The sequence below is a fragment of the Paenibacillus sp. NPDC093718 genome (assembly GCF_050279985.1).
Lineage (GTDB): Bacteria > Bacillota > Bacilli > Paenibacillales > Paenibacillaceae > Paenibacillus_AQ.
In genome coordinates this window covers 331,322-388,992 of the sequence record NZ_JBNNUS010000003.1, presented here as the reverse complement: position 1 = coordinate 388,992, position 57,671 = coordinate 331,322, and the positions used below count along the sequence as shown (strand labels likewise).

The 57,671-nt window shown below is 50.1% G+C and carries 55 protein-coding genes, 1 pseudogene and 1 riboswitch (1 of these 57 cut by a window edge); of the genes and pseudogenes, 31 read left to right on the top strand and 25 right to left on the bottom strand.

Annotated features, from left to right (window positions below; all coding sequences use genetic code 11):
- Positions 1 to 38: 38 nt before the first annotated feature.
- Positions 39 to 788 carry an amino acid ABC transporter ATP-binding protein gene (locus ACQKPA_RS11640; protein WP_427492784.1) on the bottom strand — a complete coding sequence of 250 codons (750 nt, stop codon included), beginning with the start codon at positions 786 to 788 and terminating at the stop codon, positions 39 to 41.
- Positions 789 to 945: 157 nt separating this feature from the next.
- Between ACQKPA_RS11640 and ACQKPA_RS11635 the strand changes: the two genes are divergently transcribed.
- From ACQKPA_RS11635 to ACQKPA_RS11585, 11 genes are all read left to right on the top strand, one after another.
- Positions 946 to 2,127 (top strand): acyltransferase, encoded by a 1,182-nt coding sequence (locus ACQKPA_RS11635; protein WP_427492315.1) that lies wholly within the window; start codon positions 946 to 948, stop codon positions 2,125 to 2,127.
- 223 nt (positions 2,128 to 2,350) lie between these two features.
- A complete protein-coding gene (locus ACQKPA_RS11630; RefSeq protein WP_427492313.1) occupies positions 2,351 to 3,991 on the top strand; it encodes a glycoside hydrolase family 5 protein in 1,641 nt (546 codons plus the stop codon).
- A 28-nt stretch (positions 3,992 to 4,019) separates the two neighbouring features.
- A complete protein-coding gene (locus tag ACQKPA_RS11625) occupies positions 4,020 to 4,484 on the top strand; it encodes a pyridoxamine 5'-phosphate oxidase family protein (protein ID WP_427492311.1) in 465 nt (154 codons plus the stop codon).
- Positions 4,485 to 4,787: 303 nt separating this feature from the next.
- Positions 4,788 to 4,988, top strand: coding sequence for a cold-shock protein CspD (cspD, locus tag ACQKPA_RS11620; RefSeq protein ID WP_006207896.1), 201 nt, complete (start codon positions 4,788 to 4,790; stop codon positions 4,986 to 4,988).
- A gap of 96 nt (positions 4,989 to 5,084) precedes the next feature.
- Positions 5,085 to 5,321, top strand: a complete 237-nt coding sequence (locus ACQKPA_RS11615; RefSeq protein ID WP_071222231.1) for a cold-shock protein — start codon at positions 5,085 to 5,087, stop codon at positions 5,319 to 5,321.
- Positions 5,322 to 5,509: 188 nt separating this feature from the next.
- Entirely contained in the window at positions 5,510 to 5,683 is a 174-nt protein-coding gene (locus ACQKPA_RS11610) for a hypothetical protein (RefSeq protein ID WP_181469830.1), read from the top strand.
- Between the two features lie 333 nt (positions 5,684 to 6,016).
- Positions 6,017 to 7,006 carry an ABC transporter permease gene (locus ACQKPA_RS11605; protein ID WP_427492308.1) on the top strand — a complete coding sequence of 330 codons (990 nt, stop codon included), beginning with the start codon at positions 6,017 to 6,019 and terminating at the stop codon, positions 7,004 to 7,006.
- Between the two features lie 31 nt (positions 7,007 to 7,037).
- The gene (locus tag ACQKPA_RS11600; protein ID WP_100539926.1) at positions 7,038 to 7,919 is read left to right on the top strand and encodes a carbohydrate ABC transporter permease; all 882 of its coding nucleotides are present in this window, start codon (positions 7,038 to 7,040) and stop codon (positions 7,917 to 7,919) included.
- A gap of 140 nt (positions 7,920 to 8,059) precedes the next feature.
- On the top strand, positions 8,060 to 9,724 hold the full coding sequence (locus tag ACQKPA_RS11595) for an extracellular solute-binding protein (protein ID WP_427492306.1): 1,665 nt from the start codon (positions 8,060 to 8,062) through the stop codon (positions 9,722 to 9,724).
- 182 nt (positions 9,725 to 9,906) lie between these two features.
- On the top strand, positions 9,907 to 11,832 hold the full coding sequence (locus tag ACQKPA_RS11590; RefSeq protein ID WP_427492304.1) for a sensor histidine kinase: 1,926 nt from the start codon (positions 9,907 to 9,909) through the stop codon (positions 11,830 to 11,832).
- Complete coding sequence (locus ACQKPA_RS11585; protein WP_427492302.1) at positions 11,807 to 13,390, top strand: response regulator; 1,584 nt, start codon at positions 11,807 to 11,809, stop codon at positions 13,388 to 13,390. Before ACQKPA_RS11590 ends, ACQKPA_RS11585 begins: the two co-directional genes overlap by 26 nt.
- Positions 13,391 to 13,538: 148 nt before the next feature.
- On the opposite strand, the gene ACQKPA_RS11580 is transcribed toward ACQKPA_RS11585, so the two are convergent.
- Complete coding sequence (locus tag ACQKPA_RS11580) at positions 13,539 to 14,306, bottom strand: ArsR/SmtB family transcription factor (RefSeq protein WP_427492300.1); 768 nt, start codon at positions 14,304 to 14,306, stop codon at positions 13,539 to 13,541.
- A 250-nt stretch (positions 14,307 to 14,556) separates the two neighbouring features.
- On the opposite strand from ACQKPA_RS11580, the gene ACQKPA_RS11575 reads away from it, so the two are divergent.
- From ACQKPA_RS11575 to ACQKPA_RS11560, 4 genes are all read left to right on the top strand, one after another.
- Positions 14,557 to 15,108: an NADPH-dependent FMN reductase gene (locus ACQKPA_RS11575; RefSeq protein WP_427492298.1), complete on the top strand. Its 552-nt coding sequence runs from the start codon at positions 14,557 to 14,559 to the stop codon at positions 15,106 to 15,108.
- A gap of 126 nt (positions 15,109 to 15,234) precedes the next feature.
- Positions 15,235 to 16,431: an SGNH/GDSL hydrolase family protein gene (locus ACQKPA_RS11570; protein ID WP_427492296.1), complete on the top strand. Its 1,197-nt coding sequence runs from the start codon at positions 15,235 to 15,237 to the stop codon at positions 16,429 to 16,431.
- Positions 16,432 to 16,480: 49 nt separating this feature from the next.
- The gene (locus tag ACQKPA_RS11565) at positions 16,481 to 16,828 is read left to right on the top strand and encodes an ester cyclase (RefSeq protein WP_427492294.1); all 348 of its coding nucleotides are present in this window, start codon (positions 16,481 to 16,483) and stop codon (positions 16,826 to 16,828) included.
- Positions 16,829 to 16,890: 62 nt separating this feature from the next.
- Entirely contained in the window at positions 16,891 to 17,295 is a 405-nt protein-coding gene (locus ACQKPA_RS11560; protein WP_427492293.1) for an ester cyclase, read from the top strand.
- Between the two features lie 147 nt (positions 17,296 to 17,442).
- Here ACQKPA_RS11560 and ACQKPA_RS11555 read toward each other — a convergent pair whose 3' ends face one another.
- Both ACQKPA_RS11555 and ACQKPA_RS11550 read right to left on the bottom strand, forming a co-directional pair.
- A complete protein-coding gene (locus ACQKPA_RS11555) occupies positions 17,443 to 17,595 on the bottom strand; it encodes a hypothetical protein (protein WP_009591875.1) in 153 nt (50 codons plus the stop codon).
- A 187-nt stretch (positions 17,596 to 17,782) separates the two neighbouring features.
- A complete protein-coding gene (locus ACQKPA_RS11550) occupies positions 17,783 to 18,652 on the bottom strand; it encodes an AraC family transcriptional regulator (RefSeq protein WP_427492291.1) in 870 nt (289 codons plus the stop codon).
- Between the two features lie 156 nt (positions 18,653 to 18,808).
- Between ACQKPA_RS11550 and ACQKPA_RS11545 the strand changes: the two genes are divergently transcribed.
- From ACQKPA_RS11545 to ACQKPA_RS11530, 4 genes are all read left to right on the top strand, one after another.
- Complete coding sequence (locus ACQKPA_RS11545; protein ID WP_427492289.1) at positions 18,809 to 20,200, top strand: MATE family efflux transporter; 1,392 nt, start codon at positions 18,809 to 18,811, stop codon at positions 20,198 to 20,200.
- Positions 20,201 to 20,352: 152 nt separating this feature from the next.
- Positions 20,353 to 20,895, top strand: a complete 543-nt coding sequence (locus tag ACQKPA_RS11540) for an RNA polymerase sigma factor (protein WP_427492287.1) — start codon at positions 20,353 to 20,355, stop codon at positions 20,893 to 20,895.
- A complete protein-coding gene (locus ACQKPA_RS11535; protein ID WP_427492285.1) occupies positions 20,885 to 21,685 on the top strand; it encodes a hypothetical protein in 801 nt (266 codons plus the stop codon). Before ACQKPA_RS11540 ends, ACQKPA_RS11535 begins: the two co-directional genes overlap by 11 nt.
- Before the next feature lie 487 nt (positions 21,686 to 22,172).
- Positions 22,173 to 23,393 carry an asparaginase gene (locus ACQKPA_RS11530; RefSeq protein WP_427492283.1) on the top strand — a complete coding sequence of 407 codons (1,221 nt, stop codon included), beginning with the start codon at positions 22,173 to 22,175 and terminating at the stop codon, positions 23,391 to 23,393.
- 188 nt (positions 23,394 to 23,581) lie between these two features.
- Here the strand turns inward: ACQKPA_RS11530 and ACQKPA_RS11525 are convergent, their stop codons facing one another.
- Entirely contained in the window at positions 23,582 to 25,582 is a 2,001-nt protein-coding gene (locus ACQKPA_RS11525) for a prolyl oligopeptidase family serine peptidase (protein ID WP_427492281.1), read from the bottom strand.
- Positions 25,583 to 25,886: 304 nt separating this feature from the next.
- Between ACQKPA_RS11525 and ACQKPA_RS11520 the strand changes: the two genes are divergently transcribed.
- A complete protein-coding gene (locus tag ACQKPA_RS11520; protein WP_427492279.1) occupies positions 25,887 to 26,471 on the top strand; it encodes a nitroreductase family protein in 585 nt (194 codons plus the stop codon).
- A gap of 101 nt (positions 26,472 to 26,572) precedes the next feature.
- Positions 26,573 to 26,944: a hypothetical protein gene (locus ACQKPA_RS11515; protein ID WP_071222218.1), complete on the top strand. Its 372-nt coding sequence runs from the start codon at positions 26,573 to 26,575 to the stop codon at positions 26,942 to 26,944.
- Between the two features lie 101 nt (positions 26,945 to 27,045).
- Here the strand turns inward: ACQKPA_RS11515 and ACQKPA_RS11510 are convergent, their stop codons facing one another.
- Entirely contained in the window at positions 27,046 to 27,237 is a 192-nt protein-coding gene (locus tag ACQKPA_RS11510) for a hypothetical protein (RefSeq protein ID WP_427492277.1), read from the bottom strand.
- A 207-nt stretch (positions 27,238 to 27,444) separates the two neighbouring features.
- Here ACQKPA_RS11510 and ACQKPA_RS11505 point away from each other — a divergent pair, with 207 nt between their 5' ends.
- Positions 27,445 to 28,275: an aldo/keto reductase gene (locus ACQKPA_RS11505; RefSeq protein ID WP_427492275.1), complete on the top strand. Its 831-nt coding sequence runs from the start codon at positions 27,445 to 27,447 to the stop codon at positions 28,273 to 28,275.
- A gap of 96 nt (positions 28,276 to 28,371) precedes the next feature.
- Here the strand turns inward: ACQKPA_RS11505 and ACQKPA_RS11500 are convergent, their stop codons facing one another.
- From ACQKPA_RS11500 to ACQKPA_RS11485, 4 genes and pseudogenes are all read right to left on the bottom strand, one after another.
- On the bottom strand, positions 28,372 to 28,953 hold the full coding sequence (locus ACQKPA_RS11500) for a PadR family transcriptional regulator (RefSeq protein WP_427492273.1): 582 nt from the start codon (positions 28,951 to 28,953) through the stop codon (positions 28,372 to 28,374).
- Between the two features lie 4 nt (positions 28,954 to 28,957).
- Entirely contained in the window at positions 28,958 to 30,460 is a 1,503-nt protein-coding gene (locus tag ACQKPA_RS11495; RefSeq protein ID WP_427492271.1) for an MDR family MFS transporter, read from the bottom strand.
- Between the two features lie 382 nt (positions 30,461 to 30,842).
- Positions 30,843 to 31,251 (bottom strand): annotated as a pseudogene (locus ACQKPA_RS11490) (VOC family protein).
- A gap of 270 nt (positions 31,252 to 31,521) precedes the next feature.
- A complete protein-coding gene (locus ACQKPA_RS11485; protein ID WP_427492269.1) occupies positions 31,522 to 33,984 on the bottom strand; it encodes a UvrD-helicase domain-containing protein in 2,463 nt (820 codons plus the stop codon).
- A gap of 546 nt (positions 33,985 to 34,530) precedes the next feature.
- On the opposite strand from ACQKPA_RS11485, the gene ACQKPA_RS11480 reads away from it, so the two are divergent.
- A complete protein-coding gene (locus ACQKPA_RS11480) occupies positions 34,531 to 34,725 on the top strand; it encodes a hypothetical protein (RefSeq protein ID WP_427492267.1) in 195 nt (64 codons plus the stop codon).
- On the opposite strand, the gene ACQKPA_RS11475 is transcribed toward ACQKPA_RS11480, so the two are convergent.
- The 6 genes from ACQKPA_RS11475 to ACQKPA_RS11450 form a co-directional block, all read right to left on the bottom strand.
- Positions 34,716 to 35,048, bottom strand: coding sequence for a sigma-70 family RNA polymerase sigma factor (locus ACQKPA_RS11475; RefSeq protein ID WP_427492265.1), 333 nt, complete (start codon positions 35,046 to 35,048; stop codon positions 34,716 to 34,718). The genes ACQKPA_RS11480 and ACQKPA_RS11475 overlap by 10 nt on opposite strands.
- Before the next feature lie 266 nt (positions 35,049 to 35,314).
- Positions 35,315 to 35,941, bottom strand: coding sequence for a hypothetical protein (locus ACQKPA_RS11470; RefSeq protein WP_427492263.1), 627 nt, complete (start codon positions 35,939 to 35,941; stop codon positions 35,315 to 35,317).
- Between the two features lie 165 nt (positions 35,942 to 36,106).
- On the bottom strand, positions 36,107 to 37,243 hold the full coding sequence (locus tag ACQKPA_RS11465) for an ArnT family glycosyltransferase (RefSeq protein ID WP_427492261.1): 1,137 nt from the start codon (positions 37,241 to 37,243) through the stop codon (positions 36,107 to 36,109).
- Between the two features lie 139 nt (positions 37,244 to 37,382).
- Entirely contained in the window at positions 37,383 to 37,613 is a 231-nt protein-coding gene (locus ACQKPA_RS11460) for a hypothetical protein (protein ID WP_427492259.1), read from the bottom strand.
- Between the two features lie 98 nt (positions 37,614 to 37,711).
- Entirely contained in the window at positions 37,712 to 39,568 is a 1,857-nt protein-coding gene (locus tag ACQKPA_RS11455; RefSeq protein WP_100539964.1) for a bifunctional diguanylate cyclase/phosphohydrolase, read from the bottom strand.
- A gap of 267 nt (positions 39,569 to 39,835) precedes the next feature.
- Positions 39,836 to 40,453 carry a DUF5317 domain-containing protein gene (locus tag ACQKPA_RS11450; protein ID WP_427492256.1) on the bottom strand — a complete coding sequence of 206 codons (618 nt, stop codon included), beginning with the start codon at positions 40,451 to 40,453 and terminating at the stop codon, positions 39,836 to 39,838.
- Between the two features lie 297 nt (positions 40,454 to 40,750).
- Between ACQKPA_RS11450 and ACQKPA_RS11445 the strand changes: the two genes are divergently transcribed.
- Entirely contained in the window at positions 40,751 to 40,954 is a 204-nt protein-coding gene (locus ACQKPA_RS11445) for a cation transporter (RefSeq protein WP_071222204.1), read from the top strand.
- A gap of 187 nt (positions 40,955 to 41,141) precedes the next feature.
- Positions 41,142 to 41,882: an oxygen-insensitive NADPH nitroreductase gene (nfsA, locus tag ACQKPA_RS11440; RefSeq protein WP_427492254.1), complete on the top strand. Its 741-nt coding sequence runs from the start codon at positions 41,142 to 41,144 to the stop codon at positions 41,880 to 41,882.
- Here the strand turns inward: nfsA and ACQKPA_RS11435 are convergent.
- Complete coding sequence (locus ACQKPA_RS11435) at positions 41,869 to 42,321, bottom strand: hypothetical protein (protein WP_427492252.1); 453 nt, start codon at positions 42,319 to 42,321, stop codon at positions 41,869 to 41,871. The two genes, nfsA and ACQKPA_RS11435, sit on opposite strands and share 14 nt — an antisense overlap.
- Positions 42,322 to 42,539: 218 nt before the next feature.
- Positions 42,540 to 44,858 (bottom strand): helix-turn-helix domain-containing protein, encoded by a 2,319-nt coding sequence (locus ACQKPA_RS11430; RefSeq protein WP_427492250.1) that lies wholly within the window; start codon positions 44,856 to 44,858, stop codon positions 42,540 to 42,542.
- Positions 44,859 to 45,235: 377 nt separating this feature from the next.
- Here ACQKPA_RS11430 and ACQKPA_RS11425 point away from each other — a divergent pair, with 377 nt between their 5' ends.
- The 4 genes from ACQKPA_RS11425 (at position 45,236) to ACQKPA_RS11410 (ending at position 49,100) form a co-directional block, all read left to right on the top strand.
- On the top strand, positions 45,236 to 46,216 hold the full coding sequence (locus ACQKPA_RS11425; RefSeq protein WP_427492248.1) for an ABC transporter permease: 981 nt from the start codon (positions 45,236 to 45,238) through the stop codon (positions 46,214 to 46,216).
- A gap of 30 nt (positions 46,217 to 46,246) precedes the next feature.
- Positions 46,247 to 47,131: a carbohydrate ABC transporter permease gene (locus ACQKPA_RS11420; RefSeq protein WP_427492246.1), complete on the top strand. Its 885-nt coding sequence runs from the start codon at positions 46,247 to 46,249 to the stop codon at positions 47,129 to 47,131.
- Positions 47,132 to 47,196: 65 nt separating this feature from the next.
- Entirely contained in the window at positions 47,197 to 48,750 is a 1,554-nt protein-coding gene (locus tag ACQKPA_RS11415) for an extracellular solute-binding protein (protein WP_427492244.1), read from the top strand.
- A 170-nt stretch (positions 48,751 to 48,920) separates the two neighbouring features.
- Entirely contained in the window at positions 48,921 to 49,100 is a 180-nt protein-coding gene (locus ACQKPA_RS11410; protein ID WP_113059296.1) for an aspartyl-phosphate phosphatase Spo0E family protein, read from the top strand.
- Positions 49,101 to 49,131: 31 nt separating this feature from the next.
- On the opposite strand, the gene ACQKPA_RS11405 is transcribed toward ACQKPA_RS11410, so the two are convergent.
- The 6 genes from ACQKPA_RS11405 to ACQKPA_RS11380 form a co-directional block, all read right to left on the bottom strand.
- Complete coding sequence (locus tag ACQKPA_RS11405; protein WP_427492242.1) at positions 49,132 to 49,947, bottom strand: TatD family hydrolase; 816 nt, start codon at positions 49,945 to 49,947, stop codon at positions 49,132 to 49,134.
- 79 nt (positions 49,948 to 50,026) lie between these two features.
- On the bottom strand, positions 50,027 to 50,860 hold the full coding sequence (locus ACQKPA_RS11400) for an ABC transporter ATP-binding protein (protein ID WP_427492240.1): 834 nt from the start codon (positions 50,858 to 50,860) through the stop codon (positions 50,027 to 50,029).
- A 53-nt stretch (positions 50,861 to 50,913) separates the two neighbouring features.
- A complete protein-coding gene (locus tag ACQKPA_RS11395) occupies positions 50,914 to 51,669 on the bottom strand; it encodes an ABC transporter permease (RefSeq protein ID WP_427492238.1) in 756 nt (251 codons plus the stop codon).
- Positions 51,666 to 51,959, bottom strand: a complete 294-nt coding sequence (locus tag ACQKPA_RS11390) for an MTH1187 family thiamine-binding protein (protein ID WP_427492236.1) — start codon at positions 51,957 to 51,959, stop codon at positions 51,666 to 51,668. Before ACQKPA_RS11390 ends, ACQKPA_RS11395 begins: the two co-directional genes overlap by 4 nt.
- A gap of 425 nt (positions 51,960 to 52,384) precedes the next feature.
- Positions 52,385 to 53,416 carry an ABC transporter substrate-binding protein gene (locus ACQKPA_RS11385; RefSeq protein ID WP_427492234.1) on the bottom strand — a complete coding sequence of 344 codons (1,032 nt, stop codon included), beginning with the start codon at positions 53,414 to 53,416 and terminating at the stop codon, positions 52,385 to 52,387.
- Positions 53,417 to 53,531: 115 nt separating this feature from the next.
- A riboswitch (TPP riboswitch) is annotated at positions 53,532 to 53,643 on the bottom strand.
- Between the two features lie 171 nt (positions 53,644 to 53,814).
- Complete coding sequence (locus ACQKPA_RS11380) at positions 53,815 to 54,198, bottom strand: VOC family protein (protein WP_427492232.1); 384 nt, start codon at positions 54,196 to 54,198, stop codon at positions 53,815 to 53,817.
- A 260-nt stretch (positions 54,199 to 54,458) separates the two neighbouring features.
- On the opposite strand from ACQKPA_RS11380, the gene ACQKPA_RS11375 reads away from it, so the two are divergent.
- Positions 54,459 to 55,994, top strand: coding sequence for a diguanylate cyclase domain-containing protein (locus ACQKPA_RS11375; RefSeq protein WP_427492230.1), 1,536 nt, complete (start codon positions 54,459 to 54,461; stop codon positions 55,992 to 55,994).
- Between the two features lie 208 nt (positions 55,995 to 56,202).
- A complete protein-coding gene (locus ACQKPA_RS11370; protein WP_427492228.1) occupies positions 56,203 to 57,249 on the top strand; it encodes an EAL domain-containing protein in 1,047 nt (348 codons plus the stop codon).
- A gap of 233 nt (positions 57,250 to 57,482) precedes the next feature.
- On the opposite strand, the gene ACQKPA_RS11365 is transcribed toward ACQKPA_RS11370, so the two are convergent.
- Positions 57,483 to 57,671: the final stretch of a glycoside hydrolase family 65 protein gene (locus tag ACQKPA_RS11365; RefSeq protein ID WP_427492226.1), read on the bottom strand. 2,115 nt of this gene lie beyond the right edge of the window; 189 of the gene's 2,304 nt are visible here — the last part of the coding sequence; its start codon lies beyond the right edge, outside the window; the stop codon is at positions 57,483 to 57,485.

The following is a 57,671-nucleotide window of genomic DNA, read 5'->3' as shown; positions in this document are numbered from 1 at the left end:
GCGGCAATTTCTTTCCGCCCCTACGCACCAAGTCCGGGTTAGTGATGCAGCAGGCGGCTCAGGAACGCCCGTGCTCTTTCCTCCCGCGGCTGATTGAAAAAATCGGAGGCGGGCGCATCCTCGATAATCCGCCCTTCGTCCATAAAGACGATTCGATCCGCGGCTTCGCGGGCGAAGCCCATCTCATGGGTAACCACAGCCATGGTCATGCCTTGGTGGGCGAGTGAGCGCATGACATCCAGCACTTCGCCGATCATCTCCGGGTCGAGTGCGGACGTTGGTTCGTCAAACAGCATAATCTTCGGGTTCATGGTCAATCCGCGGGCAATCGCAACCCGCTGCTGCTGGCCACCCGAGAGTTGAGAGGGATAGCTGTCCGCTTTGTCCGCAATTCCGACTCGCTGCAGGTACGTCAATGCTTTTTTCGTTGCCTCCGCTTTGGACATCTTCAGCACCTTCATGGGCGCGAGAATGATATTGTCGATCACCTTTTTGTGCGGGTACAGGTTGAAATGCTGGAAGACCATCCCGATATCCCGCCTGAACGTATTAATGTCGATCTTCTTGTCATGAAGCTTGACGCCATTCACGACAAGCTCGCCATCCGTAATGCTTTCGAGCCGATTGATGCACCGCAGCAGCGTGCTTTTACCGGAGCCGGAAGGTCCAACGATGACAACGACTTCCCCCTGAGAAATGGTCAGGTCGATTTCTTTCAGAACATGGAAGGTTCCGAAAAATTTGTTGACGCGGCTAAATTCAATCAGTAGAAATCCCCTCCTATTCACTTCGAATTGGTGTAAGCTTGTGTCCTGTCTTGGTGCCAGGCCCTTTTTACACTGGTATGGCAAAGGGAGCTTGTTCCATGCCACTTTTAGGAAAATTTAGTATCCAAGCGGTTGGGAGTGAGATATAATAGGGGGCGTATCATATGAAGGAGGCAACATGGATAAACGTGCAAAAATAACCGAAATCGACCTGGTTCGGGGCTTTGCGATGATGGGCGTGCTGATGGTGCATGCGACGTCGTTCGCCACAGTTCAGATGCGCGGGGACGATTTTTTTGGCTTGTATAACTTCTTGAACATATTCTCGAAGGTTGGAACGACGACCTTCATATTTCTGAGCAGCTTCGTGCTGTTCTATAACTATTATCACCGTCCGTTCAAGGGCCGTGACCTTGCCCGGTTCTTCAAAAATCGGCTGATGTATATCCTGGTGCCATACCTGCTGTTCTCAGTGTTATTCTTTACGGTGGCATGGTATCATCGCGGAGGCGAGCCGAATCTGGCGGCAATGTTGCAGAGTTTCTGGCCCAAGCTGGCAACGGGGAAATCTTACACGCACTTATATTTTATCTTCATTAACATCCAGTTCTATCTGCTGTTCCCACTGGTGCTGATGCTGCTGAAACGATTCCGCGGCTTCGCGGCGGTCTGCGTGCTGGTCGGCATTGGACTGCAGTGGTTGTTCTATATCGGCAATGACGCCTGGTGGGACGTAACGAACCGGAACAGCTGGTCGCTGTCGTTTCTGTCGTATTATTTTCTTGGGGCGTGGATCGGCATTTATTATGACCGGGTCAAGGATTGGCTAACTTCAACGCAGCATGCCGCAAGACCGGCGCTGCGCAAGCTGGGCTGGATCGCCCTTTGGGCAATATGGCTGGGCGCCGCGCTGGCGCATATCGGCCTTCGATACAATCAACGGCTGCTGGGAACGGAATATCATCCGCTGCTCTACGATGCCTTCTGGAATGTGCATACGTTAACCACTGCCCTGGTCATGCTTCAGGTCGCGCTGCTATTCGGGAATAAAAGAGTTTGGTGGTTGAACGGGTTCAGGCGGCTCGGCGTGTATTCCTTCGGTGTGTATCTGGTACATCCGCTGGTGCTGCTCCTCTACCGGGACTTTCCTCCGCAGACGGAGAACTCCTGGCTGCTGCTGGCGTGGTATGCTGGCGGTCTTATCAGCGCACTGGCTGTCTCGTATATAGTGGTGTACAGCATGAGTCGTCTCGGGAGCTGGACCTGGATCTTTTTAGGTAAACTGCCGGGCAGCTTACGGAAGGGAAGATCACCAAGTCAACCTGTTCCCGCCCAGCCGGTTACGGAGGTTTCATCGTAAGTTTGATAAGTGGAAAGGTGCAATCCTCGAACAGAGGATAGCGCCTTTTTCTTTTGGCCGATGGCCGATATTTCAGAATGATTCCCTGATTTTCGGAATGGAGCTTATTGCCCGACATGACATGTTATATTTTGATTGATGTTTGGCCTGCAGAACAAATGTCGCCGTTGATATGGCTGGTCAATTACATTCGTTACAGACATGGAAGCGAGGGAATGCCAATATGAATGATAGCAGAAATCCTTTGGTAAGCGGTTTTATTAAGGCGGACGGCAAACGCGTGATGAATGGGGACGGGCAAGAAATTCTGCTGCAGGGAGTCGGACTTGGCAGCTGGCTGCTGCCGGAAGGGTACATGTGGAAAATGCCGGAGCAGGGGGACCGTCCGCGGCGCATCGAAGGTATGGTTAGGGATCTGATCGGCGAGGAGAAGGCGGCTGCGTTCTGGGAGACCTATTACGAGCGTTATATCACGGAAGCTGATATCCGGCAGATTGCCTCCGAGGGCTTCAATTCCATTCGAGTACCGATCAATGCGAGGTTCATTATGGAGGAAGGGCAGCACCCGCCTTTTGTATATCATGAAGGTCATCTGAGGCTCATTGATCAGGTGATCGATTGGTGCAGGACGTATTCGCTGTATGTTATTCTGGATTTGCATGGCGCGCCCGGCGGACAGACCGGGGCCAATATCGACGATTCCGAGCGGGATTTGCCGGAGCTGTTCACGGATCGACGGAACGCGGAGCGGACGGTGGCGCTGTGGCGCTTACTGGCGGAACGCTATAAAGACGAGTGGATCGTGGCCGGTTACGACCTGCTTAACGAACCGCTGCCCGACTGGTTCAGCGAGTACAATGACCGGGTGATGCCGCTATATAAGGAAATCACCGCAGCTATACGCGAAGTGGACAAGCGCCATATGATCATTTTGGAAGGCGTCCATTGGTCTACGGATTGGAGCATTTTTGACGACAAATTTGACGATAATTTGATGCTGCAGTTCCATAAGTACTGGAATAATCCCGACACGGAGAGCATTCGGAAGTATCTGGATTTTCGCGTAGAATGGAATGTGCCGATCTTCATGGGTGAAGGCGGCGAGAATAACCCGCAGTGGTACACGGGCGCATTCCGAATGTTTGAGGACCATAACATATCCTGGAACTTCTGGACCTGGAAGAAGATGAGCACTCAAAACTCACCTTTCTCGATTCGCATGCCGAAAGGCTGGGAGAAGCTGACGGATTATCTGGAAGGCGGAGAGAGGCCTTCTTCAGCTGAAGCTGAAGCGATTCTGGGCGAATACCTGGATCATCTTCCGCTGGCAGCTTGCGACGCTTACCCGAACGTATCCCGGTCGCTGCTGCGCCGGCTGCCCATTCAGCTCCCGGCAGAGTTTTACGGATATCGGGGCGAGGGCGTTTCGTATCATGTTATGGCAAAGGCCAGCCAGGATATCGGCTTCCGGATTTCTGACGGCGTTCCGATGCGGATGATGACGGGCAAGGCGGAGAAGCCGAGCTACGCTCCGGAAGGCGGCAAGCCGTGGGCGGAGGACAACCTGGTATGCGTACAGCTCCGGGAGGGCGATTGGCTTGCTTATGATGCGCTTTGCGCTGGTGCAGACATCTTTCATCTGGACATTCGGGCCCTGATTCCCAAGGGAACGGTGGATATTATGCTCCAGATCGGGGACCGGGAGCCTGAGCTTATCTCCTTGTCTGACTCTGGCGAAGGACAGTGGGACATCCATAGGGTGGCTGAGGCTATGCCGATTGAGGAAGGCCCCGTGGATCTGGTGTTCATGGTGAATAAAGGCCGCATCGAGCTGGATTGGCTGGCATTTACCGAAGCTCGTTAAATTGATATGGTGAAGGGGAGATGGCGCTGTGACGGAACAGGCTGCAATATCAGAAGGGTTGTGCCAATGGCTGGATGGCTCGGATCTGGAGTCGAAACAGTATGAAGCGATGATGCTATTGAGCGTAACCGAAGATGGATGGCCGAATACGGCCATGCTCAGCGTGGGGGAGGTGCTGGCCTTAGACCGGAACCGGCTTCGACTTGCATTATGGCAGGGAACGGTTACGACTGGCAATCTTCTTCGCACCGGACAGGGCACATTGGTGGCAATACATGATGGAGCGGCCCATTATGTTCGGCTGCGCCTTCAAGCGCTTCCCGATCTGCCGGATGCCCGGCATCCGCTGCAGCGTTTTGATGCCGAGGTAGTGGCTGTTCGCGAAGATATCGCGAAGTATGCAGATATTATATCGGCCGTGAAGTTTCAGTTGCACGACCCGGATGGAGTCCTGCAGCGCTGGAAGGAAACGCTGGAGGAATTGCGAAAGTAAACGTTTACGCGTTAAAACGCTGCTCTGGATACAGCTCCTGGCATATGCCGGGAGTTGTATATGCTTGCTTGTGCTTAATCGGAATGATGCCGAATAAAATAACTTTAATTTTTCCGCAGAATCTTTTGCATTGGTATTTGCTATCGTCGGTCAAATGTGTTAAGATATGAATATCGAAATCGACCTGAATTCACATATTGTAGAGGGTTGTCATTTCTGATAACCTTGTGCAATATGTGAATTTTTTTATTCCGTCTGCGAAGAAAAAAGGTCATGTAAATATATATCAAGGAGGATTCCCCCATGCAAACAGGAACTGTTAAATGGTTTAATGCTGAAAAGGGCTTTGGTTTCATCGAAGTTGAAGGCGGTAACGATGTATTCGTTCACTTCAGCGCGATCCAAGGCGACGGCTTCAAAACGCTTGACGAAGGCCAACGCGTTGAATTCAACATCGTTGAAGGAAACCGTGGACCACAAGCTGAGAACGTTGTTAAATTGTAATTACAATTGAAGACTGCCCTTAATGTGCGACATTAAGGGCAGTTTTCTTTTATACGGCGTTTCTATTTTCTAAGACGAGAATAAGGAGGAGCGTTCATGTATTCGCGTAAAAACTCGATGGAGAGTATTCCTGAAGAAATAACGGAAGTTTGGGCATGCACTAAGGAAGACTGCAAAGGGTGGATGCGGGACGATTTTGCGTTCGACACGGAACCGGTATGCCATTTGTGTCAATCCCCTATGGTCAAGGAAACGAGAAGCCTGCCGCAGCTAGTTAATACCAATAAACAACAGAAATCTCTGGCTAAGGGGATTCAGATCGAGCGCAAATAGCAGCTAATACCTAGAGAAAGCGCTGGGCAAACACAAATTCTTCTTGAAGCTACCTTCGGATTTTATGGTAAATCCGTCTATTTCTGTTTCATTGGAAGGAGAATGGTTAGTAATACGTGTACCCTTTCATTCTGATTCAGAATGATTTTACGGCATAAGGGACGCAAAATTCAAAGGAGTGAAATGTATTGAACACGCAAACCGAGGTACTGAAGAGGAACATTGACAACATGATCATCCAGGATAACCAAGGCGGCTTGAACGATCAGGAGAAATTCATCATGCAGAAGCTGATGCGTGAGAAATACCAACAGGAACACGAAAGCAAACAGGAACAACGTGAGGAAGACAAAGGGGAATAACTGGGAAACCGTTTGATATACGTGACCAAAAACGATAACGCCGCCGTAACGATCCGATGGATCGCTTGTGGTGAAAGATCGTGAGCAAGAGGAAGGCATGAATGGCAGCTGTGGAGGCTGCTGTTCATGCCTTTTTTTGTGCCTGGAATGAGTAGAGGGTACAATATTTCGTTTTTGGGCTGCATTTTTTCGTAAATGGCGAAGTGTACCCGAAAAATGAGCCCCTTGAAACGAAATCTGAAACCTTTCGTGCAGAGAATGGACGATCTACAATATAAACATAGAGAATGTAAAGGTTTTCAAAATGATAGGATCAACCTGGAGGTCATAACCATGCAAAATCAACTTCATGCCGACGTTTCCGAAACCGGTGTCGGTCCCTCAATGGAGCCTTCTGTACAGAAGAAGCTTGACAGAAAGAGATGGCTCAGAAAGCTCTACGGCCAACGACATCTTCAAATTATGGCGCTGCTCGGCGTTGCGTGGATGATCATCTTTAACTACATTCCGATGTACGGTGTCATCATTGCATTTAAGGAATTCAATATCGTGAAGTCCATCGGCGAAGCTCCATGGGTAGGGCTGGCGCACTTTAAGGAGTTCTTCTCAGACGAGGACTTTAAGAATGTTATGCGGAACACGCTCGGGATCAGCTTGCTGAAGCTGTTTATCGGATTTCCGCTTCCGATCATTTTTGCACTCTTTCTGAACGAAATCCGGTCCGTTCGCTACAAGAGGACCATTCAGACGATTTCTTATCTGCCTCACTTCTTGTCATGGGTCATTCTGGGCGGCATTCTGATGACCTGGCTTGCGGATATCGGGATTATCAACAATATTTTGATGGCTCTGCATATGATCGATGAGCCGATCACGTATCTGGCCGAACCGAAATATTTCTGGGGAATCATTATCACCTCGGATATATGGAAGGAGCTTGGATGGTCCGCGATTATCTATCTGGCGGCCATTGCCAGCATTTCGCCTGAAATGTACGAGGCGTCGACGATTGATGGCGCAGGCCGGTTTCAGAAGATGTGGTACATTACCCTTCCCAGTATCAAATCGACCATTTCCATCCTCTTCATTCTTGCGGTTGGTGGTGTGCTGAACTCCAACTTCGATCAGATTTTGGTGCTCCGTAACTCGCTGAACGAAAGCGCGAGCAACGTCATCGATATTTTCGTGTACCACACCGGGATGCAGAACGGACGTTACTCTTATGCGCAAGCCGTGGCATTGTTCAAGTCCGTCATTGCGATTATCCTGCTGTTGATCGCAAACAAGGTGACCAAAAAACTGAACGACACATCACTATTCTAGCGAGAGCAGCGAGAAGGGAGACGAATAATCCATGTTTAAACGGAGAACCAAAGGCGAAGCCTTCTTCGATATATTCAATAATTTCGGCATGCTGATCGTATGCTTTCTGACGATCTACCCGATCTGGTACGTGCTGGTGAATGCCTTCAATGACGGGCAGGACGCCATGCGCGGAGGGATTTATTGGTGGCCGCGGATGTTCAGCCTTGAGAATTTCAGCGCGGTGTTCCAGAGCTCCGGCATCATGACGGCGATGGGCATTACCGTAGCCAAAACCGTGATCGGCGTGTTCATCCACGTCCTCTTCACCGCGATGGTCGCCTATGCATTTTCGCGGAAGGGTCTGATCGGCGGCAAATTCTATATTTTGCTCGGAACGGTGACGATGTTTTTCGGCGGCGGACTGATACCGACCTATCTGTTGATCAAGGATTTGAATATGCTCGACAGCTTCCTGGTGTACATTATTCCGGCCATGTTCAGTTTCTTCGATCTTATCATCTTCATGACCTTCTTCCGGGAAATTCCCGACGGACTTGAGGAGGCAGCGAAGATTGACGGGGCCAACGACTGGTCCATCTTCCTCCGGGTTGTGCTGCCTGTATCCATGCCGGTCATCGCGACAATTGCATTGTTTCACGGGGTATTCCAATGGAACGACTATTTCACCGGCGTCATTTATATCAACAATACGGATCTGCAGCCGATCCAGACGTATCTGTATAAAGTCGTCGCACAATCCAGCTCCAATCAGATGATGGCTCAGGTGCCGGGCGGGGTTGCCAAGACGGTCACTTCCCAATCAATCAAAATGGCGACCATGGTCGTAACGACGGCGCCGATCGTATTCGTTTATCCGTTCCTGCAGCGATACTTCGTCAAAGGCATGATGATTGGCTCCATTAAAGGTTGATTTACAGGATGTTCGTTGATGTTTCCTTCCCATCTCCCGGAGAGACCCGGGGGAGGGGAAATCTTACCGGTAGCTTCTCTTGCCTAATCCGGCGGGAGTTCTATATAATCATATTTTTAAATAAGAAAAGGGGTAAACACATGAGCAAGATGCTTAAGCCAAAGAGCCTTCTGTTGTTGATGTTCGCACTGGTCATGGCCTTTACAACAGCATGCTCGTCCGGCGGTGACAATAACGCGTCGGAAAAAGAGGAAGACAAACCGGCAGAAGAAGTGAAATTGACTCAGGATCAGCCGGGATGGGAAGTCGACACATCCCCGATTACATTTGACTGGTACATCAACTTTGCCTGGTTCCCGAACAAATGGGGCGAGGACATTACGTCGCAATATGTAACGAAGAAGACGGGGGTTAACGTCAACTTCATCGTACCGGCTGGGAACGAAGCCGAGAAGATGAATACGATGATCGCTTCCGGCACATTGCCTGATTTTATTACGCTGGGATGGTATGAAGACGCTGTCAAAAAAATGATCGAAGGCGACCTCGTTCTGCCGCTGAACGAATTGGCCGACCAATACGATCCGTATTTCTATAAAGTCACCGACCCTGCAAAGGTGTCGTGGTACACCAAGGATGACGGCAATATTTACGGTTATCCGAATGCCTCCTCTTCACCGAAGGATTATGAGAAGTTTGGCGATAACATTACCTCCAACCAAACGTTCCTGGTCCGCAAAGACATGTATGAGGCGCTCGGAAGCCCGGATATGCGCACGCCGGAAGGTTTCCTGAAAGCGCTTGAGGACGCCAAGAAAATGTTCCCGGACGTGAACGGACAGCCGCTCATTCCGTTTGGATTGCATGATTTCCATGAAAAAGGAAACAGTTCCCTCGAGGGCTACCTCCAGAACTTCCTTGCCATTCCGCAGGATAAAGACGGAAAGCTGTACGACCGCAGTACCGATCCCGAATATGTAAGATGGTTGAAGACGTTCCGTATGGCGAATGAAAAAGGTTTGATGTCCAAGGATATTTTCGTGGATAAACGTCCGCAGATGGAAGAAAAAATCGCACAGGGCCGCTATTTCGCGATGCTGTATCAACGCAGCGATATGGCGAACCAGCAGAACGCGCTGTATGCTAACGATCCGAACTCCGTGTACATCGCGGTGGACGGACCAGCTAACTCCAATCTGGATCAGCCGACCTTGTCGGGTCCTTCGATCTCCGGCTGGACGGTAACCCTGATCTCCAAGAACGTCAAAGACAAAGCGCGCGCCATTCGCTTCCTGGATTACCTGATCTCCGAAGAAGGCCAGCGTGATACCTACTTGGGCGAAAAAGGCGTGACATGGGATACGATTGACGGCAAAGATCAATTCCTGCCTGAGGTTGCAGAGCTGCTGAACAGCGACCGCGGCGCATTCGACAAGAAGTATGGCGCATCCCACACCTTCTGGATGATGATGGATAACAACGTTACGCAGCCTTGGATGCCTGCTGCCGTCGAGCCGTTCAAGCAGATGGAAGACTGGACACGCGGCAAGACCCAGAGCTTCTCGCAATTCGATCAGTTGGATCCGGATGCCAGCTCCGAGGAAGGCATCATTAACGACAAGGTAATGAACGAGTGGGGTAAAATCCTGCCGAAGCTGATCTTTGCCAAAACGGATGCCGAGTTCGATCAAATTTGGAACGATTACCAAGCGAAGCGTGAATCCCTCGGTTTCGCGAAAGTTCAGGAATTCAGACAGAAAGAATACGAAGAGAACGTCAAGAAGCTTGAGGAATTCCTGAAGTAAGAGTGATCCGCTCAGGCGGGTGAACAGTATGAGGACTTAAGGTACCCTATTATCGATATTGTCGAAATAGGGTGCCTTTTGTCGCATCACGAGCTAATATAGGAGGGTATCCGATCGGCTGATGCTGCCTTTCCATCCAGGACTCGGTTACGGTTATTTCATGAAAACGGGATGTGACAGTCATGATGACACGAATAAGATCGCTTATTCAATCGTTTGCTTATTGGTTTGGCCGCAGGTCGATGCAGAGCCGTTTGGTTGCTGCCTATATCTTGATTTTGTTGATTCCGAGCATTATCGTGTCGAATTATTTTTTCAAGCAGATTCGGGATACCTATATCAGCGATGCGCTTAACCAGAACTCGTTCCTGCTGGAAATTGAGAAGATGAACATGCTGAACCAGATTGAGGCGATTGAAATGGCCGCACAGCTGGCGATTTCGGATGACGGCATCAAGGATTATCTTCGGATTAATGAAGAGCCCGAGCCGGCGTGGCTGATCGATTTGGCTCGGGGACCCTTCAAGGATATCCAGCGCATCCAAACCAACAATCCGAATATTACCCACCTTCGGTTATACACAAACAACGCAAACGTGACGGAAATGTGGCCGATTATTTTTCAGGAGAAACGGATAGCAAGCGAGCCGTGGTTCCCCAAAGTCAAGGAGTTGGACGGCGGAGAGATGTGGTTATTCAACCACCGCGATCCCGATATTCTGCAGCGCTACGCTGCCGACGTGTCCGAGGAGCTGCCGAAGGTATCCTTGATTCGCCAAGTCCATAGCGGGGATTACAGCAACGTGATCCAGGTGGATATGCTGCTCAAGTACTTTGCTCCGAAGACCTTTGCCGGTATCGTGGATAACAGCTCGCAGATGGTTATCGTCGATCAGGAAGGGCAGTTGTTCATGGACCGAAGCCAATCATTCATGAACAGTCACGAGGGACTCCGAAGCGAGGTGGAGCTTCAGTTCGCTAAGCTTAAACAGGAGGCGGGCGACTCCGAGAAGGCCATACATGCCATGTTTAGCCTGGACGGATCCTCGTTCTTGCTGATTGCGACGCCGATGGAGCGGCTTCATGCCCATGTGCTGAATGTCGTTTCCCTGGAAGGGGCACTGAATAACGTATCCAAGGCCCAGCGGCAGATTATAGCGGCGAACATTGTATTGATTTTTCTGCTGTCGATCATTACGTATTATCTAAATTCCATTATCCTGAAGAGCCTGCGTCGTTTAACGGAAACGATGAAGAGAGTCCGCAAGGGAGAAGTTACAGCAGCCATTACGATTCAGGGGGGCGGCGAGGTGGGTGAACTGGCGCATCATTTTAACAAATTGATCCGCACCATCAATGAACTGATTGCCCAGGGCGTACGCAAGCAAGCGGTGACCAAGGAAGCGGAGCTGCGAACGCTGCACAGCCAGATTGACTCTCATTTCCTATACAATACGCTTGAAAATATTAAGATGCTGGCCGAAATCGAGGGACAGCGGACGATTTCGGATGCGTTGACCTCACTTGGCGGGATGATGCGCTACAACTTCAAGTGGTCGGGGGAGTACGTTAAATTGAAGGATGAAATTCGCCATATCCGCAATTACATTGATGTCATGAATATCCGGTTTGACGAGCCGATCCGGCTTGAACTCAATATTCCGTCCGAATTCATGGAGCTCGAGGTATTAAAAATGTCGCTGCAGCCCATCGTGGGAAACGCCGTTAAGCATGCCTGGCCCGAGTTCCCGGATCAGGAAAAACGGATCAAGATCGATGCCATTGCATGGGAAGAGGATCGGATCACGATTAACGTTACCGATAACGGCATCGGGATTGAGCCTTATCGACTGGGCAGGCTGGGGGAGATTCTTCGAACGGCGGACAACGATGAACTCCCTTCTGTAGATTACGGGCGGGGCGGCGTGCAGGCTGGAGGAATCGGACTCCGGAATGTGCACCAGCGAATCCGGTTGTTCTACGGGAATGAATATGGAATCGAAGTGAAGAGCGAAGAGGGGAAGTTCACGCAGGTGACCATGACATTCCCTAAGGTTCTGTTAACAGGAGGAGGCAGTGGGCATGAGAAGTCTGATGATCGTGGATGATGAGAAGAATATCCGGTATGGACTGAAAACGATGATTGAGCGGGAATTCCCGGATCAGTACGAGATCCGCCTGGCTGCCCAGGGGCAGGAAGCGCTGGATTCTTACCGCGAAGAGCCGGCCGATATCGTCATTACAGACATCCGGATGCCGGTCATGGACGGGATACGCCTGATTGAGGCACTTGCTGAACTGGAAGGAACATTGGGGGTTAAACCCGTCGTTCTGATCCTGAGCGGATATGACGATTTTGAATATGCCAAGGCGGCGATCCGTTATCAGGTAAAGGAGTATCTGCTTAAGCCGATTCGACGGGATGAACTGTTCGCTGCCCTCCGAAAGACAGAAGAAGTTTTGATCCGGCAAGCGGAAGTGCACAACCGGGTTGCCGCCAGCGAGGTATATCTTCAGCAGCTGCAGACCCATCGGCTGAAGGAGCTGCTGGAGCTGCCGCAAGGGCTGGGGATGGATATGGGAGCTGCAGCGAACGAAATCGGATTTGATTCGTTTGTGAAGCCATTCCGGGTAGCGGTGATGAAATACAAGTACGAAGACGGCAATGCCATGAACAAGGATGAACTGAAGCAATTGATTGATAACATGAGGGTTTCAGTGGAAGGACGGATCAACGCTTGTTTTCTGGACAGCAAGGGGAGAGTCGTGCTCATTGGCAGTCCGGACGGACAATTCGAAGAGCTGGCACGGCAGTTTGCCGAGCGGGAGATGGACGGGCTCTTCGTGGGCATCAGCCGGGAAGGCTTCCGGATCGAAGACATCCGGATGGGTTACATTCAGGCGCTGACCGCTCTGAGTTATTCGTTCATCCATCCCAATGTCAAGCTGATGAGCCATGATGATATTCAGGGGGAGCTGCGCACGTATCCGGTGCCGGAAGAGAGCATCCGGAAGCTGGGCAACATGCTCGGCACGGAGCGGGAGCGGGAGATCAAAGCGCTGCTGCTGGATATTTTTCATATCGAGGATATGCCGCATGTGGCTATCGATTATTTGGAACATGTCAGCAAGCGAATCAATGAGCAGGTGCTGGATGAGGTGTTCCGCGTGTACGGAGAATCCATGGTGGAAGTGTTGAAGCTGTACCGAAAGGTGGGGGCAATGGACAATTACCGTCATTTTCACACCTATTTCAGAAATTTGGAGCATCTGCTGCTGCACGTGAATGAATATGTTAAAGGGATTCGTTCCGCCCACAGCGAGCATTCCGAGATCAAGGCAGCGGTAAGTTACATGGAGAAGAATTATCACAGGCCGCTGAACATGGCGATGGTCAGCAATTATGTGTCTTTGAATTATTCTTATTTCAGTGAAGCGTTTAAGGCCCATACGGGGGAGAACTTTGTGGCATATCTTAAGAAGCTGCGGATTACGAAGGCCAAGGGCCTGCTTCAAGACGGCACCATGAAGCTTGCGGACATTGGCAAAGCGGTCGGCTTTGAGAACACCAAGCAATTCTCGCGCGTATTCAAAGAGCTGGAAGGGATCTCGCCGCATGAATACCGGATCAAGGTACAAACGGGTGCGGGATTGCAGCAGGAGTAGATCATGCAGACGCGGTGAGGATGAGACTTCTGAATCCTGTTGTCAAATAAGGAGGGAGAACCTTGGCCGTCAAGCGGCAGGGTTCTCCCTCTTATATGAACGAGGGGTTGTTATTTTACATCCGATCCCGTATTCCCGGTTTACGCTATTATTCACTAGTGAGCGTTGAACCCGTTTCTAGTAAGGTTTTCAATCCCGACAGTACGATCGGCAAGCCTAATTTGAGCGTATTCGCCGTATGTTTGGCCTGATCAAACTCATCATGAATAACCGTTACAAGGGTCACACCGTTAAGCTCCGCATGGGGATCAATTTCCCACGTAATGCGTGAGGGATTCTCGCTGGCAGTATCATCGTTTATTAACATCCTCCAACTCAGGACCAGCTTATGCGGAGGATCTATGCTTAGAATGCTCCCTTCTGCTTGAACCTTGCCTTGCGGGTTCTTAAGTTCGAAAGGAGAGCCGATTTGCCAGTTGGATTGGATAGAGCAGTTGTACCAGAACTTTGATGTCTTGGACGGATCGGTAATGGCGCGCCATACTTGCTCGGGTGCTGCTTTAATAGCAATTTGGTTTACATGCCGAGGTTTTTGTTCCATATTCGGTTCACGCTCCAATTCATTTTTAAGGGATGACAATTCCATGGCCCAGGGCTCAGCGTATTTGCTGACCCACCGGTCGTATATTTGACGGATCGGTACGGAGTTCAGATAATGCAGCTTCTCCCTGCCGACCTTTCTCGTTGTGATAAGGCCGGCTTCCTCCAGTATATGAAGATGCTTCATGACACCGAATCGGGTCATCTCCAGGGGAACACACAGCTCGCTTAAACTTTGCCCATCAGATTTATACAGCAGATCCAAGAGTGTGCGTCGGCTGGGATCGGCCAGTGCTTTAAAGATTTCATTTTCCAATCGTGACAGCTCCTTCTTAACAGCATGCTAAAAAAATCAAAATGGCTATTGACATGTGACTAAACGGTAACGTATTATAAATGTGACAGTATAGTCACATGTTAACATATACCGAATCGTTTGTCAGCTTACGGCACTTGAATGGACGAATGAGGAGGTATGAAGTGACGAAGCAGAATAGCAAACAGCATAGGTCTGGATGATTAAGAATCCATCGTGGTTAAAAAGTGCAGGGAGGATGAGGACGCGTATGAAAATTGTTATGATCGCGGGCAGTAATCGCACAGGAGCAACAAGTACGTTTTTAGTTCGCTATATCGGGAGTCTGCTGCGAGGTCTCCAAAATTCAGTTACATGTATTGAATTGAAGGAATTGGAGTTACCGTTATATTCGCCTGACACCGAGGGATTGAGCCCTAACGTCCAGTATGTATTGGAAATGGTCAAAAGCGCGGATGGGTTGATCCTCGCAACACCAGAATATCATGGCTCGATTTCAGGGGTGCTCAAGAATGCCCTGGATTACATGAATGCAAGTCATGTATCGGGTAAGCCGGTGCTTTCCGTGAGCTCTGCGGGCGGACCGGTCGGAGTGAGTTCGCTGACCCATCTACAGAGTATTATACGCAATTTGCACGGGGTTAACAGTCCGGAGTGGATCTCTATCGGAGCGGGATCCCACGGCTTTGATTCGAAGGGGGTTCCGTTGGATGCGGGATTGCGGGATAGGGTTGATGCTGCTGTAGAGAAGTTTCTGGTCCTGACCCGGATGCTTACTGTTGATGTCATGTTAATACGGTAAAGCAGGGCTTGACGGATTCCAAATCCGCGAATCATGCTGATTGTAGCTGCGCATTTACAGGTCTGTATAACGATGCGCCCAATATGTGACTATATAGTAACGTATTGGGCGGAAAGGAGGATTCAATTGGAGGTTATTCAACCAAACATCATGAAGACGGGAGCAGCAATTGCAGAGTCGGGCAATCGTTGGTTGGGCACCTGGTTTGCAAGTCAGACCTACTATGATGCAAGATTCGCCGCCATCGAAACATTGGAAAGCCAGACCATTCGCATGATTGTAAACGCCCATACCGCCGGCTCGACATTACGATTAAAGCTATCCAATCTGTATGGTTCCGAACCGGTTTTATTCGGCAGCGTGAACGTAGCGCTTACCCATAAAGATGGGCATACAGTTCCAGGTAGCAATAGACATGTCACAATCGAGGGGAACGCAACAACCATCATTCCTGCCGGTCAAGAAATCTATACCGATCCCGTGGCTCTTAACGTGAGTGGAGCTGTGGATGTGGCCATAAGTATATATGTTCCAAAACCAGCTAAAACATCTACGTGGCATTTTTCTCCACCCCAATCTACCTATATCGCCGATGGGGACCACGCTTCGGATAGCAGTGCAGATTTTTTTAAGCGAAAGACCCACTCCTGCTATTGGATATCCGGTATAGAAGTATTGTCACAGGGAAGGGATTCACGCGTGATTGTTGCTTTGGGCGACTCGATTACAGAAGGAAGTACGTCTACCGCAGGTTCTAACCACCGTTGGCCGGACTTTTTTTACGATCGTCTTGTCCGGGAAGAGCCTGACCGGGAAATTTCGGTCCTTAATTCCGGCATCGTCGGGAATCAGATTCTAAAGAGCGGTCCAGACATTGGCTTACCCGTAGCTGGAGAAAATGTGCTTTCACGTTTGGATCGCGACGTATTCTCTCATCCCGGAATTACAGATGTGATTTTTTTTGAAGGTATTAACGATATTGGCTCTGGGAATGCGACCGCAGATCAAATTGTGGCGGGCATGATGGAGGTGGCTATCCAAGCGCAAACGAAAGGAGTGCGCATTTATATAGGTACCCTCACTCCGTTTGGCAATGCAGCGTATTACTCGGAGGAAAAGGAACGAGTTCGCCAAGAAGTGAACCAGTGGATTCGTACTCAACATGTATTCAATGGAATGTTTGACTTTGACAAGGCTTTAGCTAATCCCGAAGCTCCAAACGAATTGCTTCCCGCCTATGATTACGGCGATCATCTGCATCTTAGCGATGCAGGATATAAGGCATTAGCTGATTGCGTCCCATTGTCTCTATTCAAGGGATAATGAGCAGCCCGCTTTGACTCAAATAAACCGGTAAAGGAGATGTTTTGTCATGAAGACCATAGAGCAGAACAATATCGAAATGGTGACCGCAAAGATCGAGGAGATTTGGAACAAAGGGGATATTTATCATACGGATCAGTTTTTTGCTGAACAGATCGCAGAAGCCTTCCAAGACCAACACTATACACTAGCCGAGACCTTAGCCCAAGGGGAGAAGGTCATAGCAAGGATCGTTATCACAGGAACGCATAACGGCAACTTTGCGGGAAACCCGCCGACGGGCAAATCCGTTCATATCACCCAGTTCCGAGAATTTCATATCGTGGATGGCAAAATTACGAATCATCGTGGTTGGTTCGATACGGGGACGCTGCTGCCCCAAATCCAGGCAAAGTAGCTGCGAATGTTAACGGCAAAGAAATTGGAAAGCCAGACTAACAACCAATAAAGGAGTGTTATATGATGAAAACAATAGAGCAGAACAATATGGAAACGGTATCCGCGTTTATCGAGAGTTTCTGGAATCGGAGTGATATGGATAGCACAGATCAATTTCTATCGGCGGATTATCAAGAGCATTCTTATCAGTCGAAAGAAGGTCTGAAACAATTTGCCTTAACCATACTGGGGGCATTTCCGGATAAACACTATAACGTGGAAGAGATGATCGCCCAAGGGGATAAGGTATTAGTAAGAATGGGTGTGAAAGGTACGCATACCGGCATGTTTTTTGGCAGCTCTCCAACAGGTAATACCATTGATGTCACACTGTACCGTCAATATCGGGTATCCGATGGTCAAATAACAGAACATCGCGGTTGGATCGATATGGTGACGATGTGGCGTCAAATTCGAGGCAGCTAAAGATTCGGCACGATCCAGTCCTATTGACTGGGTCGTTTATTTTGCTCACCGAAAAAAAGACACCGGGTCGGCTTTCCAGGGACATGCCTGGAATTCACGATCGGGTGTCTTCTTATATGCAGGATTATGTAATCCCTATGATATTATTTATTGAGCTGCGGTCTCTAATGTGGACAGCGTCATTTCCATTTTGCGGGTGATTTCTTTCTGCCATTTCACGTCTCCAAGCTGGATCGCGAGGTTCAACAGGTCCAGATAATCATCCATTTGCAGAGAACAGCGGCGGGAAGTCGTTTTCATAAGTCAATCGGCTCTCCTTTATATATAAACTCTTCAAGCGAAAAGCGTGTAAACCTGAGCATAAATACATTCTCAACACATTCTCACTTGTCCGGTAATGATAATCATTATCATGTGGTTAATTCTCATTATAAAGGCTTCCCGCCCAGGTTGCAAGCCACTTTCTTGGATTTTGCGTAAAAATGAATTAATTCATGAAGAACCGCTGCCTGTATTTGCGCGGCGAGATCCCTTCCTGCTTCGTAAAACAGGAGGTGAAGTAGGCCGCATGATTGAAACCGACCTCCTCCGCAACCCGGCTGATGCTGAAGTCCGTCTGCATGAGGAGCATCTTGGCCTGCTCGATCCGATAGCGCTGCAAATATTCAACCGGCGAGCAGCCGAATTCCTTCTGCATGCAGCGTGCGATATAGACGGGGTGGAAATTGATGCGGTCTCCCAGCTCCTGTACCTTGAACTCCTCGCGATAATGCTTCCGCAGATAAGCTGCGGCTCGTTCGGCACAAGCGGAGGAGGGCGAGGAGAGGGGCGTATCCAGTGCGGCGGCCAGCTGTTCGATGAGCTCTTGGAACACCACCTGCTGCCGCCACAGAATTTTGGCCTGGTGACCGTACTGAACCAGCGAAGACAGGGTAGCCAGGAGCTCCATAGCCTTTTCCGGCTGAGGCAGGGTGCCGAACTGGGGAATGTTGACGGAAAAATAGTTCGGCGTCATCGCCTTCAGCTCCGGAACTTCCTCTCTTCTAGGTGCTTGACAGGCCTCATCCGGGTGCCAATCCCCGGAGGTCTGGAAATGGAGCCAGTAATAATCGGTCTCCTCGGTGCATCCCTTCGTGCCGAAATGATGCGTATCGGGACGCAGGATCAGGAACATGCCGGGTTGGATCTCATAAGGATTTCCGTTCTCGGTGACATGCAGCTGTCCCTTCCTAACGACGAGCAGATCAAAGATACCGATGTTTTTGCGGTTGGGGTGTCCACTGTGAATCGGAGCCCGGGTTAGCCCGCTATTGATGTATTCCGGCAGCGGCGGAACAGTAAAATTCAGGATCGTCATAAGAAAGCCCTTTCGTGGTTCGCGAGGTTTGAATTTTGAAAGTTTTCGTTCGGAAAATGATATTATAACTCCAGTATACCATCTATAATTTGAAAAGGTTAAAGACCGTTTCATCATGAATTGTGTTTAACCCTTACATCATGGGTGGAGGTTGGAATGTTGGATAAAAACACAAACAAATTTACATTATGGGTTCTCGCATGGCCCATATTTATCGAGCTGTTCCTGCAGTTTCTGCTGGGAGCGGTGGATACATTGATGGTCAGCCGGATTTCCGACGATGCTGTGGCCGTGGTTGGCTTCTCCAATCAGCTGTTTCAGGCCATGACGACGCTGTTCATGACGGTTGCCAGCGGTGCCGGCATTCTCATTGCCCAGAAGATCGGGTCGCATCGAACGGGGGATGCCCGAACGATCGGCATTATGGCGGTAAGCGCTACAACCATCATCGGCTTGGCATGCAGCGTGATATTGTTTGCAATGCCGGAGGCTATCGCTTCGATCCTCCAGCTGCCGGAGCATCTGCTTCCGCTAGCCGGAACGTATATCTCCATTGTCGGCGGCGGGATGGTGCTGATTGCCATGATGGCTACGATGAGCACCGTCATCCGGAATACCGGCAACACGCGTGCGCCGATGTATGTAGCGATCGGAATGAATATTATTCATGTTATTATGAACTATGGCTTTATTTTCGGCGCTTTCGGGTTCCCGCAGTGGGGGCTTACCGGCGTCGCGATCTCGACGGTGGTCAGCCGGCTGCTCGCTGTGCTCTTACTGCTGTATATATTCCTTCGTTCATTTGAATACCGGATCAAGTGGAAGGAATTCCGCGTGTTCAACCGTCCGCTGTTCGGTGAAATTTTGAAGATCGGATGGCCGCTCGGCATCAATATGTCCTGCTGGGTGTTCACGCAGCTGATCATCTATTCCTTCATTGCAACGCTGGGCGCTGCCGAGCTGGCAGCACGTACGTATATGAATACCCTGGAATCCTTCTGTTTCTTGCTGGGCTCATCGATCGCGATGGCTGCCCAGATTCAGATCGCACATCTGTTCGGCGCGGGCCGGATCAAGGAGGCTTATCGGAGCGCGTACCGCGCGCTGGGCATCGGGGCTGTTTACGTTGTCGTCAATGCCTTCCTTCTGTATGTGTTTGGGAAGCAGCTGCTGGGGCTGTTTACGGACGATAAGACAATTATTGCGCTCGGGGCATCGCTCCTGGGCATGAATCTGATTCTTCAGCCTGGCAAAATGCTCAACATGGCGCTCGGCAACTCGCTTAATGCCGTCGGTGACACGAGGTTTACGATGTACATTTCCCTTGGCTCGATGTGGCTGGTCGCCACCGTGCTCTCTTATGTACTCGGCATTCACATGGGGTGGGGGCTTATCGGCATTTACTCCTGCATGATTGCGGACGAGTATTTGCGGGGCGTGCTGTCCTTCTTCCGCTGGCGCGGGCAGAAGCACTTGAGAAAGGCAGAGCGAGTCGAGCCGGTGAATCCTCAGGGGACGTCAATGGAGCCGATGCCAGCGCAAGCGTAATGATGGGTTATGATATGAAAAAGGATACTTCGGCCGTGCGGCATCGGGGTATCCTTTTTTTTCCATACTAAAAAATAATGCATTCGAAAACTTTTTAACCGCATGACGGGGTATTGTAAGTGATTGGCCAAGTGAAAGGAGGAAAGCGCGGTTTGGTACACGACCTTATACAACGACTAAAGACGGAATACAGTGACGAATTGTTCGAAGAACTTTACCGGTTATACGCGGATCGGGCGATTCGAACGGCTACTGCAGTAACCGGAAGTCCGGCAAGCGCTGCCGACGTGGTCCAGGAAACGTTCATCCGGGTTTACCGAAACCTCGGTGCCTATGATGGAAGCAAACCCTTTGACCCGTGGTTCAACCGGATTCTCTATAACGAATGCAATCGGTATTTGAAGAAACATGCGAGAGTGGTGCCTTCCGAGATATCGGAGGAGAGGGATCTTCCCTCGGAAACCGATACCTACGATTTTGACCGGCATGGCGAAGTATATGAGATGGTACAGCGGCTGGATGACCAGCACCGGATTCCCGTTATCTTGAAATATTTGAATGATGTTGCCGAGAAGGATATCGCGGACATGATGGAGCTGAACGTCAACACGGTGAAGTCCAGATTGTTCAAAGCCCGAAAGAAGTTGAAGGAATGGATGCTGCAGAATAGGGGAGGGAATCAGCATGGGACGTGATCCATGGGATCAAGAGATTACAGACGGCCTGAAAAAGGGTACGGATGACGCGATGCGACATAAAGACGAGATTTGGATGGCGATTAAGGAGCGGATTCATAGCGAGCAAGCCCGGCGGCCTGCGGAATCGGAGACTCCCTTCGCGCCGCGGGAATCGAAAGGGCGCCGCCGTTCGGGACGAAGAACTGCCGGATGGATTGCGGGAACCGCCGCTGCGGCAGTCATCGTGCTGACCGTGAGCTTTCAGACAGCGCCGGTTCAGGCGTTCCTTGATCAGGTGAAGGAATGGTTTGCTCCCCAGAAAACGGTCGAGCAGGAGCTTGAGGGCACGCCGGAAACCAGCGTGGATCAGCTGCATGAAGGTGCCGATTACGTGATTTATATTGATGAGAGCCGGTTTAAAATGATTCATGAATCGGGCGTGGACCGCATTGAATTGAAGGAGAAGCCGACGGATGACCGTTATCCGGAAGTGTTCATGGAAATTTCGCAGGAGGGCATCGATCCCAAGATGGCATCGGAGCGGATCCAGGCGGAGCTGCAAGAATATCCGAAGGTCGAATCAAATCCCGTGGATGAACCGATTCAAGGCTGGGAAGTGCGTGCCGTTGGTGGAACCGGCGGTAAAGCGTGGGATGACCCGGTGATACGATATTATGTGTTCGATAACGGGCAGGGCGGCAGCTTTGTTGTGAAGCAGCAGTATTTCCTGGAGGCCTCCGAAGGCTTCGGCGCACGCTTCCATAACATGATGAAGGAATTCCATATTACGACGAATACCCAAGGCTGAGTCTGACATGGAATAGGAGCTTCAGTTTATTGATTGCTTTTAACGAGAATGCTCGGTAGCGGGCTCCTATTCGATCGATCAATGTGGTGGTAAACACTATGGCATATCGCGCATGATGATACCGTCATGAGCTTTTATCGATAAATAACAGCCGTATACATGGATAGCCCAATCGCATGATGAGGGGCTATTCTTTTTTATGTTCAAAGATGTAAAGATGGGTTAGAAACGCTAAGTAAATAGTTTTGTGTAATGTTATATAACATACGTGGAGTCTATTATATACAATAACACTTCCTATTACTAGAATATATTATTTTCAATTTATTGAAAAAAGCTAATAATGCAGTTATATTACAGTTTTTCTTCAATTGTAAACGCTTTTCCTATAATATGTTCGATTTGTTATATTAAATAACATTAAATAGAATGACTCTAACGAATACATATTTATATGTTATATATTATAACACCTAGGGAGAGTGCCATGATGAAACCAAAGTCAAAACGTCCTTTAGCGGTCTGGAGTACCGCTGCATTCACCGCTTTTGTTATTTCTTTATCACCTCTTGGAACCTATGCGGTACATGCCGCAACGGTGACGGAAGTGAAAGGAACGGTTAGTACGGCTGCGCCCGTACAGGCCCCTGCAACGCCGGGAAGGAATACGACGGTACCTCCTCTATCGGAAGCTTCCAAACAATCGACGAGGCCGAACGTGCTGGTCATTGCTACCGGCGGGACTTTGGCAGGACAATCGACGGATGCCACCAGCTTTCAATCCTACCGGGCGGGTACGTTGAAGATTGAGGATATGGTCGGTGAGCTTCCCAATACGGACAAGATTGCGGATATCAGCACGCTCCAGTTCGGCAATTCGGGATCAAGCGCGTATACAATGGCGGATCTGTATGATTTGTCCCGGACGGTGGACCATGCGCTTAAGGTCTATGACAGTGTCGTTGTAACGACGGGGACGGATACGATGGAAGAGATTGCGTACTTCCTTGACCTGACGGTGCAAAGCGACAAGCCTGTAGTCATTACCGGCTCCATGCGGCCTTGGACGGTGATCGGTTCCGATGCGCAGGCGAATCTGTACAATGCCATCAAACTGGCTGGAAGCGGCCGCACGGAATCCTTCGGCACGGTGCTTATGCTGAATGATACGATTCATCTGGCGCGCGGCGTAACCAAGACCAATGACTACCGTACCGACACGTTTGAGACGCCTATGCTGGGAGCGGTCGGATATATCGATGATGAGAATATTCGGATATACCGTGCCCCCCTCCGTGCGATGAAGGCGGAAGGTGAAGGCAAACCGGTATTTGATCTGAGCAGAATCACAAAAGAGGACCTGGCGAAGGTTGAAATTGCAATCTCTTATCAGGAAGCCGGCGGTGGTGCCATTAAAGGCTTTGTGGCAGACGGAGCTAAAGGCATCGTCACTTCCGGCACCGGTGCAGGCGGCATCTCGAGAGAGATGAGCGCGGCCCGCAAGGAAGCCATCGAGAAGGGGGTGGTTTTCGTAACAACGACCCGTACAGGCTCCGGCAGCGTATACGGCGGAGGTGAAGGCATCATTTCAGGCGACAATCTGAGTCCTCAACAAGCCCGCGTACTGCTGCTGCTCTCCCTGTCCTTTACGGATGATTTCAATACCATTAAGGGTTGGTTCGCAACATACGGAACACCAGAAGTGTAATCTCAGTTACGAATTGGCTGCTCCTTATTCCTACTGAACCATGTAATTCCTTCCACCAATATATATTGCCGCCAGGGCTGCCCTGGCGGTCTTTTTTTTGGCGGCGTATATTAACGTCTCATATAGAAATCATCCCCATGTAAGCTGCTCATAGAGCATATTCACACGGGGATGGTTTTTTGTTTGTTTTATTTTTCGATATGCTCCACAAACCAGCGGACGATATGGCTCAGGCGTTTCACCCGCAGATGCGGGTGGCCGCTTCGGGACAAGTTATGATCGGCACCAGGGAAACGGATGAACTGAGCTTCCCGGCCAAGTCGCTTCAAGGCAATAAACAGCTGTTCTCCCTGTTCGATCGGGCAGCGGAGATCCTGTTCTCCGTGAAGGATGAGGAGCGGCGTATTGATGTCCTTCACATAAGCGAGCGGGGAATGCTTCCACAGCTTCTCCAGATCGTCCCATGGATTGCCCCAGATCTGATCCTGCGTAAAGGTGTAGCCGATATCGCTGACGCCGTAGAAGGAGATCCAGTTCGATATCGAGCGCTGGGTTACCGCTGCCTGGAACCGGTCGGTATGACCGACGATCCAGTTGGTCATGAAGCCGCCGTAGCTGCCGCCGGTTACGCCAAGACGGGAGGCGTCGACATAAGTGTAGGTATCCAGAACATAATCTACAGCTTCCATCAGATCCTGGTAATCCCGTCCGCCGTAATCTCCTCTAACGGTATTCACGTGTACTTGACCGTATCCGTGGCCACCCCGAGGGTTGGTGTAGAATACCGCATAACCGGCTGCAGCCAGCAGCTGGAACTCATGCATGAACGTATGCCCGTACATGGCTTGCGGACCGCCATGAATTTCAAGCACGGCCGGAACTTTGGCGCCTTCCGTGAATCCGGCAGGCTTCATGATCCACCCTTGAATCGGCCAGCCGTCCGACGTCCGGAACGTAAAGGACTCCGGGGTGCTTAACGTAAGCTCGCTCCACAGCTCCTCGTTGCAGTTCGTCAGACGTTTCTCCTCGTTCTTAGCGATAGAGAAGCTGAACAGATCACCGGGCTGCAGCGGGTCGGCCGCAGCAAACACGACGTTCTCCTCCGGTGTCAGAGCGAATTGGTACACTTCGCGTTCACCCGATACCACCAGCTCGTAGGATGAACCGTCCAGGGCAAATCGTCCAATATGGACGCCGCCATCCTGGCTGAGCTGGATGTACACGGATTGGCCGTCCTTACTGAACAGCGGAGGCGTTCCGGCTCCGGCTCTCATGTCGCTGACCGCGGCGTGCCCCAGCTGAATATCCATGTCCGTGAAGAGCACGCGGGATTCTCCGCCCGAGAGCGGGACCAAGTGGATTTTGGTCAGCGTGGCAAAACCGCAGCTGAGATCGCTGGCAAGCATGAGCATATACTGACCGTCCGGGGTGAACGCAATGGAGCCGATCGAGAGAGTTCCATCCGTCAATTCGGTTACGGATCCGCTGGCGAGGTCCATGACGAACACATCGCCCGTCAAACGAAGATCCGGATCCGGGAATTGCTCCGTCGCAAGGCTGCTGCTGTATGCGATACGGGCACCGTCCGGTGACCAGGCGAAGGCATGTATATCAAAATCTCCTTCTGTGATTTGCTTGCATTCTTCCGTTGCCGGGTTCACGAGGTATAGATGATGTCGACGTTCATTCCACAATCCTGCGCCATCGGCTTTATATTTAATGCGATTAATGATTTTTTCCTCAGGCAGCTTGTTTTTGCCGTCTTTGTCTGATTCTTCGTTTTCCGTAGATTCTGCTGCTACCACCTCGCTTCTAACAAGCAGGCATGCGCTGTCGGGGGACCATTTAAAGGCGCTGACACCATGCTTCAAGTCGGTAACCGGTCTTGCTTCCCCTCCGTTGGCAGGCATGATCCATACCTGCGGCTTATCGCCTTTTTTGCGCAAGAAGGCAAGCTCCGACCCGTCCGGGGACCAAGCAGGTGCTGCATCCGACTCGCCGGACGTGAAGGGAATGTCCTGGTCGCCTTCTGCAGGAAGCAACCGAATATGGGAACGGTAACCGTCAAACTTTTCGCTGACGGATTTATGTACATAAGCTATGGCTCCATTAGCTGGAGATACGACAGGGTCATTCACCCAGTGCATCCGGTACAAATCCTCTGGCGTTATGAGTCGCTTATCAGTCATGAATCATCCTCCTAATCTTCTTGTATGAGTTAAACATCATTATCCCAGATAATGGCATGGAAATCTAGAAGAAAAATGAGAGGGGAAATGCGGACATTTCGTACCAAATGCTAGTAAAATAGAGGGGGAATTACAATAATTTCAGGTTGTAATACTGAGGTTGTAGAACTGAAAACAGCTCATTAATTTTCAACTGGTCAATTTAGAAGCGATATGGTGCGCTTTTTGTTATAATTGAGACAGACTCTCAATTAGGAGTATGTAAAATAAGACCAACTATATATAGCTCAGGAGGAAATCAGATATGAACGTAAGTGAAGCGATCCGCACGCGCCGCAGCCTTGGCAAGGTCAAGCCTGATGCCGTACCGCAGGAATGGATTGAACAAATCGTAGAAGCAGGAACCTGGGCGCCGAACCACAAGCTCACGGAGCCGTGGAAATTTTTTGTCATGCAAGGAGAGGGCCGTGATGTGCTCGGCAACGCGCTCGGTGACATTCAGGCGGCAGGCGGCGATGATACGAGTGAAGAGGCTGTGAATGCAGCACGCGAGTCGGGACGTACGAAGGCATACCGGGCTCCGGTTGTCATCGGTGTGGCGGTTGAACCGTCCACGGACCCCAAGGTGATTGAACTTGAAGAGTACGGAGCGGTATTTGCCGCCATTCAAAATATGCTTCTGCAAATTCATGAGCTTGGTCTGGGTGCCGTGTGGAGAACAGGCGAGCCGTGTTTCCATACGCTGCTGAATCAAGCGTTCGGATTGAAGCCTGAAGATAAAATGCTGGGTTTCCTGTACATCGGATATCCCGATATGGAACCTAAGCAGGGGAAACGTCAACCGGCAGCGAACAAAACGGTATGGCTGAATAGTGCTGCAGACCTGTAGTTGATCTACCCTCCGCCGCAAAAATCCGGTATAATGAACCCTAAGTTTGCCTAAAGGGTGTTCCGGCATCCGGGCGATTGACACTAGGGGAGTGTACGTGGATGAAATTTCGTTTCAAGCAGTGGGATCTGGGGAGCAAGTTGATTTTTATAGCCACCTGTTTAGCGATAGCTTCTTTCTTTTTTAAATGGCTGGATATCGGCGTGGCTGCAGAGAATGGTTTTTTGCAGGGCGGCGTGTTTTTCATCGTATGTTTCATCTATCCATTTTTGAAAGTGGTTCGCGAGAAGAAGATGAACAAGATCATAGCATACGCCTTTGCGCTGGTCGCTATTTTTTTGACAATGATGTACGTGTCATCCAAGACCGTAGATTTCTTTGGAGAGACGATAAGAGGAGCGGCCGCGGGGCCGTATCTGTTCTTGGCGTCATGCGGACTGCTGAGCTTCGGTATTTTTAGTCGCAAGTACTAGTCTCGCTGCGCAGTCTTTTGCATATGAGTGATAGGAATGAAGGGCTGAACCCGGAGGTGGGATACCTCCGAGAGGACGGCCCTTTTTCTATATGAGATGGATCACCACTGGGTGAGAAGGACAAAGCCGCTGATGGACACCGCGTAAATGATTAACAGCACCACAGCGTACTTTTTGGCACGGATGTTCAAGTTGAAGGCGGCGGTGAGTCCGTTATTGATTAAATTACCGATGAATAGAATGAGTATGAGCGCAAGTGCGGTGATCGCTACGATGAGCGTAACGGTTACCATAGGTTCGTGAATCCTCCTGTTTAAGCTGCTAATGCTGTATCAGATATAACCATTGTAACGGACGAAGTTTAAACCCCGGTTAAATGTAGTTAAAAAATGAAGGCAGCCCTGGCAAGAGGTGTAACGTTGAGCGGGATACTGGGGTTTTGATATACTGGAGAAAGCGGCTTTACAACCGCTGCATTACATAACAGGAGGGATTTCAGAATGGCCAATCAAACTTTTACCGATGGACCTACTTTGAATGATGGCGTAAAAATGCCGTGGCTAGGCCTTGGCGTATGGAAGACCAAAGAAGGCGAAGAGGTTATTCAGTCCGTAAAATCAGCAATCGCTGCAGGGTACCGCAGCATTGATACTGCTGCCATCTACGGCAATGAAGAGGGCGTAGGGCAAGCCATTCGCGAATCCGGAGTTTCGCGGGACGAGCTGTTCATCACCACCAAAGTGTGGAACGATGACCAGGGGTATGAGAAGACGCTGCAAGCTTTTGAGACGAGCCGCAAGAAGCTCGGGCTGGATATCGTTGATTTGTATCTCGTGCACTGGCCGGGAAAAGATAAATATCTCGACACGTGGAAGGCATTGATTCACTTGCAAAAAGAAGGACTTGTTCGTTCCATCGGCGTCAGCAACTTCCAGATCCGCCACCTGCAGCATATCATCGAGGATACGGGTGTCGTTCCGGTTGTGAACCAAGTCGAATTGCATCCGCTGCTCTCCCAGAAGGAGCTGCTGGGGTTTGCGCGCGAGAACCAGATCGTCCTGGAGGCGTGGAGTCCGTTGATGCAGGGCAATCTTGATCAACCGGTCCTCGCGCAGATTGCGGAGAAATACGGAAAAACCACGGCGCAAGTCATTCTGCGCTGGGATATTCAGAACGGCGTCATCGTCATTCCGAAATCGGTGAAGGAGCATCGCATCCGCGAAAATGCCGACATCTTCGATTTCGAGCTTTCAGCGGAGGATATGGCAGCCATGGACGGCTTGAACCAAAACAAACGTTTTGGCTCCAATCCGGATGAATTCCTGTTCTAAATTTTGCATTTATATAAAAAGAGCGAGCACAACCCGGAATGAGGGAAGTGCTCGCTCTTTTTGCGTCAATTATCAGGATGGAGAGGCCTCTTACAGTTACTGTTCTTCGGGTCCATCCTCCGGAAACAACGGTTCGCCGATCGTACCGAGTTTTCCCTGCACCAGGTCTTCGTTCAATCTTTTTAACCAGTTCAGGTCGGTCTTGGCATGTTCATACATCCCGATCATCAGGTGCTGGGTGCTGCGGGGTACGATATGCTGGTGTTCCGCGTATAATTGATATGCCTGGTTCACCCGATGCTCTGCTTCCCGGATACGGGACTGCAAGATCGGGGCCAGAACGGCCGGGTCCGCGTGTCGCGAGAAAGGCAGCGCAATATAGAGCGGGTGGTGTACGGGCTCGATGTCCCTGAATTTCTTGAGCAGCAGCTGCTCAAAAAGCTTGCGTCCGGCATCCGTGATCCGGTAGATGGTTTTATCCGGGCGGCTATCGCTCTGTATGGTTTCCACTGCCTCGATATATCCGTCCTCGGCAAGCCGGTCTACCGCGTAATAAAGAGAGCCCATCTGGAGCTTCGTATACTGATCCATGCCACGATCCTTCATTTTGATCCGGATCTCGTACGGATGATGGTCTCCTTCGAGCAGCAAGCCCAGGATGGCCAGCTTCATCGACATGCCATCAGGCTCCCTTGACCTTGGCAGGTACGGTCACTTTTTCGTTGCCCATCATCAGCACGAACACGAGAGCCAGCACTGCCGGCACAAGCGCCCACAAGAACGTATTCGAAATGGAATCCGCCAAGGAAGCCGTGATCTGTTCACGTACGTTCGGCGGGAGCTGGCCCATCACTTCAGGTGAAAGCACAGCATCTGCATTTAACTCGGCACCGGCTGGCGCGTTTCCACCGGCTTCCGCGAGTCGGCTGTTGAGGCCGTTGCGCTGGATAATCCCGAAGATCGTAATCCCCACCGTCATGCCGAAGGAACGAAGGAAGGAGTTCGTTGATGTTGCCGCGCCGCGGTGTCTGGCATCAAAGTTATGGATGGAGGCCATGCTGAGCGTGGAGAACGAGAACCCGACGCCAAAGCCGGTCAGGATCATGAAGACCGTCAACAGGTAGCGCGGCGTATCCGGGCTTATCGTGCTCAGGCAGAAAATGCCTGCAATAAAGCACAAGACGGACAGAATCATGATGTTTCTAAACGAAGTCCGGGTCGTCAGCATACCGCCGCCTTGGCTCCCGACTACGCTGCCGAGCATCATCGGCATCAGAATGAGGCCCGAATTGGTTGCTGATCCACCGTACACTCCGCTAACAAAGATCGGGATGTAGATGGTTGCCACGATAAAGGTTGCTCCATAGAACAAGGCAACGATATTGCTGGAAGCAAACAGCCGTTTACGGAACATTTGAAACGAAATAATGGGTTCAGCTGCCCGGGTCTCTGCCAGCAGAAACACAATAAACAGAACAATGAATCCACCGAACAAGCCCAAAATTTGCGGTGAATCCCATGCATAGGTTTGTCCGCCCAGTTCCAGACCGAACATCAGGCAGATGATCGCGCCTACAAGCGTTGCAGCCCCTGTCCAGTCAATCTTTTGTTTAGCATGGGAGCGGGACTCCTTGTAGGAAGTCATGATGAAGATAAAGGAAACGATCCCGATCGGCACGTTGACATAGAATATCCATTCCCAGCCGATGCTGTCGGTAATAAAAGCGCCCAGCAGCGGTCCCATAATGCTGGAGGTGCCGAATACGGCACCGAGCAAACCCGTCATTTTACCGCGCTTCTCCGGCGGGAACAGGTCAAACACGATGGTAAACGCAATCGGCATAAGGGCACCGCCGCCGATTCCTTGAATCGCCCGGTAAATAATAAGCTCTGTCATGTTGTTCGCCATCCCGCAAAGTGCGGAGCCGATGAGGAAGACAATCAGCCCGAATATAAAGAACCGCTTGCGGCCGTACATGTCGGACAGCTTGCCGAAGATCGGCGTGCCGGCCATAACGGCAACCATGTAGATCGAGGTTACCCAGACGACTTGGTCGAAGCCCTGAAGGTCGCGAATAATCGTCGATAAGGCAGTGGCTACAATCGTGTTATCGATGGCGGCCATGAAGATGCCGAGCAGCAGTCCGGCCACGACCAATTTGATGTTGCTTTGTTGTGCATTCATGTTAAGGATACTCCTTTTCCATATTCAACTATGTACATATTATTCAAATTTGAATAATTCGGTGGTTATATTGTAGCCGGATTAACAGATGTTGGCAAGATGTTTAATGGCACGGTCTTTCTCTACATTCTGCACAAGAAAAAACAAGGCCAACCCTGATTTACGGGATGACCTTGCAATAATAAGGAGCAGCTGTCAGGATGCCTTCGCGTTAAGACGCATGCTATGAAGAAGCGGCATTATGTTCTGCTGTTCAGGTGTATGGGATGTACGGATACGCGGGAAAACATAATTAGCGTATTCAGCCGATGCATTTTTCTAATCAGGAGGCCTTGAAATGGACGCTTCAAAGAGACTGATAGCTCCAAACTCCAGCTAACGCCTAACAGTTCATCTGCGGCGATTTCGGATCCAGCTGCATGAATTCGATCCGGTTGCCGTCCGGGTCCCTGGCCCAGCACTGCCAGTTGAAATCTTTTCCTTGGACCGGCTGGGCGTCCAGCTTCACGCCCTGATTGCGAAGATGCTCCGCGATGCGCTCGATGTCTTCCACCTCAAGGCAGAGATGGGAGAATCCGACGGGCAGATCTACATGCCCCGGTTTATTTTGTCCGCCGTAAAACAATTCGATAAACTGCCCCTCGCGAACCTTAATGTACTCGATCCAGGGCTCACCCTGGTCGTTAGGGATATCAAAGGCGCGGGGTAAAACCAAGCACATCGCAGTAAAAATGCAGGGACTTCTTCATATCGGCTACGTCAAACGCCAGATGGGCGATTCCTTTAATCATGACGGCATTCCTCCTTCGGTATGTATCGAAGCATGAGATAAGATGATTTCTTAAGTCCATTGTAACGCATTCTGTATACGCTTCCATATTTATTTGAAAAATCGGGAAGTTAAACAATGGAGAGAAAAGGACCGACCCGATACGTTCGCTCAAGAGCGATAAAGGTCAGTCCTTTTTTGTTTATTGGATAGCAGCTTACAAGCATATGGATGAATGATTGCAGCAAAATGATCGATGTCATGGTTTTCGGTAATTCCAGTAACTGGTTCCCTAGCGCCTGTGATGCATCGGAACCTCTTTACGGCCCTGTTTCATGGGCGACTGGCATAATGGACAAGCCTTGCTCTCCCGATTCCGTGTGCCTGCAGGGATTCTTGTGTTGACCCGCTGCCAGCCTTTGCAATTGGCGCTGGTGCACAACCACACGTCGACGACCTCTGTCGCGGTGGATGCAGCCTGATGCTGTGAGCTCGGAGCGGAGCCTGCATCTGATCCGATTCGTTGGCTCCTCTGACTGGTTGTGCTTACCGTTGCCCGCCCAGCAGAAGAGGGCAGGGAGGAGCGCTTGGTTGAGGTTGAGGTCTCTATGCGGATCGTGCGTTTAGTCTTAAAGGATGGATGGTTCGTTGATCCGCCGACCTTGTTTGGTATACGGTTGCCTTGTTTGCTCTGCTCGTCCGTGACGAACACATCGCGGAAGAAGCGGGAAACCTCCGCTTTTCGTCCCCGGTAAAAGCCCGGCGAACTGACAATCAATTCATCCCGTGCCCTAGTGATAGCGACATAAGCTAATCTGCGCTCCTCTTCCAATGCATCCAGCGCCTTATCCTCCTTGTCCGACAGCGGACGCTGATCGTCCCTGCGCTCGGCGTCTAAAGCGGACGTATGCGGCAGAATGCCCTCGCTCGCCCCGATCAGGCATACCGAGGGAAACTCCAGCCCTTTGGATTTATGAATCGTCATTAAGCGGACGGCATCGGCCTGCTCGTCCCGTTTCATGGCCGCCATTTCCTTATGAATAACGATCAGCCGATCGACAAATTCAACGAATTCAGCGATATCGCCAAAACGCTTCGCCGAGGCCTCTAATTCATCCAGTCCTTCCTGTATGAATTCCTTATGGAGGGTGATCTCCTGGCGTTCGTCTGCCTCCAGAAACTTGTCGTAGAACTGCCGCCTCATTTCCTGTACGGCTTGAAGGGGCTCCATCGCCTTTAGTCCCTTTATGAGCTTAGTGCGATCTCTAATATTCTCGATCTGGAAATCCTTGAGGCCAGGAAAGGATAGAAGATGCGATAGAGGGCCCTTCTTGGGACGCGGAGCATCCTGCTGCCGAATGAAAGCCATGCCTTTGTCCCGGTTCATGTACAGCGTATGGAGCATACCCTCCATTGCCGTGAAATTGCGCCGGTCCAGCGACAGCCGCAGATGGTCCATGAGCGGTTTGACAATCCACTGCTCGTAGAACAGTTCTCCATTCTCGTAATGAATGAACGGAATCTCCCGCATCACGAGCTGTTCGAAAATAGCCCGGCTGTTGTTCGCGGTTCGGTACAGAATCGCATGATCGCGGTACTGCTTTCCGTGCTCCCGGACCTGTTCGGTAATATGGGTCAGCAGCTGCTCCGCTTCTTGGTCGGGATCTCCTGGGCGAAGATACAGCGGTACGCTGCTGCTCTTGCGGGTAGAGCGCAGCTGCTTGGGACGGCGGCGTTCATTGACACGGATAATTTCATTCCCCAGCCCGACGATCGAGGAGAGGGATCGATAGTTGATATCCAGCGTCACCACCTTGGCCCCGGGAAACGTCTGGTCGAATTCCAGAATGAATTCGTTGCGCGCGCCATTGAAGCCATATATCGTCTGGTCATCGTCACCGACAACCATCAGGTTGCGATGCGGGGCGACCATTTTCTTCAGCAGCTCATAGGGCAGCAGTCCCGTATCCTGAAACTCGTCGACCATCACATAACGGTACCGCCTTTGAAGGGAGGCCAGCAATCCGGGATCCTGAGACAGCAGACGATAGGACATGACCAGAATATCATCGAAATCCATTTGGCCGTGGTCTTCCTTCCACGCTTCGTAACGGGCGAAAATTTGCCTTTGCTCGACTTCCGCAGGTGTTTTGGCAGGCAGCTCGTCAAGTCCGGTCATACTCATTCGATGGGCAGACCAGAGCGATAGCAGTGTCTCGGCTTCGTAGCTGTCCTGCAAGCCCATTTCTCGCAGGATGCGCTTCATAATAAATTGCTGATGCCTGGAGTTGCTCAGGATTTCCTGCTTGTAGCCGCGGGTTCGCAGCAAGTATAAGAAGAAGGAATGGAAGGTTCTTGCCGTTACTTTGGCGGTTTCGCTAGCCCGTAACCCGGGAAGCGCCATGATGCGTTCCTTCATCTCGGCTGCCGCTTTGGATGAGAAGGTGACAAGCAGGATGGAAGACGGATCGATCTTCTTGGCCGCAATGAGGTAGCCTGTCCGGCTGACCAGCACGGAGGTCTTCCCGGAGCCGGCGCCTGCAAGCGTAAGCAGCGGTCCTTGCGTATGTCGTACAGCTTGGATTTGGGCTCGGTTCAGCAGCAGCCCTTGTGATTCCAAGCCGCGAAAAAAAGCCGCATCCGGGGCGTCATCGCGGATCAGGTCCTGGCTGTTCTCGAAGGAAGCCAACTTGGCAAACGGAATATCCTGACGCTCACCGCCGTACGGGCGTTTATAGAAGGGTATGGATGTCATGAATTTCACCAATCATTTCGTATTTCGATTATCGTCCTACCAGTTTACCGGATTCTCGGAAGTCTGGCAAAGCGCAGGATATGGATAAGGGACGTGAGGCGGGTGCTTGATAGACTGATCACGCTCCACTTTTCATTTAATAGTTTTGGATAGCCCACATCACAATTACACTAAGTTCCTTGCAGAATGTAGTAACCTATACTCTACTCCATCGATGTCATAAGTTAGTTCCGGAAGAAACTCCTTGGTAATTATATATAGCGTGTTCTGGTCTATCTCGTTGTATCTAATCTCTGGAATAAAAATGATAAGCGCAAGAATAGAATCCAAAAAATCTAAAATAGGTTGTAGATACTTCTCTCCATTGCTTGATGTTCTAACCTTATCCAAAATCAAATAAAAGGATTCGCTCGTTAAAGAAATCGATGGGGCATCCTCAGCATCTGGCAGCACAACCACTGATATGAACCAACTTCACATCCGGGGGCAGCGTTATATTATTTAAGGAATGTTCTAAGGATGAGACTATATTCAAGGAGAGTTCTCATGCTGGTTGTTATTGCTATTCTACAGCTCGTTATGATTGGCATTTTGCTGAACATCAACGGCAAGCTGAAGCCGCGAGACTATATTGCTGAGGCGATGGAGCGAGATCGTCAAATACGGGAGGAGCGGGAGAGGAAGCGGCAAATGGAGCCATGGTCACATGAGGCAGGCGCTAGCAGCGCGGATCATTCATGAGATGAATCATTTATATGCATAACAAACTGGAGCAGGATGTTCTCCGGGGTATGGCGGTCGATCAGCTGATCGAAAAAAACAGCGTCCTTCACGATGCTGCGGCTGGCCTTCCGCTGATAATCCACATAAGCGTTGTGGGCGACCCGAAATAGCCATGGCTTGATTCGTTCATCCTTCCAATCCTCCAGGAATAGGTAAGCGCGATAAAAGGTTTCCTGTACCAGGTCTTCCGCCGTATGGTGATCATAAGAGAGGGAGTACAAGTAACGATAAACGTCCTTCACGTAATATTGATAAATCGATTCCAGACTGTTCAGTGTCATGTCCTCCCCTCCATGTAACACGCGTTTAAACAACGCATAAAGTTACACTTTCGGCTTAACCCTTTAGTCGCAAAAAGCAAAAGCCCGCCAGATGAGCGGGCTTCAAACGAATTTATAGGTTCTCCTAAGAAGAGGAGGGGACGCCGGGGCGAGAGGCTCAAAACAGAACTCAGCCGGTATGAATCACTTGCTGTTCTTGTTGTAGGCCGTAAGCGCGTTATATGGCTGGCTGTCGCCCCCTCATTATATACATATACCATACAGCGTTACCTCAATTGAATATCCGGATCCAGCACGATAATTCGCTGTTCATCCAATGCAGTGTTTAGCAGTTCATCCTTCAGCTGCTGCGTGCTGGTTATGACGTCAGGCTGGGTAGACTTGATATCCGTCGTCAGTTTATTCACAAATCGCTCGATCGATAGCATATCCCGATATTCCGGCGGGGAGTAGTCTTCCCAGTATTGATCTTCGCTGATGCCCATCGTATCCAGAATGCGCAAGTGCTGTTCTTGCACCTGCCGCGGCTGGCTTTCGAGTGTCTTCCGAAGCTCCTTGGCCCTCTGAATACCATCCTCAAGACTCGCCGCAACGCCTTGTTCGTTGGCCAATTGAAGCATCAATTCCTTCGTTGCCATTTCTTTAAGGAGCGCAGCGTCATCAGGGAGGGGCGCGGTGCTATGCGCGAGGTTATTCTTATAGGCAGTTAAATGGGTATTCGTGATGTAGGTGGAGCCGACTTGAACCAGCGCCTGCCCATTTATATTGTCGTTCATGCGATGATGCTGGCCCGAGCGATCTGAAGCATCCGTGAAGAAGAGTATGATGCTTACCGTCAGAACGCTGGCCACAGCGATACTGAGAATGGCGATATATTTACGGTTTATTTTCATACCTGACACCTCACTTTACAGGGATATATGAAAACGAAGATATAATATAGACGTTTCATCAGCCTGAAAGGTTCTTGAACAACGCGAAAAAAACGCCTGAAGGCACATGATATAAGTGCTTCAGACGCAAAAGTTACATGATGATGGCAGGCTTCGCGTTGAAACTTACTTACGAAGCAGGCGGGTCTTATGCGCATAGATAATCGCTTTGTCCGCGAGAAAAGCAGCGTAGAGGAGCAGGAAGACCGAATAAGGAAATCCGGTGCCGTCCAGGCTGGGAACCAACCATTCGGCGGCAATAAAATACAGCAGCGTCAGCAGCACCGGGAGCTGCCGTTTCAGATGGTATTTCCAAACCGACCAGATGACGCCGGCAGTCCCGGCAAACAGCATGAGGAGACGGACGGCGTCCAATGCGGATTGCACGACCTTTCTGGCCTCCTCGTTTCCGATCGCAGCCGCATATTTGGAGGTGCGGCCGGCATATATGCTCCGGAAGAGATGAAGCAATGGATTGCCTTCAATGTATCTCGATTCCAGCCACAGCGAGGCAAGGTTCCACGGACCGGACATATACATCAATCGATTGAAAAGCGGGATGTTCAGCCACCATGGAGACAAGATGAGCAAATAACCCGCGCTAATAAGAAGGAGCCCGCCGGTTACGATTTTGACCGGACTGCGGTACTTGATCCAAAAAGCAATGAACAATACAGGATACAGCAGCGCTTGAAGGTTGTAACAAGCCATAAGCGCTGTAAGCGCGCCGGCAGCCGCGTACCAGCCAGCCTGCTTCAATTCAAGCGCTCCGATGACGGCGCAGACCAGAAGCAGCATCAAGGTCTGCATGGTGATATCCGGCAGGATCAGCCGGACTGCGCCGTAGGCCGGCCAGAACAGCGCGTAGATCAAACATGACAGAAAAGCGATTCGCGTATTAAACATGTAGCGGGACAGCACGAAAACCAAATAGACGGAAAATGCATGAAAGACGCATTGGAGCAGCTGGTAGGCAATCAGGGCGGCATCCATGCTTCCGAATAAGGCGGTAAGTCCGGCAATCATAAGCGGCACACCGGGCATGACGCTGGAGGCATTGTCTTCCAGGTCTTCACCGGGGTGGCTGATCATGGCCGCACTTTGGATATATCGTTCTTCGATCACGCTGCTTATGCTCGGGGAACGTTCATGAAGACCGGTCAGCACCAGTAGAAATGACATCACCAGAACCGCTGCAATCAGAACCAGCAGCATCCTTCGCTGCGCACGGTTTAACGTCCATATGGAAAACAAAGGGTCCACTCCACTCTTATATAATCTCTAGGTTTAAATCCGCATTCATACTCTTATATATTAAAGAAAAAAAGGTGAAATAAAAAGGCTCCGCCAAAACGGAGCCCATAAGTTCAAGTTACGCTGCAGTGACAAGGTAGTCCCACTATTAAAAGCCGCTGTGATACTTATCATCACTGGATGAACGCTTCTTTGACGTCCCGTCCCGCTGTTTCTCTTCCTGGCGCTCCAGCCCGGCGTCTTCCATCGGAATCGGGTCCACATGCTGTTCGCTCTCGTGCATATCGAACAGGCTTTCTTGTTCCGTCGGATATTGTTCAGGGTGATCCATGTTGCCGGGACCGTTGTGAAGCGGTAGATCCTTTTTCTTGTCAGCCACCGTTTCTCACCTCATTTATCGTTGTGATACTACCTTTATACCTTATTTGGGGAAGTATCAAACATGAAGAGGTGATAAAGGGAGGGGCATCGATCTCTTTAAGACGTCTCCGAACCGGCTGCAGGCTGCTGCTGCGCTTCTGCTTTGAGTCTTAAATAACGGATAAACAGCTCCACAAGCTCCGGATCGAATTGCGTGCCCGAGCAGCGGAGCAATTCCTCAATTCCCTCCTCGAAGGTTTTCGTTTTCTGGTAAGGCCGTTCTGTTGTCATCGCGTCAAAGGAATCGATAATGGTCAGCATCCGGCACAGTTTGGGGATTTGGCTGCCCTTGAAGCCGTGCGGATACCCGCCGCCATCATATCTCTCATGGTGCAATTCGATGTAAGGAACCAGTTCCTTGAACTTCTCGTTCGTTTCCGCAATGCGTTTACCCCAGCTGACATGCCGTTTGACGGTTTCCCATTCGCCGGCCGTGAGCTTGTCCCGTTTGTTCAAGATCCCCCAAGGAATCTCCAGCTTGCCGATATCGTGAATGAGTGCACCGAGTACGAAATTGCGGCGTTCCACACTATCAAGCCCGAGCACTTCGCTGATGTCCATGGCATAGCGGAATACCCGTTTGGAGTGTTTGAACGTATCCACATCTTTATACAAGAACAGCTTCAGCTGCTGCTCGATATCGCGGACGTCCTCCGCGAAGTCGATCTCGGATTCTTTTTCGGCGCCGCTCCCGTATACGTGCACATTATTCTTGCCCTGCTTCTTGGCATAGTACAGCGCCTGATCGGCAAGCTCGACGAGTTGTGACTTGTCATGGATGTCAATCCGATAGGACGCAACGCCGGCAGAGAAGGAGAGACACCCGGATGGGAATATCTCAACGCCGTCAAAATAGGTATCGTTCAATTTTTTGCGGAGCCTGTTAATGAAGGAACGTGCTTTATTGTCATCGTAGCCCGGCATTAGAATCGTGAATTCCTCACCGCCGAAACGAGAGGCCACCACTTCAGCCGTTTCGGATTCCACCTTGAGGTAATTGCCGAGAAATCCGAGCAGCATGTCCCCTTTCAGGTGTCCAAATTGATCGTTGTATTTCTTGAAATCATCGATATCGATCATGGCCAGCGACAATGGCGTCTCATTGGCCTTGGCTTTCTTGATCTCGTCCTCCAGCAAACTTTCGAAATAACTGTGATTATACAGACTCGTCCGTTGATCTTTGATTGCTTTTTCTTGTACTTCGTTATACATCGTGAACAGCTGTTTAAAGGAATAAGAGAGCATCACACTCAGGCCTATGAATAAGGTGAGGCCGAATACGCCGTTATGTACGATAAGAACGGAGAGGACCAGCGACAGTATGAGTGTACTCAAGTAAACGAGCAGGGTGTCTTTAATGAAGGACTTCAGAATGTCGTATAAAGATCCCCGATATAACAAGTAATAATAAAATCCAAGCAGAAAAACGTTAATAATAAAATAGACGAGCAGGGCGCCAAGATAAGCACCAAAATGATCATTGATGATGGGGCCCGGCTGTCCTCCTGCTGCCTTAAAAACAAGCGAGGAACCAACGATCATGAGTGTATATATGGAGAAGTTGACAAAATGCTTCCAAAAAGGGATCTTCCTGTCATACAGCGCTGTTGCCAGAGTATTGAATAGGATTACCGAAAGAGCAAAGGGGGCGCCATATATAAATATGCAAGCTAAATAAACGGAAGAATCCATAGATTGCAAATTACCCTCAGGCGGCAGCTGGAAGGTGAAGTAATTTAATATTAGGGCGGCGCCTAACATTGCATAAACCCATACCCACTGTGAAGGAGAGTAGTATATAAATTCTCCTTGATGTACTAGTAGAAAGGTTATACAGCCCATAAGTGAAATGAACACAAAGTACAGCTGTCCCGGAAGTTCCCTGGAAATCTTAGGACGCTTGAATATGGACATAACGGTTTCTCCTCAATTAAAAAAGCATGGTGTATTCTCCACATTTTAAGATATATTGCGTCGCAAAACAACGAAAAAGATGTAAAAAAACAGGCTGAGCATTCCAGCCTGTTTTTTTTAGGTGTTTATGTTATCCCAATCTGTATCCGGAAGTCAGAGCGACAACAACGGAAGCAACGATGATCGCATTCAACACGACGCGGGAATACTTAATTTTATCAGTTTTCTTCATAGTTCTCCCTCCTTTCCAGGTGGTATGATGTATGATTAATTCTGCGGTTCAGCATGTTCAGTCGTATCGGATTTGCGCATTAAGGTTTGAACATTGGTATTCTTCCCGGAAGTCATAAGATGGACAATGTAGAGGAATATACCGATATTCATGATAATATCTCCGATACTGATTACCTGCGTTCTTGGATAGGGTGGAGATAACGGAATGATGTCCCCAAGAAGAGACAGGCGGGTAGAGGCGTCCATAAGATAGTGCTTGGTAGTAGCTGTGGCATCCATTAGCATGTCCACATAGACGGGATCCAGCACGGAAGCTGCGCTCATGGAAACGGGCATTCTGCCACCATTCACTGCCATGACAAGGAAATTCAGAAAGACACCTGCCAAGATGCTGCCAAAACCTTTCTGATCCCGGTTCATCCAGAGAAAGATCATGCCGGCAACGTAGATGAACATAAAGACGTAGCCGCTTGCGGCTGCCAACCAATCAGAGTTCACTTGAAAGCGGAATATCAGCAGCTGCACAATCAGGAGTATGGGGAAGATTAAGCCGCCCTTCAGACGAATCTTACTGAATTGCTGCAGTCCATGACGGAGTCCGCCACGTATCAGTCCGACAATTAACCCGAGTATAATGCCGTCAAATACCATGATAGAATTCCTACTTTCATAGTTCATTATCTCTGTAATTAAGATAGTTCGACAGCGAATTGGAAATTCCTTCAACAAAAATCAAATTTTATAAAAAATGTGGAAGGTCTGATAAAAAGCTTGTCCCTTCCTGTATGAATCTAATAAATTATGTACATTATAACAGATTAAAAGGATAAATCTTCCTACTTTTTTCGTGTTTCTGTTGCAGAAACGAGCAAATTCTTGAGCTTTACATACTTATGGGGGTATAGTAAGGTTGAATGGTACGACATTATATGATAGGAGGACGACAGCATGAAACAAGTGACATTGACAGTGGAAGGCATGTCCTGCAACCATTGCGTGAACTCGGTGGAAGGCGCACTGAAGAATGCGGGAGCTTCTGGTAAAGTCGATCTTGCATCCAATACAGTGGCTATCGAATACGACGAAAACAAGGTCAGCCTTGAAGCATTAAAAGAAGCGATTGAAGAGCAAGGCTACGATATCGTGTCCTAACCAGACATTCTCTGGAATAATCCAAGGTCATGAGCTTTGGCTAAAATAGGAGCCGGCTGCTGAAGGCGATCGACAGCAAGCCGGCTTTTTTGCGCGGTGTCACCTATCGCGTAAGCTTGCACTGCCCAAGCCGAAGTTTCATAATAGATGGAACAATTCTTTAAGAGCCTAAGGAGTGGATAGCCCGATGAATGATACCATATCACTTCTGATGAACCATCGATCGATTCGTAAATATTCGGATCAGCCCGTCTCAGAGGAGCAGCTAAGGACAGTTGTGGCAGCAGGTCAGATGGCATCAACCTCAAGCAACGTCCAGGCATACAGCGTGATTGCCATTACAGATCCGGAGAAGAAGCAGCGGTTGGCGGCTTTAGCGGGAAATCAGTCGTATATTGTGGAAAGCCCGGTATTCCTGGTGTGGTGCGCGGATCTGTATCGTTTGAAAAAAAGCGCAGAGGGGCACGTGGTTGATCAAGAGACGTATGAAGATTCGACCGAGAATTTCATCGTGGCCACGGTGGATGCCGCTTTGGCTGCGCAGAATGCCGCGATCGCCGCGGAATCGCTTGGTCTTGGCATCGTATATATAGGCGGGGTCCGCAACTCCATTGCTGAGTTCTCCGAGGCTTTGGAACTGCCGGAGCTGGTCTATCCGGTATTTGGCATGTGCCTGGGTTACCCGGATCAGGAGCCGGGGCTTCGTCCGCGGCTTCCGGTGGAGGCTGTTTTGCACTGCAATAGCTACAATCGTGCGGCTATAGAAGAAGTGAAGAACTACGATCGAACTTCTTCCGAATACTTGTCCCTGCGTACCCATGGCAAAAACAACACGCCGTGGTCGGCGCTTATGGCTAAACGCCTGGCAGAGCCGGTAAGGCTGCATATGAAGGACTTTCTGAAGGGGAAGGGCTTTATGGGGCGTTAGACATGAATACAGAAAGCGGGTACGACGCTCTCGTAAAACAATAGAGAGAGCGGGTACGGCTGCTCTGTGGGAATCTCCGGAGGCACGGTTCTAGGAAATAAGGCTCGGCCTCGGAACCAAGCCTGGCTGATGTGGGATGGGTGGCGTAGGAGGCGAGCGAGCAGTGCACCGTAAGTTTAACCGTAGCTTCCAAGCCGCAAGCCGGAACGAGTTGCAGCATGGCAGTAGCAGTATCGGACCTCAGATCCGTTATTTTCGCTATGGGCTCGTTTTTGCCGGATCTATTGGACACGTATTCCGTTAAATAGCGAATAATCCGAAAAATGAGGGCCTTATTCGGTGAATAACGGACCTCATGTCCGCCAGCATTCGAGAAATGGTGTTTTTGATCAAAATAAGGTCCGCTGAGTCCGCTAAAATGTGCAACTATGTTGTACATCTTGCGCACTGCTCCCTGTGCGCACGATGCGTGGTTCGGAGCATGCTTGGATGACTCGTCGGTGCTAAGCGTGCCGCCATGTACGACGCTTGAACGTAAGTCATTAACACATAAAAAGGGGCTGTCCCAAAAGGTCATGAAATACGGACCAAGGGGCAGCCCTTTTTTTCAGCGGCCTCCTTTTATATGGAGATTGCTGATCAGGATGACATGCCGATTTATTTTCCGATGCCCTGCTGACGGTATTGTCCGGGCGTGATCCCTTCCAGCTTCTTGAACATACGATTGAAGTAGGGAGGCTGATATCCGGCGGCCTCCGCAATCTCGTGAATGCGAAGATCGGTGGTCAGCAGCAATTCCTTACATCGGTTCATGCGCACGGTTGTCAAATAGTCTATATAATTCGTGCCCGTCATCTGCTTAAAAGCTTTGCTCAGCTGGGATACACTGACGCCGGCTTCCATGGCCATGACATCCAGGGACAGGTCCTGCATCCCGTTTTGCTCGATTTGCTCCAGCACGTTCTCGACCAGCGATTTCATGGAGCTGTTGAAGTTCTTTGTTAACTGATCGAGGTAGGGTTCGATGATTTCTTTCTGGAACCAGGTCACGCAGGCCTTCGGATCCCGAAGCAGGGACAACTGTTCCTGCAGATTGGAGAAATCGTACACCTGGTATGGATTTAAGCCAGCCTGCAGCATAGACCGGTGAACGCTGGTGATTAACCGCATGAGGCCATGGTGGACATGCCACTCCGAGCCTCCCCCGGCCTGAAGCGCCGTTACGAAGCGGCTTAGGGAGCGCAGCGCATCTCCTTGAAGCCCAAGATTCAAGGTATGAATGAAATCCTGCTCCAATTCCAGTGGGAAGTCGATCCAGTCGTTTTTCTGGGAAAGCACGGTTTCTGCTTCCAGCAGCTGACTGCCCGCGTCGAAGGATCGGTAATGCAGCGCCCGCTTGGCCTGTTCGAGAATATGGGGAACATCGGTCCAGGTTGAGCTTGGTCCGCCCAATACGATGGTTGCCGACATGCGAAGCGTATCGCGCAAAGCCCGCATGACCTGATCGCACAGTTGCCTCATCAAACGTGTCTGTTCATCGGCTTTATGGGCAGCCGGAACGATCAAGATGACGCCGAAGGAGCCGTCGAAGAAATTGATAGGATGCATATATGCGCTTATGTCCTCTGCCAGCTCCTGGATCACGTTCAGAGCGGCATAGGTGAGAAGATGCTGGTCATTTTCCGTCAGCGGCGTCCGATCCTCCCCGTGGGTATGCTGCTGAAGCACAATGGCCGAGAACTGTTTATGGGTAATGTCAAGATCCATCTCTTGCAGCTTGAGCACGTATTCAGGCTCCGTCAGGTGGGCGGCTTGTCCGCTTAAGAATTGATTGATATATGCCTCCCTGATCGCGGGCAAGGATCGCTTCCATTGGCTTTGAAGCGTATCATGCGAGAACCGGTACTGCTTCCACTCGTGTTCAATATAATCCAGCTCATTGTATCGCGAGCTCGGTTTGGCCTGATCTCCGCCAATCATATTCAGCATCTTGCGAATAGGACGATACATGCGCTTAGAAGCAAACCAGCTGACAGCCAGTGATGCCGCGAGCGCAAAAGCAAAGCAAATCAGGATGATATGAGTATACGGCTTCGTTGGAGCAATGATTTTCGATTGCGGCGTGCCGGAAACATAGGTCCAGCTTTGCTGCATTTTTTCGAATGAAACGGTATTCACCAGCAATACATCCTGGTCGACCGGAACCTTCAATCGCAAATGATTCGCACTCCGGGCATTCTCCGGAAGCTTCAGCTGTTCCTGAATCGCGCTCATCGCCTTCGGCATGCTGCGGCTCATGCCCGACTCTCCGATGACGTGACCATGGTCGTCCAGCAGGAACGAGAGATTCTCGCTATTGCGAATGACGTGCAGCTTCGACGGATCAATATAGATGACGATCGCGCCGTAGGGTGTATGACCGTTGAAGGGAAGTCGCATGACGAGCGCGTGAGAGGATTTATCCTTGTTAAAAGGCCGCTCCAGGTCATGGACCCAGAACATGTCCGTATCTCCTTCCATGAGCCTGTTGAAGTTTAACGCATCCTGTTCCTGATCCAGCGTCCGCAGGCCGAGATCAGGCTCCATGATTTTATTTTGCTTTTTGATATAGAGATAGACCTGATCCACCAGCGGATCGGCATTCTCCACCAGGTTCAATGTATTGAACAGCTCGTTCGTCTCCTCGATATTCGATACAAAGTCCATATCAGACAACGAAGGCTTGAAATGGGGCTTCACCACCATATTGAGGGCGTAGTGGACCAATTGGGTGAATTGCTCGTCTACTTGTCTCGCAGCGTCAACCAGGGCCTCTTCGTTTCGCTGCTGATATTGGTTAATCAGATGCTGGTTGCCCACATAAAGGTAAACGGCCGTTATGGCCGAGATGGGGAGGCATGTTAACAAAACGGCAAGCGCGATGCTTCTCCAATACATAATACCTTTGAAAACGGATTCAGGATTTTGTTGCCTCATTACTTTAACCCCCTGTTGGCATAGACAAATCAAAGGCTTGATCGAAGCGAGCCGGTAAATGATTACATACTATCATAGCGAATGAGCGGATGAGTTGAAAAGATCATATCTTCCTAATCGAGTTCGAGTCAACGTTACCGATTAACCGAATCGGACGTTCATTTGCCGTGGAAAAAAAGTGCAATACAAGGAAACGAAAGTTTCCACAATGCCGTAGAGATCAAGCTTTCCCTGTGCTGTGCATCGAATGGAAGGGGGATTGGAGTCGGCGGAAAAAAAGTGGAATTGCAGATAATCTTGCAACCGTTTACATTAGGACTACATTCCGTGAACGGTATGTTGAACGAGATGACAAGGCTGAAAGTGAGGGAGTATCGATGAAAGCACAAGAAACCGTTCAGTCGGCAAAAGGAAGCGGGAGCCCCCCCATTCCCGTGAAATCCAAAACGAAGTGGGGGAGGATATGGTCGGATGTTGTGCGCGACAAGTATTTGTACGTGCTGGCCTTGCCGGGTCTGATCTTTTTTATCATCTTCAAATATATTCCGATTACGAATCTCGTGATTGCCTTCCAGGAGTATTCTCCATACTTTGGAGTGCTCGGAAGCCCCTGGGTAGGATTCGAGCATTTCACCCGGTTTTTCTCCAACGATGATTTCTGGATGCTGCTGCGCAATACGCTGGCGATCAGTTTTCTGAGCTTGATTTTCTTTTTCCCGGCACCGATCATTTTAGCTTTGATGCTAAATGAAGTGCGAAATTCCTTCTATAAGCGGACCATTCAATCCCTGGTGTATATCCCCCATTTTTTATCCTGGGTATTGATCTACGGCCTTACGTACCTCATGTTCTCGCAATCGGAGGGCTTGTTTAATAAGTGGCTCATCTCCATGGATTGGGAGACGATCGATATTCTCTCCAACCCCAACTACTTCTGGGGGATGCTGACGGGACAATCCATCTGGAAGGAGGTCGGGTGGGGGACCATCATCTTCCTCGCGGCCATCGCCGGAGTGGATCCGCAGTTATACGAGGCAGCCGTCATGGATGGCGCAGGCCGCATGAGACGAATATGGCATATTACCCTGCCCGCGATGCGCAACGTGATCCTTATTCTGTTGATCCTCCGTCTGGGAACGATCATGGATACCGGATTCGAACAGATCTATCTAATGATGAATGCACCCGTCACCAATGTAGCCGAAGTGTTCGATACCTACGTATACCGGGTGGGGATAAGGCAGGGAGAATTCAGCTACAGTACGGCCATCGGATTGTTCAAATCGATCGTCGGCGTCATCCTGGTGGTCTCGGCCAATCGGTTGGCGAGGCGTTACGGTCAAGAAAGCTTGTACTAAAGGATGGGTGAAGACAAGGAGGCGTAAAGCATGCATGAGAAAGGATGGAAAACCAGGCTGTTCGGTCTTGTGAACAACGGACTGCTGCTGATCATCGGTTTGGCAACGATATTTCCGATTTATTATACCGTTATTTTGTCGTTTACCGATCCGGTGGAGTATTATCAACGAAGCCTGATATTATGGCCGCGGGTTTGGACGCTGGATGCTTACAAGCATCTACTCTCCAACGGATTGTTTGTCACCTCGATTTCCGTGAGCGTGTTCCTGGCTACGGTCGGCACGCTGTTCAGTCTGCTCGTTACCGGGGGCATGGCTTACGCGGTGTCCCGAAAACGCCTTCGTTTTCGCAAGGCGATCATGATTATGGTGTTAATTACCTTTCTCTTCACGCCGGGGCTGGTTCCGCTGTATCTGGTCGTCCGAAATGTGGGACTCATCGACAGCGTCTGGTCGCTGATCCTGCCGAGCTTGACGAGCGCGTGGTATGTGCTGCTCATGAAGGGATTCTTCGATAGCATTCCGGACAGTCTGGAGGAAGCCGCGATGATCGACGGTTCCAATGATATCGGCGTGTTCTGGCGAATTATTCTGCCATTGTCGCTGCCGGCGCTGGTGGCTTTCGGATTGTTCTTTGCGGTTGGTTATTGGAATACGTATTTCAACGCACTGATGTTTATTAACGACCAGAAGATGTGGCCGCTGCAAGTATTGCTGCAAAATATGCTTGTGGATCCAACGACGATGGGATCCGGGAGCGGCGGAGGATTCGCCTTCCAAGTGAACCGTCCCGTTCCAACGGAAACGTTGAAGATGGCGGCGGTCGTTATTGCAACCGTGCCGATTATGTTAGTGTATCCATTCCTGCAGAAGCACTTCGCCAAAGGAGCGATGGTAGGCTCTGTCAAGGAATGAATCGATATACGGTTTATCTGCATCATGATCATTCAGGCGAGATGTATTATTAAAAGGGAGGTCTAATGATGAAAAGAATGGAAACCAAGCCGGGCAAGTCGTTTTTAAAAATGTCGGGGGTGCTGCTATTGGCAAGCTCGCTCTTGCTTAGCGCATGCAGCAGCCGTGACGGAAGTGCACCGAGCGACAACGGAGGCGGAACAGACAGCAGTGAACCTACAAGCATTACGATACAGACCCTGAATTATGCCACCGAATTCATAGACAATACCAATGCGCTATGGAAAGAGCTCGAGAAACGCACCAATACCAAGCTGAATATTACGTGGCTGTCACCGTCCACGGCCGAAGAGAAGATCAATGTCATGCTTGCATCCGGCGATCTTCCAGAGGTTACTTTCGTGGAGACGTTGCAGAACCCGCAGCTGCAGAAAATGCTGAAACAAGGGGTTTTCTGGGATCTGACACCGTTTCTTAAAGACTATCCGAATTTGAACCGTGAAGAATTGAAGGAAATGTGGGAAATCACCAAGGTGGATGGCAAGAACATCGTCATTCCTCGTTATTATCCCAGCTATGGCGGCGGCGTGTTCCCGATGATCCGCAAGGACTGGCTGGATGCCCTTCAGCTGGAAACGCCAAAAACACTGGATGAGTTCCATAACATGTTAAAGGCGTTTAAGGAACAGGATCCGAATGGTAATGGACAGGCCGATGAAATTCCATATGCCGCAAATCCGGGGGCTCTCGCCTATATTTATAATATATTCAATGAAACGCAAGGGTCCTGGAAGCTTCAACCCGATAATACCCTGACTCCGATTATGACGTCGGACGAGTCTAGGGAGGCCATGTTGTGGATCAAAAAGGCATATGATGAGGGCTTGTTCCCCAAAGACTTCGCCATCATGAAGTTCTCGCAGGTAATGGATACGATGCGAAGCGCCAAGGCAGGGGTAGGGGGCATGTCCATGAACCATGCTTGGGTGACCGGCGAAGCCGTGAAAGGCGTTGATCCCAAGGCGGATCTGATGCCGCTTGCTTTCTTGGAGAATGCAAACGGGGTGAAGTATACGCCTTCAGGATCGCCGTATTATGGAGTATACCTGATACCGAAGAAAGTGCCGGAGGCAAAAGTGAAGAAAATCCTCGAGTTTTTCGACTATGGTTATAGTCAGGAAGGCAATGAGATGTTGACCTACGGAATCGAAGGGGTCCATTACAATGTGGAGAACGGGAAGAAGGTCGCAACGCCGCAGGCCGCCGTGGATAAGACGGGTGACGGCAACTTGAACAATATGATTCACCTTGTCAGCGATGATATGGCCATCAGCGCGGTAGGGATGCCGGATGAAGTATATGAGCGGAACGTAGAGATCGTCACAGAGCGCAAGACGGTCAAGGTTCCGAATCCTTCGGGAGAGCTGTATTCGGAAGCCTACAACAAATACTATCCCGAGCTTTCCAAGAAAGTGGAGGATATGCGGGTCATGGTCATCACGGGCAAAGAACCGGTTGAATCGTACGATAAACTGATCGAAACGATCAAGAGTGATCCGAAGATGAAGGAAATTACAGACGAGATGTCAAAGGCATATCAGGAGAAGTACGTTAAATAAGTACGCTAAATAATGGAACCCAAAACCACAATGCTGCGGATGGCATTGTGGTTTTTTGGCATGAACAACAGAAATAAGCCCTCCATGTCATATTTCTGATGTCTAATATTAAACATCCTATAATTTTACATTAAAGCATAAAATATTACATGAGGGGAGGATATAAAGTCATGGAAACGAAGGAAGGCATAAAGTTTAATATCGAGCAAGAACGGCATAAGCTTCATAAGATGAAGCAGCGGTATCGTGATTTTAATCATCCTAAAGTCCTCAGACAATCGATCGTGCTTGATGAGTTGATTAATCAATATAACCGATTTCTTCTTAAAGAGAACAAGCCGATTGCCTAAGCAACCGACTTGAAATGCATGAAGATTCCTTTTATAGACCGTAAAGTCTCGCGGCGTTCTCATATAAAATCCTGCGGGCCTCAGGTATGGACAGCCCCTTAAGCTCAGCCCATGCCGAAGCCACAGAAGCCGTCATCCGAGGATGGGTCATCTGTCCGGTGAACGGCCCTTCGAACGGCCAAGGTCCATCGGTTTCGGTCATGTCGAGATGATCCGGATACCTACTTGCCATAGCACGAATTTCTCCCTCATAGAGGATGTCGGGCGTAAAGGAAATATAGTATCCGTTACCCGCCATCCGCTGCAAGGTGTCATGGGAGCCTTTAAACCAATGGAAATGGGCACGAGTGACGCCGTATTTTTCGAGCAAATCACATGCGATATCTGCATCTTCATATACAGCGTGCAGAATCACCGGTTTATGATGCTTCTTAGCAAAAGCTATAAACTGCTCCAACAGATAGGCGTAAGGGCGGTTATCCCAGGGCCGGCCTTCCGATTCAGCCTCCAGCTTGGCGTAATAGGGGAGACCCACTTCTCCTACGGCAACCATCTCATCGGCATGCCGTGCCATCCAATCCACCAGCTCTTCGGTTTCGTCAGAGGAAGGGAGGGGCTGCTCCGGATGATAACCGAAAGCCGGCCGCACCATCGGTCCGTACTGCCTGGCCAGCTCCAGGTTTCGCTTGCAGGAAGCCAGATGCATGGAGACAGAGATGACGGATTGAACCTCATGATGGCGGATATCCGCGAGAATCGCTTGTTGATCGGATAACGAATAACTGTCCAGATGAATATGAGTGTCGATCAGGGGGGAATTCGCTTCACTCTTCATGAATGATTTCATCGTTACATCACCTCGCTTGTAAGCTTCCAGTAAGCGCTTTGCCCATCATGGATGTATGTATTACGCTGGCCTTCATCGGTCAGCGCTTGTGCTGTTCTTCCCGCATGATGGCGGAAATTTCGGTTTTTAATGCGATGAAGGACGGATCCATCAGGATGTTTTCGGGGCGTGGACGGGAGAAAGGAACTTCTACCCGTTTCAAGATGGTTCCGGGCCGTGCTGACAGGATATAGATGCTGTCCGAAAGGAGCAGCGCCTCCTCGATATGGTGGGTAATCATCAGCACCGAACGGCGCGTATCCTCCCAGATATCGAGCAGCCAGCGCTGCATATCGCTGCGCGTTAACGCATCCAATGCGCTGAACGGTTCGTCCAGGCACATAACTTCCTGCGGACTCATCAGTGCGCGCAGAAAAGCTGCCCGCTGCTGCATTCCGCCAGAGAGGGTGTGCGGATATGCCTTTTCGAAGCTGCTGAGTCCGGCACGATCCATCCAGCTGCGGGCATGTTCCCTGGCAGCGGCTTTCGAGGTGCCTCTCAGCTCCTCGGGAAGGAGCACATTGTCCTCCACCGTACGCCAAGGGAACAGGGCCGGCTGTTGAGGCATATAGGCGATGCGGCCTTTTTCCCCGGTCACGTCCTGACCATCCATGAGAACGGAGCCCGCATCCGGAGCTGTTAACCCCCCGATGATATGGAAGAGTGTACTCTTTCCGCTGCCTGAAGGACCGATTAAGGAGACGAATTCCCCGGGCTGTACTTGAAGCGAAAGGCCATCCAGTACATGCACTTCGCTGCGCCGGTCGCGGAAGGTTTTTCGAAGGCTGCGAACCTCGAGGGCAGGTGCGGTTGAGACCGACGCAGCCGACGGGTCAGCCCCGTCCTGGACCGGCAGTGGTACTTGATGTGTCATATCGACAAATGGCCTCCTATCATATAAGATTCGAAACGTCTATTAACGGGGACTCAACCTTTTCGATTCCAGCGGACCAGCCGCTTCTCCAGCAGAGTGATCAGCAGGACCATCAGCAGGCTGAGCAGGACGATGACCAGGATGGCAACAAACACCCGGTCCGTGCGGTAGCCGGATTTTTGCAGCATCATGTAGTAGCCGATTCCCTGGTCCGAGCCGATCCATTCCCCGATAACCGCACCCATGACCGAATAGGTGGCCGCAATTCGAATCCCGGAGAAGATGGAGGGAAGGGCATGCGGCAGCTCCAGCTTGGTGAAAATTTGCCACGAGGTAGCCCCTGCCATCTGCATATAATTCATCATGGTGCGGTCAGTACGGGCGAGTCCGTCCAGGGCCGCAACAGCGACAGGGAAGAAGCAGACCAGCGTAATCACGATAACCTTGGGCAGCATGCCGAAGCCGAACCAAATCATGAGAAGCGGGGCAAGGGCGATGGTCGGCACATTCTGGCTTAGAATAAGAAGCGGATAAAGGGCGGTTTTGAGAAAAGGCACCATGTGCAGAGCCAGCGAGATGACAAGACCGATCGCCGTGCCGATCATAAATCCGATCAGGGTTAATTGCAGAGTGGCCGCTGTATGCTGGAAGAGACCGGAAGCTCCGGTAACGGCTTCATGCCCGATGGCCGTCGGTGCAGGCAGAATAAAAGGTTCAATGTCGAATACGGATACTGCGGCCTGCCATACCATCAAAAAGAAGAGGACCGCCACAGCGGGCGGCCAAACCGAACTCCACCAGCTCTTCATGGACGGTATTTCTCAGTCAGCTTATCCATGCTGATGCCGGTCGGATGATGCGCGATTTTGACTTGGGATATGATGCTGGGACTTCCTGCATTCACCAGCGCCTCGTGCATGCGCTCAACGATCGTGAGCAGCTCGGAGAGCTCTCCTTCCATGGTCGTTTCGAGTGCATGAACCTCGTATTTCACACCTGATTCCTGAATGACCTTGATCGCTTCATCTACATAAGGGATGCTGTCGGCCCCGTTTGGCGTTCTCGGAATTACTTGAATGCTTAAGAGTGTATTCGCCATATAAACTCATCCTTTCTTGTAAGCTTTACTGTAATGGAAGAGAGGCAGCCTTCCGCAAACGCAGTCTCTCTTCTTATAGAGGTTGTTCAAAAAGTCCGCTCTTGATAAGAAAACCTCTATCGAGGCCACTTCAAGGATGAGCGACCGCGATGCATAGGTAGGTTTTCTTGCGATATAGAATTTCATCAGTTCCACTGATAACTCATAAATTCTATATCTAACACGAAGCGAATCAGGAAGCAGCTCGGCATCGAATCTTGAATTCAGCCGGGCCTTCCGGTGCTCACGTACCCAAATCGTACGCTCCGCTCCTGATGTCCCTAGCTTCATCCAACTGAAGCGTTTTGAAAAAACGCACATCGGAAGCATAAGCTTCGGTGCTGAAAATCGACCTTTTTGAACACGCACTTAATATAGAAATAACCTTATGGCTGCTCCGGTAAAAATTCATTGGTAAATGCGCGGTCCGCGTCAAGTTCCTTCTCCAGCAGCTTGCGCTCAAACATCCAGTCGGCATACCCTGACCATACTTCGGCTTTCTGCTCGCCCCAGCGGGGTGCATCATCCTGATAACGGGGGCTCAGCCATTTCTGGCTGGCGAGAACCAGTTCGGCATCCAAGTCAGGAACAGCCTTCGTAAGCAGGGCTGCCGCATCTTCAGGATGTTGAATCGCATAGTCATATCCTTTGGAAGTCGCCCGCATGAACGCTTTGACAAGCTCGGGGTCATCCTGGATCTGCTTCTCGTTCGTTACGATCACCGGTGTGTAATAATCAAGCTGCTCCGAGTAGTCCTTCACATAAATCATGTCAAGCGGCTCATTGCGAAGCTCGGCTTCAATGCCCGTCCAAGCATAGAAGATCCAGGCAAAATCAATGTCGCGTTTCACGGCCGTAAAATAATCGGCATCGCCCATATTGACCATATTCACCTTGCTGACATCGGCGCCATCGATCTCCATGATGGATTTCATGACGGCTTCCTCCACAGGCGAGCCCCAGCCTCCATAGGATTTTCCTTCAAAATCGCCTGCCTTCACGATGCCTTTATCCTTGGGGGCGGCAAAGCCGGATGTATTATGCTGAATGATCGCTGCAATGGAAACGAGCGGCAATCCTTGCGTTCTGGCCAGCGTTACGCCTTCCTGATAGCTGATGCCAAACGGTACTTTTCCGGATGCGACCAGCGTATCCGTTCCGCCTGCTCCCGGCTGGACGATCTCGACATTAAGCCCTTCTTCCTCATAATACCCAAGCTCCTTCGCTGCATACAGGCCGGTATGATTCGTATTGGCGGACCAATCGAGCATCAGCTGTACGTCACGAAGTTTCCCGGGAGTCTGACTGTCTTCGCCTTCTTCACCTGTCTTCTTGTTCTGTCCGCTTGTGCCGCATCCAGAGGCAACCATCAGCAGGACGCAAGCAAGAAGCAGCGGAATCCATTTTCCCTTCTTCATCGTTTTCTCTCTCCTTTGAATTCTATTTCTATAACCTCGTTAACTCCACAAAAAAAGCGCCCTGATGATATCAGGACGCATGACGGCGTAAGTGTATACCACGGCAAATAAACAGCTGCCGCAAACATGGGCTTCCTACGCTGGCATTACCCAGATCAGGTGTAAGGGTCAGTATCATATCGGATACACTCTCAGCCGGCCATATCCCAGCTCCCCCGGTATTTATGAAGTTTCGATCATTACATCCGCTATTATAGTCCTAACAACCAGACCTGTCTAGTTCGAAGGGGCACGAACGAGGCAGGTCTTTGTTAGAACTCTTATGCAATGGGAAGGAATAATTGATCCTATGAACCTTTCACGAGATAAAGTATTTGAATAAGGCTTCTACGTAGAGGTTAGCGCTGGAAGAACTCAATCCATTCCCCTTCGGGACCATGTACAAAGAAATAACGGAAACCATTCGGGAGCGTCACGATTTCCTCGTCCAAGTGAGGAACGTCAAGTCCTTGAACCCGGGCATATTCCTCTTCAATGTTATCCGTGCTGACGGCAAAATGATGAACGGTGCCCTCCGCGGGCAGCGTATCGCTGTAACCCTGAATAAGCTCGACTTCCGTCTCGTTGCTGCCGTTAAATCCGAGGAACGCCAGCTGGATGACGCCATTAGTATGGGTCAGGCGATCCTTTAGTTCCAGTCCGACTACGGATGTGTAGAATGCAATTGTAGCTTCAAGGTTCCGGACAACAATACCAACATGATCCAATCGTTTCTGTGGCATGGCTCAACACCCTTTCCGATTCATATAAGATATGAATGTAAATATTATCACATAATCCCTATACGTCAAGTGGGTCTTGAGGGCAACAACTTTTCGGATGGTTATGGGTTTACTAGAGTAGAATCCATGGTTTTTCTTTCATTTCCTCATCTTTACTTTTAGGTGGGTAAAAAGTATCATGAAAACTAGGAGTATTAATTCAAAAGACCTAATAAGCAAGTAGTGAAAAAAGCTTACCTTTTGGCCGAGGAGGAATGCTTATGAGTCCAACTCCAGCAGATCATCTGTGGATTCGACTCGCCATGATATATGCATTCATTCAGATAATGATCGCTCTGTGGATGCCTGACGCTTTACCGCTTCAGCGTGTTCTAGTCATTATTCCTCCTGCAGCCGCCTCCGTTTATTTAATGCGGATTAGTCGGCGCTATGAGGTTCATCTTCGCAGGTTTTGGTTTATTGTGGGTCTCGGATTGATGGGGGATGCAGCGGCCCGAATCATTCACGCATGTCATGTTTGGTTTGAAAAAGAGAGCGCTTTCCCTACGGTTCTAGCCCATTTGTTCTGGGGGCTCGAACTCATCCTGTTCGCAAGTTCTCTCATTTATTTATTCCGGCATGTTCAAGGTTCGTTTCGGGGGCTCCGGCTTATGCTGGACATCGTGATTGTTGGCATAACGGTCATGACGGTAGGATGGGAGTATTTCATCAAGCCTGAGCTTGAGGGTCTGGTCCATGAGGCAGTATGGGGAAACATTTGGGTGGACATGCTGTATCCGCTATGCGCAATGGTACTTATTTTTTTTACGCTGGTGTTGTATTTTAATACCGGACAGTTAAGGAAATGGTCGGCCATTCTGTTATGTCTTGGCGGAAGTGCTTATATTGCCGGAGATGTTCTGTACATCTATCTTGTTGAACTCATGGGTATCGAGGCTCGTCCCTACCTATATCCAATCTATTCATTATCGGTATTTTTCATTAGTTTCGCAGGTGGGCAGTCTGCCTCTGATTCCCGTAAGCCATCTGTTGGTGAGCGGGAGCCGCGTTCGGTCGGAAACCTGATCGTAAGGTACCTGCTTCCCTATAGCGTGCTTGGCGGGATGTTTGCCCTTATGGCGCAGCGGTTTGGAGGGTGGACTGGACTGTTTACCGGCCTATCCCTGTGCGTGATCCTGATTCTGTTCAGGCAGATTTTAATCCAGTTCGAGAACGACCGCTTGTTTGACCGGCTGCATGAGAGTCTGATGCAGAGTGAAGCCCTGGCACATCGTGATGATCTTACGGGGCTGTATAATCGCCGTTATTTTAATGCAAGGCTGGCGAGCTCGCTGAAGGAGGCGGACCGCGCAGGTTCCCGCGTAGGCTTGCTGTATATGGATATGAACCGTTTCAAACGAGTCAATGACCGATACGGCCATCGTGCCGGCGATTTGTTGATACGAAAGGTTGCAGACCGGCTTCAATCTCTTGAATCCAAAGGAGTTTTGGTTTCCCGTTTAGGAGGAGACGAATTCACCGTTATGATCCATCCGGCTGGTGAGGATCAGGAGCTGATCTGGATGGCGGAGGAGATCTGGACGATGCTTAGCGAGCCGTACGAATTGGAAGGGCATGAAGTCCGAACCACGCCGAGTATCGGCATTGCGGTTTATCCGGATCATGCCAGAAATGACCAGGAGCTGATTGGTCGCGCCGATGCCGCGATGTATGCGGCGAAGGAACGGAACGCCCCTTGGCATTTTGATGTGGAGCGGACGATGCTGCTGCAGCTTTTGGATCAAAAGGTTGAGTAGATCAGGCAAGATCCTAGTATCGACAATACATTGTTAAAAGCAATATAAGTCGATTTTTGTAGAATTTGGCGTAATCATTGTACGAATCTTGCGCATTTCTCTTAAAATAGGTCATAACATCGATATAAAATCCATAAAATGCAAAGAAATCATATTCAAAATGCCGATAAGAAGCATAGTGAGAGCTAGCTTGCCAAGGAGGACGAACATGATTTGCGACAATTGCAGCACCTTTGAACCGATTGAGGACCAGGGGACCATTCATATGAAGCCTGCAAGTGGCGAGCTTATTCAGTTGCTGGCAGTGAACGGCTACGCGGTACATGAGAACAGTGAGGGTTGTGCTGTAAACTACAAGGTACGCGCGGACCTGATCTCCATGATGAAGTGCCTGCAGCCCCTTCCGCTGAAGATTCGTCAAGAGCTGTCCTTCTGTGTTACCGGCGGAGAAGCTCCGCAAATCCGGCATTCGTGGACCCCTATGCAGAAGTTCGAACTGCAGATGGAGCATTACGATATGGTAAGTATCATTTTACATAAGCAGTTTACGAGCTATATGCAGCCCATCGTGGATTCATCCGAGCAGATCGTTGCCTACGAATTTCTCCTTCGTCCGGTAGAGTGGGGAGCCAGGTTCCAGCCGTATGAGCTGTTTGAGACAGCCCGTAAAACCGGATTGCATGCATTCCTGGACCGGGCGGCACGAACCAGTGCCATTGAGACCAGTGCCGAGTGGCTTCCCATCGGCGTGAAGCGATTCGTGAACTTCCTGCCATCCTCCATATATGATGCGCAGTTGTGTCTAAACCACACCTTTCATACCATAGACAGGCTCCATCTGGATCCGAGGGATTTCGTATTTGAGGTTGTGGAAACCGAGAAGATTGATGATGTTGAGCATTTGCAATCGATTTTCGAGGTGTATCGCAGTCATGGAATCTCGGTAGCCATGGATGACGTTGGTGCAGGTTATTCCACATTGGAGCAGATGATTAAGCTTAAGCCGGATTATGTAAAGATCGACCGGAGTCTGATCGACCATTGCGATCGTAATCCCGCACAGCAGGAGCAGCTCAAAATGATCACGAACAAGGCTCATGATTTTGGGGCCATGGTGCTGGCCGAAGGCATTGAGAGACGGGAGGAGTTTCATTTTTGCCGAGATATCGGGATCGAGCTCTCGCAGGGGTATTTGTTTGGGAAGCCATCTGAACGGCCTCCGCGTGATCCTCATTCTCAACTGATCTATTCATAACATACATAATCGGCAATTGCCCCGCCATCGGGATGCGGAGCTTTGCATCTGATTGTCGCAGCCTTTGGCTGAGTCCAGACAATATAGATGCTTGGCGTGGATGAAAACGGGCCCTTTAAGAAGGAGCAATGATGCCTGAAGGAGCCCGTTTTCTGTAAAAACAAGAGCCCTGGAATGTTCTCCAGGGCTCTTGTTTTTATATAACTCGGTAGTTTTTGTAGACGTGATGCCTGTTATCTTGCGGCTTTTACCTCTCCAAATCCGTCGATGCTGTACTCCTTGCCATTCACGTTCAGGACAGCCGGCGTATCCGTTTCGTTGACGATGATGGTTTCCTTGCCTTTGACGTTTACCTTCAGGCGGGAACCGCGGAACATCACCTTAAAGGAGAAGGAAGACCAGTGACCCGGAATGAATGGATT

Coding starts and splice junctions, on each gene's coding strand:
- ACQKPA_RS11635 (WP_427492315.1), top strand. CDS start 946: ATGGATAAACGTGCAAAAATAACCGAAATCGACCTGGTTCGGGGCTTT.
- ACQKPA_RS11630 (WP_427492313.1), top strand. CDS start 2,351: ATGAATGATAGCAGAAATCCTTTGGTAAGCGGTTTTATTAAGGCGGAC.
- cspD (WP_006207896.1), top strand. CDS start 4,788: ATGCAAACAGGAACTGTTAAATGGTTTAATGCTGAAAAGGGCTTTGGT.
- ACQKPA_RS11615 (WP_071222231.1), top strand. CDS start 5,085: ATGTATTCGCGTAAAAACTCGATGGAGAGTATTCCTGAAGAAATAACG.
- ACQKPA_RS11605 (WP_427492308.1), top strand. CDS start 6,017: ATGCAAAATCAACTTCATGCCGACGTTTCCGAAACCGGTGTCGGTCCC.
- ACQKPA_RS11600 (WP_100539926.1), top strand. CDS start 7,038: ATGTTTAAACGGAGAACCAAAGGCGAAGCCTTCTTCGATATATTCAAT.
- ACQKPA_RS11595 (WP_427492306.1), top strand. CDS start 8,060: ATGAGCAAGATGCTTAAGCCAAAGAGCCTTCTGTTGTTGATGTTCGCA.
- ACQKPA_RS11590 (WP_427492304.1), top strand. CDS start 9,907: ATGATGACACGAATAAGATCGCTTATTCAATCGTTTGCTTATTGGTTT.
- ACQKPA_RS11585 (WP_427492302.1), top strand. CDS start 11,807: ATGAGAAGTCTGATGATCGTGGATGATGAGAAGAATATCCGGTATGGA.
- ACQKPA_RS11575 (WP_427492298.1), top strand. CDS start 14,557: ATGAAAATTGTTATGATCGCGGGCAGTAATCGCACAGGAGCAACAAGT.
- ACQKPA_RS11565 (WP_427492294.1), top strand. CDS start 16,481: ATGAAGACCATAGAGCAGAACAATATCGAAATGGTGACCGCAAAGATC.
- ACQKPA_RS11560 (WP_427492293.1), top strand. CDS start 16,891: ATGATGAAAACAATAGAGCAGAACAATATGGAAACGGTATCCGCGTTT.
- ACQKPA_RS11555 (WP_009591875.1), bottom strand. CDS start 17,595: ATGAAAACGACTTCCCGCCGCTGTTCTCTGCAAATGGATGATTATCTG.
- ACQKPA_RS11550 (WP_427492291.1), bottom strand. CDS start 18,652: ATGACGATCCTGAATTTTACTGTTCCGCCGCTGCCGGAATACATCAAT.
- ACQKPA_RS11545 (WP_427492289.1), top strand. CDS start 18,809: ATGTTGGATAAAAACACAAACAAATTTACATTATGGGTTCTCGCATGG.
- ACQKPA_RS11535 (WP_427492285.1), top strand. CDS start 20,885: ATGGGACGTGATCCATGGGATCAAGAGATTACAGACGGCCTGAAAAAG.
- ACQKPA_RS11530 (WP_427492283.1), top strand. CDS start 22,173: ATGATGAAACCAAAGTCAAAACGTCCTTTAGCGGTCTGGAGTACCGCT.
- ACQKPA_RS11525 (WP_427492281.1), bottom strand. CDS start 25,582: ATGACTGATAAGCGACTCATAACGCCAGAGGATTTGTACCGGATGCAC.
- ACQKPA_RS11520 (WP_427492279.1), top strand. CDS start 25,887: ATGAACGTAAGTGAAGCGATCCGCACGCGCCGCAGCCTTGGCAAGGTC.
- ACQKPA_RS11515 (WP_071222218.1), top strand. CDS start 26,573: ATGAAATTTCGTTTCAAGCAGTGGGATCTGGGGAGCAAGTTGATTTTT.
- ACQKPA_RS11510 (WP_427492277.1), bottom strand. CDS start 27,237: ATGGTAACCGTTACGCTCATCGTAGCGATCACCGCACTTGCGCTCATA.
- ACQKPA_RS11505 (WP_427492275.1), top strand. CDS start 27,445: ATGGCCAATCAAACTTTTACCGATGGACCTACTTTGAATGATGGCGTA.
- ACQKPA_RS11500 (WP_427492273.1), bottom strand. CDS start 28,953: ATGTCGATGAAGCTGGCCATCCTGGGCTTGCTGCTCGAAGGAGACCAT.
- ACQKPA_RS11495 (WP_427492271.1), bottom strand. CDS start 30,460: ATGAATGCACAACAAAGCAACATCAAATTGGTCGTGGCCGGACTGCTG.
- ACQKPA_RS11485 (WP_427492269.1), bottom strand. CDS start 33,984: ATGACATCCATACCCTTCTATAAACGCCCGTACGGCGGTGAGCGTCAG.
- ACQKPA_RS11480 (WP_427492267.1), top strand. CDS start 34,531: ATGCTGGTTGTTATTGCTATTCTACAGCTCGTTATGATTGGCATTTTG.
- ACQKPA_RS11475 (WP_427492265.1), bottom strand. CDS start 35,048: ATGACACTGAACAGTCTGGAATCGATTTATCAATATTACGTGAAGGAC.
- ACQKPA_RS11470 (WP_427492263.1), bottom strand. CDS start 35,941: ATGAAAATAAACCGTAAATATATCGCCATTCTCAGTATCGCTGTGGCC.
- ACQKPA_RS11455 (WP_100539964.1), bottom strand. CDS start 39,568: ATGTCCATATTCAAGCGTCCTAAGATTTCCAGGGAACTTCCGGGACAG.
- ACQKPA_RS11450 (WP_427492256.1), bottom strand. CDS start 40,453: ATGGTATTTGACGGCATTATACTCGGGTTAATTGTCGGACTGATACGT.
- ACQKPA_RS11445 (WP_071222204.1), top strand. CDS start 40,751: ATGAAACAAGTGACATTGACAGTGGAAGGCATGTCCTGCAACCATTGC.
- nfsA (WP_427492254.1), top strand. CDS start 41,142: ATGAATGATACCATATCACTTCTGATGAACCATCGATCGATTCGTAAA.
- ACQKPA_RS11435 (WP_427492252.1), bottom strand. CDS start 42,321: ATGTACAACATAGTTGCACATTTTAGCGGACTCAGCGGACCTTATTTT.
- ACQKPA_RS11430 (WP_427492250.1), bottom strand. CDS start 44,858: ATGAGGCAACAAAATCCTGAATCCGTTTTCAAAGGTATTATGTATTGG.
- ACQKPA_RS11425 (WP_427492248.1), top strand. CDS start 45,236: ATGAAAGCACAAGAAACCGTTCAGTCGGCAAAAGGAAGCGGGAGCCCC.
- ACQKPA_RS11420 (WP_427492246.1), top strand. CDS start 46,247: ATGCATGAGAAAGGATGGAAAACCAGGCTGTTCGGTCTTGTGAACAAC.
- ACQKPA_RS11415 (WP_427492244.1), top strand. CDS start 47,197: ATGATGAAAAGAATGGAAACCAAGCCGGGCAAGTCGTTTTTAAAAATG.
- ACQKPA_RS11410 (WP_113059296.1), top strand. CDS start 48,921: ATGGAAACGAAGGAAGGCATAAAGTTTAATATCGAGCAAGAACGGCAT.
- ACQKPA_RS11405 (WP_427492242.1), bottom strand. CDS start 49,947: ATGAAATCATTCATGAAGAGTGAAGCGAATTCCCCCCTGATCGACACT.
- ACQKPA_RS11400 (WP_427492240.1), bottom strand. CDS start 50,860: ATGACACATCAAGTACCACTGCCGGTCCAGGACGGGGCTGACCCGTCG.
- ACQKPA_RS11395 (WP_427492238.1), bottom strand. CDS start 51,669: ATGAAGAGCTGGTGGAGTTCGGTTTGGCCGCCCGCTGTGGCGGTCCTC.
- ACQKPA_RS11390 (WP_427492236.1), bottom strand. CDS start 51,959: ATGGCGAATACACTCTTAAGCATTCAAGTAATTCCGAGAACGCCAAAC.
- ACQKPA_RS11385 (WP_427492234.1), bottom strand. CDS start 53,416: ATGAAGAAGGGAAAATGGATTCCGCTGCTTCTTGCTTGCGTCCTGCTG.
- ACQKPA_RS11380 (WP_427492232.1), bottom strand. CDS start 54,198: ATGCCACAGAAACGATTGGATCATGTTGGTATTGTTGTCCGGAACCTT.
- ACQKPA_RS11375 (WP_427492230.1), top strand. CDS start 54,459: ATGAGTCCAACTCCAGCAGATCATCTGTGGATTCGACTCGCCATGATA.
- ACQKPA_RS11370 (WP_427492228.1), top strand. CDS start 56,203: ATGATTTGCGACAATTGCAGCACCTTTGAACCGATTGAGGACCAGGGG.